Origin of the sequence: Bacteroides sp. 43_46 (genome assembly GCF_001915455.1) — a bacterium.
Taxonomy (GTDB): domain Bacteria; phylum Bacteroidota; class Bacteroidia; order Bacteroidales; family Bacteroidaceae; genus Bacteroides; species Bacteroides caccae.
The window spans coordinates 1-57,671 of record NZ_MNQN01000115.1; the positions used below are offsets into that span (position 1 = coordinate 1).

A 57,671-nucleotide genomic window follows, 5' to 3' on the forward strand; every position below is an offset into this window, starting at 1 on the left:
TGCGTAAGTCGGTTATTATCAACATTGTGTATCCACCTACCACCCCGGCTTTCAGCCACCCCTCCTTCCCCGAAGGAGGGGAATGGAGATACCACCGACCAGTTAAATTACCACCAAATTTGAAGAAGAATCTACATAATGAAAAAATATCTATCACGCTATCATTCATTTTAATAACCTCTTAATTATCAAAAGAATAAATATGATAGACAGTTTTTTTTTAATTTATCTATCATACTTTTATTGTAAAAAACGTATATCTATCATACCCAGCTTATACCTAATTCCAGTATAGCATTAAATAAAATTCTTTCTTTAAAGGCATAAGAATGCACGATCTATAGTAAGATAACCTATATCTGACAGCTTAACAATCTATTAGAAATAGTCGTATTTTTATAGCCCACACATGTGGGCTATACAGCCTGCATACGTGGGATATACGGTTTATACATGTGGGATGCACAGCCCGCATACGTGGGATGCAAACTTAGAGCTGCTAAAGTTGGATTATCAACCCATGATAGTCGGATTTATACGGATTCATAGCAACAAAAACAAGCTATATTACGTCCGCCCATCCTTTATTCAACTATCTTATTGATGATAGATACTCTATTTTAGCTGTAAAAGTATGATAGATACATTCTAAAAAACTATCTATCATACTTATTTTTCTAATAATTAAGAGGTTATTAAAATGAATGATAGCATGATGCATACTTTTTCGTTATGTAGATTATTTTGTTTAAATCTGTACGGCTTTGCTCTATTTTACTTCAATCATAAATGAAAGTCATTTATAGGTAATCAATATTACATAAATTCGCTACATTTGTACAATGATAATAGATAGGCTCAATACATCTTACTGATTGATAATGTCCAAACCTAAAACAAACGTACACATGAATACTGATTTTATAAACCTGACGAATGAAAACCTTACCGATGAACATTTATGTTGCATTATCCGCAGTAAGAAGTCTCATCCGGGTATTGATGCCAAACGCCAATGGCTTTCCGAGCGGCTGAGCGAAGGTCATATCTTTAGAAAATTAAATGCAAAGTCCACGGTTTTTATCGAATATGCCCCTCTTGAAACAGCTTGGGTTCCTATCATCGGCAACAACTATTATTATCTGTATTGTCTATGGGTGCTGGGTAGCTCCAAAGGAAAAGGATATGGACAATCGCTCATGGAGTATTGTCTGGCTGATGCGAAAGAGAAAGGCAAATCCGGTGTTTGTATGCTCGGGGCAAAAAAACAAAAGAGCTGGCTTTCCGACCAGACATTTGCCAAAAAGTTCGGCTTTGAGGTTGTCGATACTACCGATAATGGATATGAGTTGTTAGCTCTCTCTTTTGACGGAACAACACCCAAGTTTGCACCAAACGCCAAGAAACTAGAGATTGAAAACAAAGAACTGACAATTTATCATGATATGCAATGCCCTTATATTTATCAATACATTGACATAATAAAACAGTTTTGTGAAACAAATGACGTTCCTGTATCTTTCGTCCAAGTGGATACGCTACAAAAAGCAAAGGAGTTGCCTTGCGTATTCAATAACTTTGCCGTCTTTTATAAAGGTGTTTTCGAGACAGTGAACTTAACGAATACCGACTATTTAAAACGAATACTCAAAAAATAAATAACTCCGTTTTTCTCCTAATATCCTGCAAATTGATTGGTGGTTAGCCTGAGAAGCCGAAGTATAATACTCCTTGACTATGACACATGATACACCACTTCATGCGCTTCCGTCAACAAAGATGTGATACGGCTATTCCAAATAGACAATCTCCACTCGTACACCATATCCACAAACAAGTCTATCTCTTCCCTACCAAAGAATAAAAGACATATTTTAGCATTAACTAACTGTCTAAAGGAAATTTCGCCAAGTGTTCCGGCCAAATCGCCATTTCAGGGGAACTGTAATCCCTCTATCTTTGCATCAGAGAAAAAATAAAAAGAAAAGAATTATGAAACTAATCAAAAGTATTATGAGTGCCTTCGCTATCGTACTTGCTACCACTGCTTGCGCAGGAAACAGCGGAGAAAATAAAAAGAGTAATGAACCAACAAAAAAAGAAAATAAAATGGAAGTAATAGCATTAAATAAAGCGGACTTTTTGAAGAAAGTATATAATTATGAAGCCAATCCGAACGATTGGAAATTTGAAGGCAAACGTCCGGCAATTGTTGATTTCTATGCAACCTGGTGCGGACCCTGTAAAGCGCTGCACCCTATTCTTGAAGAACTTAGCAAAGAATATAGTGGTAAAATAGATATCTATCAAATTGATGTGGACCAAGAACAGGATTTGGCCGCCGCTTTCGGCATTCGCAGCATCCCTACCTTGCTGATGATTCCGATGAACGAACAGCCTAGAATCTCACAGGGAGCTTTGCCCAAAGACCAACTGAAGAAAGCAATTGATGAATTTCTGTTGAAACAAAATAACGAAGCCAAGCAATAAACTTCGACTTTTTTCTCGTCATGGTAGCCGCCCTCTGTCAGTCTTTTGAAGATTGGCAGAGGGCGAATTTTATGTTTTTGAACAAACTTTCCTAAAATAAAAACGAACCTTATTCTACGTTTCTGATTAATTCACTATATTTACCACCATACCCAAAGAAACAAAACAGCTTATGGATATAACAAATAAAATATAGTCAGAAAAATACACATAAATACAGAACTATAAAATACCCAAAACAAATGAAGAAATTATTTTTATTAGCAGCGGTCCTTTTTTCTATCCCTGTTTTTTCACAAAGTGCCGACGAACGTATCGGAATACTTATCAATCAGTCGGACTGGTTCGGTCTGGAAGAAAACTATCCGATCTTAAAAGATTCCATGCAGGTTGATTTTCTTAAACTGATGTCGGAAATCATGATTGATTATAACTTCAACCGTCCGGATAAAGCAATAAGCGGCATCCGGAAACTACTTACCAATCACCAGAATGAAATTGGAGGTTCAAATGTACTTGGCATGACTATACTGGCCTGTCAAATAGACGGTTTAAGGGGCAATTATGCTTCAGCAGCGCAGAATGCACAAAGCATCATTGACCAGCTTAAAGCACAAAATGCAGAGAAAGAGGCTTATGAAGGACTTGAGCAGGTCTTTTCTTTCTATAGCAAATTGAGTAGCATCCCGGCACCAAGTATCACACGACCGGATTGCGATGTATCCGTCCCTATTGAAATAGAAAAAGTAAAACTACCGACAAGTGTTGAACCGAAGGGTTGGCGGGGTACAACAATTTTAATACCTGTTATAATCAACGGAAAAACATACCGCTTCATTTTTGATACCGGTGCCGGAACCAGTTTCATGTCCGAACGTTTTGCCAAAGAGGTAGGTGTACGTATATTGAATGATTCGCTGACAATCAATTCAACGCTTCCCGGAGCTATGAACGGACAAATGGGAACAGTGGAGAATATGCAGATTGGTAGCATGATTTTCCATTATCCACTCATTACTGTTGCTCCGCCTAACGCGCTGGACAGTGTCATGAGGGTTGACGCAATTCTCGGCATGGATTTTATCAATTTGTTCGATGAACTGCGTATCTATCCGAAAGAAAAAAAAATTGTCTTTCCTGTATCATCTACACCGCTCCCCGCTTCGGGACGTAACATGATATTGACCGACCGCGCACTGAAAATAAAAGCAGAGGCAAACAATGGGGAAAGGCTCAAGTTGCACTTTGACACAGGATGTTCTACTGCCGGCTTGTATTACCGATATTATGAAGGCCATAAGTCCGAACTCGACGCTTCCGGCAAACGGGAACACATTACGGGTGGCGGCTTCAACATAGTGGTAACAAAAGAAATATTGCGCTTACCGTCCTTCCGCATAAAGGTCGGTAAAGTTCCGGTCGAATTGAAAAATCTTGCAGTGGATACTACAAACGGTGATTTCCAGACATCAGATGATGCAGGGATTATCGGTATGGATATGGTGAATCAGTTTGACTGCGTGACAATCAATCTAAAAGAAATGTTTCTAAAGCTTGAATAATATCCTTGCATTTCTTATAAAGTATCAGGTCGGAGAATTGAAGACGAGAGATACTAGAATAAATATCAGCATAAAAGCACATCTCCAACAAAACATCTCATAATATGGAAGAATCTGCCAACAAATTCAAAGACGAAGAATTAATTTTGTATGGTAGTGTCATGTATCTGTTTGTTTATTGCGTGTTATAAGGATAACAATGATTATGAGCCTGTAAAACTATTAAGGAATCCCATTGTATCATTCCAACTACCGGAGTTTTGTCTTTATGGGAATGTCCTTGTGAATATGCCATTTTCTTGTTCCAATGACTATTTTTGTTTCTACCCCCGATAAGTGTTTCACCAGTTTCCACCTCACCCATTAGAAGATTTTCGTTAGCAAGATACATTTGACTTCTTATTTTGTGTAACATAAACCACGCTGTTTTTGAGTAACATCTATATCTTTTGCCAACCGATAGAAAGAAAGCCCCGCTTTATGGTTAACAAGCATATAACAACGAACTACCTTTATAGGTCAATCTTTATTTTCTCAAATATGGTTCCTATTTTTACAGTAAAATTCTTTTCTGTGTTTTTACAGCGATAATTTCCGTTTTTTAATTTATAGACTTTTGAAGTTTTATCAAACAGTGAAATGGGAGTACCGTTCTAATTAAAAGTTACAAGATAGTTAATGCAGGCTTCTTCATTTGGAAACAGCTTGTAAAGAACTGGGATCGAATTTATTTTGATACCAAGCGGGTCTTTCATAAGGCTGTCCTCCAATTATTTTATGACATAACAAATTACAAAGATTTTATGAAATATCAAAGAAATCCGCGGACAAATTTACAGATACGTACAATTGAAAAGAAATCCCTCCGCGGACGGAAGGATTTCCTGTGTAAGTATGTATATTAGTACCAAATTAAAATACGCTTATGGTAGGTTTACTTGTTATTGTCCAAATATCTATATAATTCTGAAGCAATCATTAACAAACTGCCTACCGAATAAGCCCTTGTATCTTTTTTTACCACTTTTCCGGGTTTTTGTGCCACCATCTGTGTCCAGCCCACTTTTCCTTCCGTATTAACAGCTTTTACCATTGCATCCCAGCCTTTCCTTACTATCGGTAAATATTTATCTGCAGGTAAAATACCCTGATTAATACCATACATGATAGCGTAAGTAAATAGTCCCGTTCCACTAGTCTCCGGCATAGGATAAATATCAGCATTTAATAAGTTAGTTCTCCAATAACCGTCTTCTCTTTGTAAAGAAGCTATCTTCTCACTCATTTCCTGCAACAGCTGTTCATAAAAAGGACGATATTTTTTGTCTTCTTCAGGCAAATATTTCAATACTTCGGCCAATCCACCAAGCACCCAACCATTTCCCCGGCTCCAAAATACTTTGCCTCCTTTTTCATCCTTTGCGTTAAGATATTTGCCATCACGAAAGAATAAATGTTCATCTTTATCATATAAATGTTCATAACAATCCAAATATTCTTTATGAGCAAATTTTAAATATTTTTTATCACCAGTCAGTGTATACAGACGTGTAAAAATAGCCGGAGCCATATAGAGGGCATCACACCACCACCAACGATCACTTACCCCTTTAGTTATATCTATATTTCCAATTGGAGGATTCTCTATAATCCAATCTATTCTAGCTTTGGTTGGTATCCACATCTTTTCTTGTTTGTATTTAGCATACATATCAAGATAGACTTGACCTACACAAAGATCATCACCATGATACATACGGTTGCCTAACTGCCAGTAATAACGTGAAAAAATACGTTTCATGAAATCGAAATATTCTTTTTTATCTGTAATTTCAGCCCAATCAAATAAACCGTTATAAAGTACACCGCTTACCCATCCTTGATTACAATAATTTTTATCCTTTTGATATGTTTTCATCACCCAACGGAAGACCGTATCAGCTACAATAGTAATATCTTTCTTGTTCCACTTGGAGCTAAATCCTTTAGCTTCTTGATCAGTACGGATAGCACAATCATAGGCTTTAAAACCAGGATATTTATAATTATACATCCAGAGTACAGATGGCTGACTACCCCGATGATTACGTACCACAAAAGGGCGTACATTATCTTTTTCTGACTGGTAAGTTATAGCTTCTGTTATCCATTTTTGTTTACCACCTGTAAAAGTCCATTTTTCTATTTCAAAACGGTCATTGATGGGACGTGAAGTGTAAAGGATATTAGGATTTTCATGATCTAAATAAACGCCACCAGAATAGTTACATTCATATTCCGGTTTTTCCTTTACATATTCCGTACGCTGAAACCACTGACCTGCATCAGTTATTTTATGGTTTTCCCATTTTATTCCATTCCAACGTGCATACCAATAAGAATGCTTATTATCACGATCGCTGAAACGTGCATAAACTAATATCGGCTTTTCTGATTCATCAAAAGCAATATCCCATATCCACGCTTTATCGAAAGTCCTAGTTGCATCATAAACTTTGTCTACTTGACTTGGTATTATGGAACCAAGAGTTTCTGAAACAACAGTACCATCCGCTTTACAAATTTTTCCATTTTTATACATCATAAAATAAATGGAATTTGTTGCACGATCCCGAGGATGTGCATCGGTAAAAGCAAAAAATATTTTATCTTTATGATTAGTTGTAATTTTAGTATAAGGACGGCCTCCTTGACCATATCCTGGATCATTACGTACTAAATTAATCGGTTGACTCCATGTTTTCAAATCATCAGTATAAATACAAGTCGGTTTAAAATCTCTACCTCTGAAAAATAAATATACCCGATTATTTTCATCAGACAACATTACGGGATTAGTATAGCAAACACCTAAACTTCCCTCCATTTCAGGATTAATCTCTTGTACTTCCTCCCAAGATGAAATATCGGACGGATATTTACTGACAGCATAATAAATAGGAGAATTTTTAGTTCCTCCATGTGCTGAAAAGAATAGAACTAAACGCTGGTCTGAAAGAGCCATGATTGAAGGATTAGCATGGTCGTCATAATCCAACTTATTAAACAATTTATACTGCTTACTTTGGCAGGTGGAAGGATCATAGCAGAAAGCCCAAATACTGCCTTCCTTATCTACAAAACCGCCAAACATCTTATCATCCACATAAATAGCACGAGGATCGGAAAACCAACACCACGCTCCATCACGGGTAATCACTTGATAATCTTCCGCATAAGGATAAACTGTCATATCTTGAGCTACCGCCGATTGGGGTAAACCGAGTAAAGCCATACAGGACAAACCTGCAAAGGCCATACGAACATTCTTATCAAAAAAAATTGTTTCATAAATTTATTTAATTGTTAATAAAAAAATACGAATCAATAATTGAAAGCTACACTGATTCAAAATTAAAATTACTATCATTTTCAAAGCAAAAAGCGATTAGACAAATACTTATTACAGTATCGTAACTACATCTTTTTACCTTTGATTTTAGAAATACATCCATCTTGTGTATACCGCCGTTCAGATATTTGATTTTCAAACCAAAGCAACCGAAATGTCCACGATTATTACCAGTCAAATCCCTAGCCTTTTGTCCTCCAGTTCCCATAAAAGACTGCTATTCCCACAGGCTGGCTGGAAAATAAAAGTAGGTAAATCGAATGTGTGAAGATATCCACACACATCTTTAATGCAACAGGTATCATCCAAGAAAGGATGGAGAGACAAATCCCCAGATTCCACCTCAACATTGCAACCGATATCCCCACTACTCACAGTGGCATGAAACTTGGAGAATTGACAGATGATTTTGACAAATGATGTTATAGCCCAATTATTATTTTCATATTTATGAATATTTCATTTTTATACTTTACAATGTTTCCTAAAAAACTACATCATTTAACACTCATACATTTCTTTACCAAATATCCATATTATTTATCTCTACCAATCTGAATTTCTGAAATCTGAACGGCTGAACCTGCACTTGTACTATAACCTGTAATTACAAAACGAACATACCGACAAGAAGATGTATCATCCAATATTATCTTCTCCCCTGTACTGGCATCTGCTCCGGTATCTAACAGTATTTCATTTTGTATCAAATCAAAAGTTTCCCCATCCAGGCTACCATATATGTCTACTTTTGAACCTCTCAAACCTACACTAACATTATCTCCTCTATGATGCCAACTAAAATAATTGAAAGGATACTGCTGCCCCATATCTATCGTAAAGAAAATTTTGGCTCCAGCCGGTGTCTCAACCCCTTTACCGGGTTTCCTAATTGATAAAAAAGTATTGTAACTACCATCCAGTAACATTTCCGGGGAACCGCCTCCTGCAGGATCCGGCACAAATGTATGTGAAACTGTAGCCTTCCACGTATGACGTGGAAAATCTCCCAGCAATTCATCTATTACAGTTATAAAAGCACTCACCACTGCTCCTCCCTGATCCGCAGCTTGAATCACAATCTCTACACTCCCACTAGACACACCAGTTACTATTCCATCTTCACTGACTGTGGCAATATTCGGATTTGAAGAAGTATAAATCACATCCGGATTATCAACCTGCTCCGGCTTTATAGTGATAACACTCCCTAAATCTATTTTTGAATCCACTAACAGACTACAATCTTTATATTCTTGTGGTAATTCAATAGTGCGTATCCAATTGGGTTGTACCACTACTTTACAACACTGAGACACGGCCGGATTATTAATTGCCTGTACTGTCAAAGTGGCTTCTCCCACAGCAAGTGCGCGTATTCCTCCCGTATCATCGACCGTAAATATGCTCTCGTCGCTACTCTTATACGAAAAAGTATAATCCTTTTTATCAATCGCATCTACCGGAGTTATTCTAACTTTAATTTCCCCATTTTCTCCTCGCGAAAACAATAAATTACCTTCTTCTCCCACATCCAATAAATCAACTCCAGTAACAACTCGTGTATTATACACATATTCTTCCCCACAGCTTCCTAATATCATCCATGTAAGGCATACTAAAAATAAATATCTCAAATTTTTCATATTGCAATTTGTTTAATCATTATAGTTATACATATTATTTTCATTTATAAGATGTACTTCCGGATGCGGCATTTTATAATTTTGTTTATTAACCTCATCTTTCAAAGCAGTTATCTGTCCTTCTGTAATTGTAAATCGGGCTTTACTATAATCATTTATATCCGCATCAATCGGAGTCAGAAATCCCCACTTCTCAAAAAAATCAAGCATATTCAATCCTGATATCCTACAAACCTGGCGTACAAAATCCAACTGATAGACCCCTTGAGTATATTTATCAGCATTTAAAGCTTCATAATCATAAGTCCGAAAGTACTCATACAAATCATGATAAAAATTTTCTTTTTTTAAAACATCTATCATATATAACTTCAATTGCCAGAAAGGAACTAAACGTTCAAAAACATCCGCCTGAGAACTATTATGCGGTATTTTCTTCGCCACAACTTTTTCCAGTCCGTAATCATACACCGTTTTACCATCTTTTTCATCCAATAATCGACCAGGCTGCCCAAAAGAGGTCTGTACATAAAGAGATAATATATTATTGGTAATTTCCGTAGTACCAATCCATTTTAAACCTGGACGTGTCTGATTCATATGTCCAACTTCATGAGATGGTCCCCACAAATTAACATCAAAACGAAGCGGATCACATATTTTAGCTGCATTACGAGGAGGATAAACTGTACGATAATTGGAGGCATTGGGACTTGTAGCATCATAATCAATGGAAAAATGCATACGATTATTAAATAACTTACCATATTTCACCAATCCTATGAATTCTTCTTCTAACCACACCAATTTATCATAATTATTCAGCAACATAGTAACATCTGAAGTATATGTCTGAAAATCTGACACACGCCACGTTACATGCGCATATTGCCCTAATACATCCATATCTTGATATTGAGCATTTTCTAATATTTCAGGCCATTCTTCCGGGACGTTTTTATGACAGTCATAATAACCGTTTACTTTACCCATTATAATATGTACCTTTACAGTCTTGTCCATAGCCCTTTGCTTATCTGAATCATTTTCTAGCAGTAAAGGAATATTATCCTCTACATGATTCAATATATAGATCAAGCCGCCAATTGTCGGTTCAATAATATTCAGCCCTTTTTTCAACTGGTAAGTCTTGGAATTGCCATATCCACCATTCAGGTCCCTGACCATCAAGGATATATCAGCTCCACGATACAATTTATCCAAAGCAATATACAATTTTTCTCCAGCTACAGCATAAATTCCCGTAGGATTATCACTTAAGCTATATCGGGAAGTCCGATTGACAGCTGCCATAACAGAAGGATGCTGATAAGGACGATATTCTGCTACACGATATTTACTTTCATAATTACCTTCAGACAAAGCCAAAGCCAATTTACGCATCTCATTATCAGGCATATTTTTTATTAGATTATCCGTAACACCTTCCTTTAATTGTGTATAAAGGTCATCCGCAAATATACTACGATAATCAAATCGATTCTTACTGGGTTCAAAAAAATCCATTTCTGCACAACTGACACGTTTCATATAAGCAGAGTGGACTACAAAACGAACATATTTGGCATCAGGAACAGGAGTGTCCAGTGTAAAGTCTAGTGGTGTATGCACTCCATCCCCCCTTTCAAAAGAAGCTACTTTTACAAATTGTGTCGGCGCATCTCCTGTAGCTACTTCTACTTCAAATTTATTAAACGAGCCCCATTTATTGCCTTTTGTGCGAGGAGTATATATTATTCGATAAAGCGTATGCCCACTTTCCAATGTATAAGTCATTCGAAAAGTTTTGGTAACATCTGTTCCTCCTTTTGAACAAAAATAAGTATTAAGATCATCATCATAGCTCTTATCCATTTCGTTATTATTATTCTCTGTATCGGCGGTAGCAGACACAACTTTAATAGGAATATCATTCTCACTAAATCCTGCCATTTGCTTCACTTGAATTACAAAAGAATATCTTCGTTCATATTCAACAGTTACACTAGTATGACGTTCACTATCCGTATATGAACGAAATGCACGAATTATCAACTTACCTCCTTCCACAGATGCCTCACACCAACCTGCATCTTTTGCCGGAACATAGCATTCCAATAAAGAAGCGTCCAATCCGTTTTGTAAGGAAAATGAACAATATTCACTTCCTCCCTCCATTGGAAACTCCAAATAAGCTTTCAAACCATTAATCCAGCCTGTATCTGAAACATTATTTGACTCCTGACAAGCTATTGTGACAAAAGTTAGCAAGAAATAGAAAAATATATATATCTGTTGTTTTATCATAGTTGTCTAATTAGATATTATTTATAAAAATGATAGAACTATTAACGTAAAATATAAGGAATATCTTATCTCAATATATCTTACATTAACAAGCTACATTACTTTACCATAAAGGATTCTGTATCAATATCTTTCCAGGAGAACGCTGTATTTCAGTATAAGGTATCGGATAAAGCAACATGGCACGCGTCCATGCGCGTCTTTCCAAAACAACCCGATTAAAGAAAGAACCTACACCTACTCCTTGATTAGGCTGCGTCATATCCATACCACTGCGCGTTATCTGTTGGTCATAAGGATTGTTGGCATCATTGGCAGTCATCCAGCGACGTACATCAAAATAGCGCTGTCCTTCACAAAGGAATTCAACCTGACGCTCGCGTTGAATTGCCCAACGTTGTTTCTCCTGATTACCTATGATATCTTTTTTACCTTGTTCTTTCAACTCTTTATAACCTGGTATACCAGCACGACGACGTACCCGATCCAGATATTCGATAACATTAGGATCACCAGGATCCACTTCGTTACAAGCTTCCGCATAGTACAAATAAAAATCTGCTAAACGAAGCAGGATATTTGGACGAGCCCATTGTTTGAACAATTCCAATTTTCCACCGGAAGCCGGACGAGTTGTACCATACACTTGTCGGTTTTTGAACTTATAAAGCATATATCCCGTTTTCGGATTCTCAAGTCTTGACAAATCCGTATCTCCTCCTTTTGCAAAACTTGTCACATAATTGGCATTACCGGGGGGCTGTACATGCCAGCTTCGTCCTTCATAAGTAATAGCAGCATAAAAACGAGGTTCCCGACCGTGATACATATTATAAACATTTTTATCAACACGTTTGTCTTCATTAATCCGATTAGGCAAATCCGCAAAGCCTTCCTCTGAATATCCACTGCCAGAATCGTTTATTTCTAATCCATTACTCATGAAAAAAGCATCAACCGTCTCTTGAAAAACTCCTAAGTTCGCCCAACCGTTATATACGCCTCGAGGATTGCTTCTTTTTTCCATTGCAGAACTTACAGCATAATAACCATTCTGATTTGTAGCCCAAATAATTTCATCATTGTAATATTGAAAAAGTTCATAAACCGATTTGTCTGCATTGACAATCCCTTCCTCCTCAACTTCAAACAAACCATATCCCATATCCTCTGCAAAATTCAGAAACGTTTCCAAATGTTGTTTGGCTGTTTTCCATTTTTCAGGATTAGAAGCCGGAAAAATAGGAGTTCCATCGTAGTTTACAGTCTGGACAGCCTCTGTATATCCGCCATTAAACAGTGGAGAAGCAGCATATACCCACAGACGAGCACGCAACGCCAAAGCAGCCGCTTTAGTAGGACGTACAGCTTCACTCAAAGCATATTTGGCATTATTATGGTCAGAATGATCCCTGTTTTCGGAAGCCCCACCGGAAGCAAACGTCGTTTCCGGTATAGCATCCGAATTGATGACCTCCCCAAACAAACCATCAATATATGCCACCATCTCATCCACTGAAGCACGCGGATAATCTGTAAAATTAGGATCATTCGGATCAGCTATCTCTTTTATAATAGGTACAGGGCCATATAATTCAAACAATGATAAATAATTATAAGCAATAAAAAACTTTGCTTCCATTTTCATACGCTCCACTTGTACCGAGCTTAAATAAGTGTCCGAAAGAGAGTTTGGATCTCCAACAGGTTTTATATGTTCTAACAGAATCATAGACTGACGTATATATGCATAAATACTACTCCAACGATGGAATGGAGCCGTATCTGCCGTAAAGCCATTTATCATTGTTGTATAGGCAGAACCACCATTAGCAGTAACTTCACCCGACAGCAAATTCCAAACTCCTGAAAAACCATTCTCTTCTCCAGCGCCGCCCATAAATTCATATGCACAAATACTATTAAAAATATTAGCATGCCATTTCTGTACATACCCTTTATTTTCAAACACATCTTCAAGTGACAAATTGTCGGCTATCTCATCTGATACATCCAGATAATCGGCACAAGAGGACACACTTATCAATCCTACGCTTAACACCAATGTATATAGTATTTTTTTTGAATAATATTTTCATATCTTTAAGTTTTTAAAATGATACTTCCAATCCAACAGTCCAAGTAGCTCCAAGAGGGTATTTTGCCCCTGAATTACTGTTGCCCAACTCAGGATCCCACAATTTTATATTATCCCATACAGCCAAATTAGTTCCTTGAACATACAGGCGTAAATTAGTCATACGCATTTTTTTAATCATATCTTTACTGAATTCATATCCAAACTCCACATTTTTCAGACGTAAAAAACTACCGTCACGATACCACCAAGTACTTTTTTCTATGTTATGATCAAACTTGGCCGCATGTATACGAGGATATAACACATCCTGATTATATGGATTGTCTGCACTCCAATGGCTTAAAGCCTCCATACGAGCCGACCCACCTTCTACACCTCTGATAAAAGGCATAAAGTAGTTAGAATTGCTCATCAGATTGACAGTAGTCTTGCCTACCCCCTGAAAGAAAATGCCCGCAAAAAAGCCTTTATATTCCAGATTCAATCCAAAGCCATAGACCAATTCCGGATTGGTCGAATTCAGTCCATTTTCGTAAGTCATATCATACTCATTAATCAATCCATCTCCATTCAAATCTTTATATTTGATATCCCCGGGAGCCACGTTAGCGGCAGGTTTAGGCACATCAGCCTTCAGCTCATACAGATATCCTTCGGTAGAAGTAGTGGTTGTAGTAAAATCATCCGGCGTATAGAGCCCTTCCGCTATATAACAATAAGGTTGTCCTATAGATTGTCCGGTATAATTCTGATAATTATATTTAGAAGGGACTTCATCGTACTCTACGATTTCATTACGCACATATGTAATATTTCCACGAGCTGAAACTTTCAAGTCACCAAACTGGTGATTCAAGGTAAGACTTCCGTCCAAGCCCTTATTATCCACAATACCAAAATTCTGCCATGGATTAACCCGGAATCCCAATGTTTTCGGTACAATCTTTCGCTGAATCAGAATATCTTCACGTCTGTTGAAGAAATAATCGGCTGTAATATCAATTCGATTATCAAAAAATCCCAAGTCTACACCTACATTAAATTTTTTTTCTATTTCCCAACTCAAAACCGGAGCGGCAAACGTACTTTCTACAATACCATTGCCTCCACTAGGATTCCCACCCGAACTTCCTACAGGAATATTAAATGCATAACCGGAATCATTCGTTTTCAATTGTTCACGATAAGGGAATCGTGAACTAGGACCTATATTATCATTACCAGTCATACCATAAGAAGTACGCAGTTTCAACTTTGAAAGCCACTTGGCTGCGCTGTGGTTACGAATAAAACTCTCATTACTGATATACCAAGCAGCACCTACTGCAGGAAATATTCCCCACCGATGCCCTTCTGCAAAATTTTCACTCCCCGTCATACCAAAACTTCCTTCCAGCATATAACGACTGTCATAACCGTAAGAGATACGTCCCACAAGATTCTGTTTACGATAAGGCAAAAGCTTCAAGCCATCCACATTTTGATATTGCGTCTCTTTCTGGCTATAAACTAAAATACCATTTACGTCATGTTTTTCTCCAAACAGACGTTTGTAATTCAGCGCTCCTTCAATGTAAATTCTCTTTTCACCAGAAGTAGAAGATTTCACAGGATCAGATAAAGCTTCTTCTACACTTACTGATTGCATAATCAAATTGCCAAAGTCATCACGTTTATTTGAGAAAAAAGTAGCCGGTTTCTTCGTACGCTTCATGGACGAAGTAAAATCAGCATCAAAACTGACAGCCCCCCTTACTGATAATCCTTTGGTTATAAAATCCAACTTTTGTTCCAACTGTACTTTAGACTGAACAGAAGCGGACCAAGTTTTCGTATACCCGCTTTGATTCAATAAATTATAAGGATTGGTTCTCTGGTCCGCTTCCCTTGTCAACTGAGACAAAGAGCCATCTGAATAATAGAAAGGAATGATAAACACCGGACAAACGGTTATAGCGCCAAAAACGGCATCAGAACTGCTAGCAGACTGGCTTCGGGTTTTATATTGTCCACTTAAATCAATGGACAATTTAGTTGTGCTTGTGATATCCATATCTACATTGGAACGCAAATTAAAACGTTGTAACCCTGTATTGGCATTATACCCTTCGGAAGTATTAGAATCAAAAATCCCATCTTCTTTATAGTAAGCTCCTGAAGCAAAGAATTTGGTTTTTTCCGAACCTCCTCTGAAATTTATTGTATAACGTTGATTCGTGGTATGTTCTGACAACAATTCCATCCAATCGGAGTTAGGGTATAAGTCCAAATCCGCCCCGGTACGATATTTCTCCAATATATCCCGATCATACGTTCCTACAAAATCCAAAAACCTTCCCGGATTTCCGGCATCGTTCCATTCCGCCTCTGTAAACATATTCAAAAAGTTATATGAGTCCATCAATTCAGGTAATCTAGTGGGAGTTATAATGGAAAACTGAGCGTTAATATCCACTCGGGTTTTTTGTGCTATACCACGTTTAGAAGTGATAAGCACTACCCCATTAGCACCTTCCGCACCGTATACTGCCGTAGCAGCAGCATCTTTCAACACGGTAAATGTCTCTATCTCATCCACATCAATATCATTCATATCACGGGGCACGCCGTCAACTAAAATAAGAGGATTTGTTCCGCCCATATAGGAGCTTTGACCGCGAATCCAAAAAGACGCATCATCATTACCAGGTTCTCCCGAGCGTTGAATAGCAACCACACCTGCGACCCGTCCGGCAATCGAATTGGATAAACTACGAGTAGGAACAGCAATATCGGCCGGTTTTATAGAATTAATAGAAGCAACAACGCTTTCTTTCTTCTGTGAACCATAACCAATAACGACCACGTCATCCAAATTAACATTGCTTTCGGCCAATGTCACATTAATACGATCATCATCTCCGACAGTTTTTTCCACTCCTTTGTAACCAACAAAACGGTATTCCAACACCTGATTTTTCTTTGCTTCAATAGCATATTTCCCATCAATGTCCGTTAAAACTCCATTAACGGTTCCCTGCACAATGACAGTAGCCCCGATAACAGGGGCTCCCAAATCATCAACAACTATACCTGTTATTTTGCGTGAAAGCCCCGTACCTTTGGGAGTTTTTCCGATTCCTCTTTTCAGAATGATTTGTTTCCCTTTTATTTCAAATGAAATAGCAGTTTTATCCAGCATCTTACTTACAGCAGTCTGAATATTAGCTTTTTTAACTGAGAAACTCACTTTTTGACTGATATCAATCTGATTGACATCATAAAAAAAAGTATAATCACTTACTTTTTGTACTCTTTGCATAGCTTCCTGTAAAGAAACGTCTTTTAAAGAAAGAGTAATTCCACCTCCTGACTGAGCTGCTACCGTACCAATAAAAAGACAAAAGGTACAGAAAAAGGCACAAAAAAATTGTTTCAAATTCATGTTTTTCAAAAGTTACTAAATATTAAACAAAGCACATAAACATTCATTTATTCGAACATAATCCTCTAGAAAAAAGAGCATAACAATGGCTATCAGCTAGTATCCATAAATAAAAAATTAAAAGATTAAATCATTGATTAGAAATAAATATAGTATTCGAATCCATATATTCATACTGTATTGGATTGATAGAAGTTAGCATATCAAGTAATTCATCTAAAGTCTCATCATGCAAATGAAACATATAACGATAACGAGTACCAATAGAAGGATCTACCTTAATATTTTTACCAAACCTAAAAGAAAGTATTTTACAGATATATTCTAATGTACTACTATTAAAAGATATATCATTTGCCATCCACGAATTATAAATAGCTATATCTTCTTTTTTCACGCTCAGCTGACCGTTTTTTTTATTATATTCAGCAACTTCACCGGGAATTATGAACTGACTCTTTACTGTAGGTGATATCAGTTCCACCGAACCTTCCTCCAATCCAACCACAACATCTTCTTGAAACCGGGAAGCAGATACCACAAATTTTGTACCGTGCACTTTCACATTCAAATCTCGTACCTCCACAATAAAAGGATGATTTTTATCTGATTTAACCTCAAAAAAAGCTGCACCATTCAATTTTACCCTACGTTCTTTCCCAGAGAAATCAGACAAACAAGCCAATGTGCTATTCTTTCTCAACCACACCACTGTACTATCAGTGAGAACAATTTTAGCTTTACCTTCCAAAGAAGAATATACAGGCAATTGAATATCATTGTTTTTCATCGGTACTAGATATACAAGCAAGGAAAATCCTATTATTAAAAGCAAACTTACAGCAATGCCTACCCGCACCATACGATTCATTAAGAAATGACGCACTTTCTTTTTCTTTTCTACTTTATTAATCCGATTAGATATAAAAGTCCAATAATAGTCTTCATCAGGTTCATAATCCCGAACTTTAGACTGAACAGAATGCCAGACATGTGCCACAGATAAATAGATTTCTTTATGCAAATCATTCTGTAACCATTCTTCTAACAAACGGTTATCAGCTTCTGTCAGAGTATTACTTAACTTTGCAATAATTAATGTCCAAGGTATTTTATCCATACTACACCTATTTTTTCATTAAATTTTCGTCTCTTTATTAATAACACACACAACCCAAGAGCAACCCTATATCAAAAACCTATTTTTTTCAAATTATAAAAAATAAATCATTTCCTTTCTAATACTCCCAAAAACAATCAAGAGAAATATGTTTTTAGAGATAAACTGTTTATAGTTCTATTTCACACATAAAGTCCATCAATCCTTAATATACAATCCCCACTTTTTGATTTTTTTTTCTTTTTTTATTTGCGAATTACTTTTTTGGTATATATTTGCAAAAAGTATAATTTATGATAGATGATATTCTATGGATTAGACTAATCCAATCAGGTAACCAAGTAGTATTTGAACATTTATACAGAAGTTATTTTACACCATTATGCCGTTTCATATCGCTTTATATCGAAAACAAAACTGAAGCTGAAGAAATAACAGCTGAATTGTTTATATATGTCTGGGAACATAGAGAAAATATTGATTTCTCTTTATCTTTAAAATCTTATCTATTTCAATCGGCAAAGAATAGGGCACTAAATTATCTACGTGACAAAAAACAAAAAGTATCAATAGATATATTGAAAGAAAATTCAGACGAACATTATAACAGCGAAGAAGAATTGGAATTTAAAGAATTACAAAATTTAATAAAAGAAGCAGTTTGTCAACTTCCCACCAAATGCCAGACGATTTTTAAAAAAAGCAGGGAGGAGCATAAAAGTAATCAAGAAATAGCAGATGAAATGAATATCTCAATCAAAACAGTAGAAGCACATATCACTGCTGCCCTAAAAAGCATCAGAAAAAAATTAGGAGAAAAGTACTATTACTTGTTTTGAACCAGATTAACCGCATCAAAAACATACATTTCCGGAAACTAAGATTCCTTTTTAGGCGTTATCATTTTTTAATATTAGACATTTATAAATGCTCTAGCCAGCATAATTAATACAGATAAAATGAAATACTTTTTTCACAATGGCGCAATTTTTTGACTTCCCGACAGTCTATGAAAACATTATATAATAAAGAAAGTGGACTATCACCTGTATAAACTCGAAAGCATCGTCAAACGCTTGTACAAACACACAGATGAATAACCTACCTGATATGAGTTACCTTCTGTACCTCGTTTGTCCTTTTATTGAATTGACGATTCCAAATATCAAGGCACTTCTTTTATTTTCCAACAATGTCTTGTCCTCAAAGAACTATACAAATATAACTACTTTCCTATATGCAAACAACAAATTAGCGGTTTAAATTAACTTTTGTAAACCATATATAATCCGTACCAAACTTGAAATTTTCCTTGTGAATGTACTATGTCTTTTCTCGGAATATTTATTCATTTCTAGAGCGAAATTGTGCCCGAGGTTCAAGATTTGTTTTGTAATGTCTTGCGCATCCTGAACTTCATTGTAACGGCACTCCCTAGTTTTTAATCTGACTTCCGGAGCTATATATGCTCTAAAATCGCCTAGCACATTAAGAATAAAAATGTTACAATTTACATCACTAGCCCTTTACAGACATCTAAAAATACATCATTAGTTGTCATATCAATATATGTTATTAGTTAATACTGATATTATATACATAGATAGGAAGTGTCAATACGGTGCCCGCAGACAAATTTACAGATACGTATAATTAAAAAGAACCCCTTCCGAGAACGGAATAATTTACGATGTAGATATGTATATTAGTACCTTATTATTTTAAAACACCTGATGATATGTGCATAATGTTGTCCGACTCTCTATCTATATGAATGTCATTTTTTGTTATCACCGGAAACCCGAAGAATCCTTTCTGCAAAGTCAATGTCTTTGTTGCACCCTGTCGTGTCTTGTTATAAGTAGAGAGTGGTACATGCAATGTTTTCATAGTACCATTTGTAAAAGCTACTTCCAAATAGTACTCCTTACGTACACCGTCCGGTACATAACGCCTCTTACCTACCCGGCGGGTTTTCTTATGCGTCTCCTGATACTTCCTCTGCACTACAACTTCTTCTTCCTGCATGGAAGCAGGGTCTGCCAACCAATAGTTACCTACAAGAAACAGTGCATAACTCATAACTCCCACACATACCAAATGACACAAAAAATTAACTATTTTATTATCTCCGGCTGTCAGCCATGCCCACCTCATGTAGAAAGGAAATGTAGCAATAGCTATCATCAATGCCACTCCGACAGGTATCCACCACTCCGACAATGTATCTTCGTAAATTATATAGCCAATAACTCCTGAAATAAGAAGCAGAAAAAGCATCAGGACACGAAGAATTTGAATAAAAATATTTTTCATAATAATACTAAAATGTATCTGTTTGCAAATATACAAAGAAAAAATTCAGGTTAATGACAAATACAGTACAAGAAAAGGCAACTAACTCCCGATACCGATGAGCAAGTTGCCTTTAGACTTATATCAGTGAATATGATATCACTTATTTCATGCTATCATAAAGCGCTTTCGCTTCTGCTGCCGTGAATGCACGATTATACACCAGATAATCATCTATATAACCATCCATAAAGTTCTCATAAGAACGGGAGCCTTCTGCCCCTCTGTACATGGCACCGATGAAATAAGGCTTCCGATCAATTGGTTTCAAACCTTTATTGAGTGCTTCCGCTGCTTTTACTCCGTCAATATATAAATAGGTGCTTCCATTGGTATGAACACATACATAATGATGCCACTCTCCGTCTGTCATGGCTTTTGTCTTATAATCAGTCCAGTTTCCGGAAAGCCCAGAGTACTCAATGACATATCTTATAAACGGACTGGATTTTTGGAATCTAAACCAAGTCTGCTTATTCTTTCCGTCTGTACTTGCATTAGGACCGGCTCCATGCTGGAATACCCCCAGATTAGCAGCTGTTTTATTCGAAGTTTTCACCCAGAAAGAAGTAGTCACCGGAGTTGCCTGGAAATCTAATGCATCATTATCCGGCAACGACAAGAATGCATAATTCTGATTATCCTTACTTCTGAACTCAGCACAGGTAAATCCTTCCTTACGGGCAGGTGCATTAAAGTTGACATCCATATTATCTCCCAATTTAAGAATTTCCGGATGAATAGCATTGGGACCCATATCTTTACTGTCACCCTCGAACGGATAGAAAAGAACAATATCTTTACCCGGCAATACTGTGATATATCCTTCCTGTTCAGCTGTGGAAGTATTCATATCATTAGAAGCGACTAAAGTAACTTTATACTTACCGGCAGTTGAATAAGTAACAGTCGGGTTCTGCTCATTGGAAGTAGAAGGTGTTCCTCCTTCAAACGTCCAGTTCCAACGGGTAGGACGTCCCAAGCTAGTATCCTTGAATGATATGACTCCCCCTTCTATAACCATACGCCGGTCTGCCGTAATATCTGCAGCAACTGAATTCTTATCAATAATATTCAAATAATTCTCTTGCGTAAGCGTAGCCGTTGTCTTAGGATTAGTAACTGTTAATTTAACAGAGTAAACTCCCGGCTCAAATACTAAACTCGGATTCTGTTCCGTTGAGGTGACGGTACGGCCTTCTGCAGGAATAAATTCCCACAACCAAGTAGACGGGAATCCTACGGACATATCTGTGAAACTAATAGATTCATCACTCAATGCCTGAGTTTTATTGGCTTTAAAAGCTACGGTGATTTCATCCGGATATACAACTGTGATATATTTCAACATCTCAGTCTCCGCATTTTCCGTCCCCCGCCCTACTCTTAATTTTACGGTATAAGTTCCCGGATAATTATACACGATTTCCGGGCTGAACAGATTAGACACACTAGGTTCTCCACCTTCAAAAGCCCAATCCCAACGTACAGGTTCTCCAGCAGACTTATCCATAAAATATACCTTCTCCCCTGCGGATATGGTTTGCTTGTCTGAAATAAAATCTGCATTCAACAGTACTTGTTCCTCGTCTTTGCAGGCATAAAAGGTCCCGACACACACGAACAAGAAATATATTATCTTTTTCATATCAATCTATTTTTTAATTCTACGCATGTTTTATTGTAGCTGTGACAACTCAACATTCTGAAAAGCAATGCCTCCGATATTCTTGAAACCATATTCATATAATACCCCAATTGTACCGTCAGGATAACGGGCAATGTCCGAGTATCCTCCATAATCACTTCCTGTATAGGAATATTGCTTCTTCCAAGTTACTCCGTCATCCTCGCTCATCTTTAACGTGTTATTATTACGATTGGTCTGACTGTCAGGATTCGAGAACAGAATAATGCCTTTACCATCATCCCCCAAACCGTAAAAGAGTATGGAACCTTGGCATATAGGTTCTTTCAATGTAGTATACTTACACGAAGTCCATGTCAGTCCGCCGTCCGTACTGGTGGAGACCATCCTATATTTTTCCGTGTCAGACTGTTTGCGCATGTTCAACATTAAATCACCGTTACTTAATTCAGTCACAGTACTTTCATTCGTATAATCCACGTCCATAATACCACCCAAATGCCAAGTTTCTCCCTTATCATCCGAATATATCACATGAGAACGTCCCGCACCGGATGTAGTGGTATTATGATTACACGGCACTACAATTCTCCCTTTATGCGGCTCAAACTGTTTCACTATTCCATGGCAAGGCCCTGTAGCGTACCATCTATATTTGTCAGGAGTTACGGAAGCAGTTATGTCCTTTTCTTTCGCCCATGTCAATCCTTCGTCATCCGAATAAGTTACAAAAATTGAATTAGTTCCTGTTGCACCCGGATTCCAGCAAGATAGTAAAATGATACGATTGATATCCGGAAGATAAACAGGTACTTGATTACGACAACGATTTTCTCCATCATCCTTGACTGTTATTAACGGCCCCCAAGTTTTTCCTTTATCAGTGGAACGCTTTAACACGATGTCGATGTCCCCTTCATCTTCAGGACCATTGCGACGTCCCTCGGCAAATGCCAATATTGTACCGCTGTTAGTAATTACCATCGTGGGGATTCTAAAATAGGCATATCCTTCCCTATTGATGGAATAAGGCTTGCTCGTGGGAACCGGTAAAGAAGATATGCTCGGCTCCACATCATTACATGCCGTCGATATAAACAACAGGCATACCCATGCAAATATTAAGTTTAAATTTTTCATTGTTTCTATTTTTTAATAACCCTCAGTTTGTTCCAAATTAGGATTCAAATCAATCATCTTCCTCAAAATCGGGAAATACAATGGAGTAGATTTACCAACCAAATTAGGAATATAACTATAAATATCAATGGTACCCGCGTGATGTGCCCGCATCAGATCAGGCCAACGCTTCAACTCGAAACACAATTCCCTGCCGCGTTCGTCCAATATCTCTTTCTGGACCACTTTCTGGACCGTACTCCCGGTATACGCTCCGATTCCGGCACGATTACGGGTAGCGAACATAGCATCAATGGCTTTTTGTACATTGTCACCACCCAGATAACACAACAATTCCGCTTTCAACAATTTGACTTCGCCCAAACGATAAACCACGATATCATTATCATAATAACGGTCATCGGTATAAGCTGTCCCCCGAAATTTGTTCTGTGAAGTGAAAACTACCGCCCCTTTTGAATTTATAGCATTGATATAAGCTGACGAAGCCCGGTTGTCCTTGTCACTGAAAAGCGATATCAGACGGGGAGACGGAGCATACACGTGACGTGCGATTGTGGAGTTAGTGTATGGAATGTCTTCTTTGTTCACAATATCGTTAGTCAGCAGTCCGGCTGCGGCAGACATGGACAACGTAGACATATACATATTGTTATATTCATCTTTCTTCAGATAAATAGAGAAAATGATTTCGCTGTTTTTCTTGTTTGCCACATCGAAAATATCCGCATATTTATCCATCATACTCACACCGCACTTTTCCACTTCTTCCAATGCAGAAATCGCATCTGTCAAGTCATTCTTGTCATTACTCCGCTGAACCGTATATTTCCATGCCAGCGCTTCCGCTTTCAGACATAACGCAGCAGGTCTTGAAATCCGATTCTTATCCAAAATATTCGTTTCCGGGAAAAGATCGATGGCAGTCTGAACATCTGAAAGAATCTGTTTCATCACTTCTGAAGCCGTACTACGCGTCGGGCGTGACTCCTTATCATAAGATTCTGTCGGATTTAAAACAACAGGCACGTCTCCCCACATCTGAGTTAAAGTAAGATAGGCTTTTGCCCTAAAAGTATATGCCTGTGCCAAGATACGTTTCTTTTCATTTTCCAGTGTAAAGTCAATTCCCGGAGCATATTTGATTATCATATTGCAATGATGAATGTTCTCATAGAAAGTACGCCAGTCCAATCCATATTCTTCATTCAGTTCATGCTGATGCGAACGTGAAACACCGCCAATCACTCCCGATACCATAGCATCTCCACGATCTTCTCCATACAGGGTAGTACTGGTCATTCCTCTATAATCCGAATAAAGACCATTCAGGTAGCCTTTCACGTCAGATTCCGATTTCCAGTAATTTGCCATAGTTATTTCAGAAATAGGATCTATCTCCAATATAGATTCACAACTACCTAAGGTACAGGCAGTCATTATACTAAACATTATTAATTTAGCTCTCATCATCGTTTACTTTAATGTTACATTGTAAATTTTACAGAGAATATAAACTGACGCGGACGGGAATATTTACCGGCATCAGCACCAATTACTTCAGGAGTAAGTCCGTCATAAGCAGTCCAATATCCTAAATTATAGACAGCTGCCGTCAAGTCCAGCGTTTCAATCTTAGCGGCACGCAGCCACTTGGTACGCAAGGGATATGATAGGGAGACTTCACGAAATGCCAGATAATCACCTTTCTTTATATACAAGGTGTTGGCACTGCCACCACTAAAACCAATGGTAGAACTGCTCGGACGACCATGATTACGCTTTCCGTTATCCCAGTCAGACTCTACATCATAACGAGGAATAGAAGCTATATCACCCGGTTTGTGCCACATCTTGCTACTGGCTACATCATGAATCGTTGCAAAGTTATTCCGTGAATTTGCGTTCGCCTGTGCCCTGAAATGGTTATCAATCACATTTCCCAATGAGAAGTCCGTGGCAATCCGTAAAGTAAAATTCTTGTAAGTGAAAGTATTGTTGAAAGACCCCATCTTATCAGGGTGAATATATCCTACAAACACCATGTCTTTGGAATTGATGATACCGTTTCCATCCACATCACGCCAAATGGCATCACCTGCACATTTCCCTTTACCCAACCAACCGGAAGATACTCCTTCATCATAAGGAGCGTTGGCTGCATCTTCATCTGTTGCATAAACCCCGTCCAACTGATAAGCAAAACGGGAACCGAAACGCTCTCCTTCCGCAAATCCACCTACTTCAACATATTTTCCCAGTTTCGGGTCAAAAATGATTCCGCCGCCGGTACGATTCTTATCTGCGCCATTATTGGGTAACTTGCCGATAGTTGTTCTCCAAATCGAAAAATTGGCATCTATATTCCAACGGAAATCATGGGTTTGTATGGGAATCGCATTAATGGCTATTTCCACCCCTTTCGTGTTCAAGGAGCCGAAATTGGACTTGATTGAAGCAAATCCCGTTTCCGACCACAAATTCTCGTTCAGTAAACGGTTCGTTGTCTTTTTATAATAAGCGTCGAAAGACAGATTAATACGGTTATTCAGGAAACCGGCTTCAAGTCCCAAATCGGTAGAGGTTGTTTCTTCCCATAACAAATTGCGGTTCATAAGCACTGTATTCAAAATACCGGCTTCCCCTGCATAGTTTTTACCGGCTTCATAAGAGCCTTCCGTATTTTCCAGAGCAAGGTTGTCATATCCCGTTTTTCCCCAGCTGGCTCTAAGTTTCAAATTGCTGACTACTTTCGATAAGGGTTCAAAGAAAGCCTCACGATGCATATTCCATCCAGCAGATACACCCGGAAAAGCAGCAAACTTATGATTGGCGGCAAAGTGAGAAGAACCGTCATAACGAATACTTGCAGAAAACAAGTATTTCATATCATAATTGTAATTGACACGCCCGAAGTAACTATTCATCTTCTTCTCTTCAAAAGTGGAAGTAGTCTTGGCAGATTCCGTCGCAATACCGTTCAGCGTTTCGATATAATCTGATGTTCCGCCATAACCGGAACCACTGAAACGATACCAGTTATCATAAATATAGTTGCCACCGACCATCAAATCCAAGTTATGCTTATCCTTTATTGTCTTCGCATAATTCAAAATAAGATCATATTGATAATGTAGATCCATATTATGCGCTTCGGACACCGGTCTATTCTTCACCACTTCATTATACCTCTCGAAGTTATGGTCTTTACCCTCATTATTGGTATACGAGAACATAGGTTTGAGATGTAGCCCGGGAATAATCTCCCAATCCAGTTCGGCAGAAAGATTGATTCGGCTCACTCTGTTTTCTTTCTCCTGATAATAAACTTCGTGCAGACGAGTACGGAACGAACTTGTCAATTCACCCGGTGCCGGAGTTCCGTCTTCATAATACTGGCGCACTGTAGGCGGCATTTTGGCAGCCCTTGACATTACATTATTTTCATTAATGCCCGCAGTCGTTCTCATAGAGTAGTTTACCATACCTTTTACAGTAAGGTTCTTACGAATCTTGTAAGAAGCATTTGTAAGAAAACTCCAACGATTATAATGAGTACCTACAACAATACCATCTTGAGTGAGATATCCCAAACTCATATAGTAAGTCGCTTTCTCGTTGCCGCCACTGAAGTTTATATTAAAATCATGGTTGACTGGCGTTTGAAAGAGATTATCCTGAAAGTCCGTTTCCTTAAAAATCAACATCTTACCGGGATTTGCCGGGTCTTCCATCATCTCCCACCCCTGATTATACAACAGGTCTTCTACATATCCTTGACCATAATTGGCAATGTAATCATCCAGAAAAGCGGTCGTATTCAAAGCATTTCGTTTATTAGCGGTACTCATTGCAAACGTACCTGACAGATATTTATCCGGATCGGTTGCATGCAGTGCAGCCGTACGAGTTGCGGTCAGATATTCACGGGCACCGGACAACGGCATTCTTTTCGGCTGGTGGTCTACAGACAATCCATAACTGAAAGAGATACTCCCTTTACCGGCTTTTCCTTGTTTGGTTGTAATCATAACAATGCCACGAGAAGCCTTTGAACCATAAATGGCTGTTGAAGCTGCATCTTTCAATACTTGTATGGTTTCTATATCCGCATAATTAATATCCTTCATAGTACGAATCACGCCGTCAATGATTACCATAGGAGAATCACTTTCGGGCGCAGTAGTCGTTCCGCCACGTACTATAATCTGAGGGTCAGCCCCCGGTTGGCCGGAATTTACACGGATTTCCATACCCGGCACTTTTCCCTGTAACATTGACATCGGATTTCCTGTCGGCGAAATTGCCATATCTTTTGAATCCACTTTAGTAATGGCACTGGTCAATGCTGCCTTGGACTGTTTACCATACCCGATAACAACAACATCTGATAAAGCTACCGAACTGCTTCTCATCGTCACCAGGATATTGTTCCGCCCCTTTACCGGTATTTCCTGTTTTTCCATTCCTACAAATGAGAATACCAAAATACCGTCTGCCGGAGCAGTGATGGAATATTTTCCATCCAAATCTGTTACTGTTCCTTGTTGAGAACCTTTCACTAAAACCGAAACCCCTATTAACGGTTCTCGTGTATCGTCCAAAACAACTCCGTTTACTGTTACCTTCTTTTGTTCTATACCCAAAGCCTCGAGCGAAGCCGAGAATGCAGGTATACAAAAAGAGAGGATAACCAATAAGATACCCGACATGCGGAGTAGCTTACTCTTTAAAAAAAATGCATTTAACATAAATTGTAGATTACAAGTTAATAACTCTAATTTCAGGTTTTTCTATTTTCTTGTTTCATATATTATAAAATTATTTTGCAACAAAAGGAGAAGCCGGTAATCCGAAATTTGAAAATAAATTCAACGGCTGATAATTTCTGAACCCGTACTTAACCCCTACCGGTTCGGGAACTTGATCGCTAGTCAGCATCACTTTGGTTTTATTATCAAAAAGAACAGCCTTCGCCGGATAATAAATACCATCTTTTCCTGCAATCTCAAATCCGACAATTTCCCTGTCATAAGATGTCATCCCCATTTCTGCGTAATCGAACTCCACAATTATCTTTTCCTTATCTATTGTAAAAGACTTGTAGAGAGGACCACTATAAGGTGTTCCACTACGCTGATAAGTTTTGGCTAATGCCCACAGAGCAAGTCGCTTCCCTACACTCTCCTTATCAGAGGGGTGTACGCAGGTGCGATTTCCAATATCCGCCGTGACAACCATACCCGCATTAGGGATCTCCTTCAAACATTCCAGTTGCACTTGGCGAATTTCAGCCGCTTCCGTCTTATCTGCATTTTTCCGTCCGTAATCATAGGGTGCTATCTGCACATAATAAAAAGGAAATTCACCTTGGTTCCATTCTTTCCGCCAAGACCTTACCATCGCCGGAAACAATCGCTTATATACCTGCGGATTATTTAAGTTACTCTCTCCCTGATACCAAATGGTACCTTTAATGGTGAATTGCTTTATCGGATGAATCATCGCATTGTATAGTAACGTGGGTTCATCTTTTGGTCTGGCAATGTCTTTAGGATCTTTGGTCAGTACCGACAAAGATATTTCCGGGAATTTTTCCGTATATACCTCTTTATTAATCCATGACTCAATCTTGGACCCACCCCAACTGGAACAAATGACACCTACCGGCACATTCAAAACTTTACGCAGATAACTTGCAAAAAAATAGGCAGTGGCACTGAAATCCGCGACATTAGCCGGTGTAGACTCCACCCAAGGAGTTGCCACGCAATCATCTAAAACAGTCTGACTACTATTTATTTTAAGCGTAATCATACGAATATTATCGGATGGGAGAGCTGTTGCAATAGCATCACATGAGCCCTCCACCGGTTGTCCCCTAAACCCTTTTACAGGCATTTCCATATTCGACTGTCCCGAACATAACCATACTTCCCCTATCAGAACATTAGTAAGTGTTACGGGTTCTCCGTCGGATATAGTAATGGTATAAGGACCACCGGCAGAAGGTGTCTGTACCTGTATTTTCCACGTACCATCCGATGCGGAAGTGGTTGTATAGTTTTTATTATCCCAAGATGTTCTAACTGTAATTTTTCGAGAACGTGTAGCCCATCCCCACAGATTGACATTGGTATTCTGTTGCAATACCATATCATTTCCAATAATTGCCGGTAGCTTTACCTTTGCTCCCAAAGGTAAAAGACAAAGCATACCGACAATTATGCATAGTATTTTTTTCATGATCTATAGTTTTAAATATTAATCCTTCATATCAATGGTCTTAGGTCGCAAACATGTGACCAGAATGACCAGCATAATTAATACAAATACTGCCAGAAGCGCAAAATCACGTCCCAAATGTCCGGCATCCGTAGATTCTCCCAGAATACTGGTTATTGCCGCCCCCGCAAATACTCCGCACATATTCATTATACCGTATGCCGTTGCCCTATAACGGGCTGAAACAAACTGGCAAAGAATCGGCATATTATTTGCGTCGAACATTCCGAATCCCACTCCGAACAAAATTGTTCCCAACACTAATGCGAAAATGGAATGTCCGAATCCGATAAACAATAAAGAGGGAATGATAAAACCCAATCCCAAAGCTCCCGTATATACCCTTCCGCGTACATTTCTGAGCACCCAACGGTCTGATATATATCCACCGACTAACACTCCGAACAGTGACGACAAAGCGATGGAAATAGTAGACATCGGTCCTGCCACGGAAATATCAATAGACAAGCTCTCTGAAAAAAGAGTCGGCAACCAGTTTTTTGCCGCCCATCCCGGAGTGCCCGGCACACAAAAGTAAAACAGGATAATCCAGAAAAAGACATTAGAAAACAACATAGCCAAGCTCTTCAGAACCGGTATCTTCGTCACTTTTTCCTGCATAACAGAGATCGTTCCTCTTTCCTTATCCCGTAAGAAAAAGGCCAGAATGACCCCATATCCTACCCCAATAATACCGAACCAGTGGAAGGTACTATGCCAAGAATACATGGCTGCAAAAGTAGCTCCGAAACCACCTATCGCCTGACCTACATAGAGCCCTGTCATATGTATTCCCACTGCCAACGAACGTGTCTTATCTTGATGAAAATCAGCTATCAAAGACAGAGCGGCGGGCAAATACAATGCCTCACTTATTCCCATAATTCCACGAAGCCAATAAAGCTGGTCAAAAGTGGTGGCATACCCCATCAAATATGTCACTCCAGACCATACACACAGGCTGCCTACAATCAACCATTTACGACTCATACGATCACCGATAATCCCGGAAATGGGACTCATCAACCCATATACCCACAAAAAGACCGCCATCAATCTGCCAAAATTTGCAGCCGACTCCAGTTCACGGACATCTGCCATCATCGGAATCCGCATAGTAGAAAGCATTTGTCTATCCATATAGTTGAGTAAAGCAACTCCCCATAGTAATCCGACTATCACCCATGGATATATATTTGAAGTTTTACTGTTCATGGCTTACCTGTTTAGAATTTCAGTCAAATCAATTTTAATAAAAGCCATATTTGCCTGACTGCTTTCATATAATATCCCTATTGAATTTTCATCTATTGACGTGATACTGGAATAACCGGCACTACGATACTGGTCAAACAAAATCCAGTATTTCTCAGGCCATGTCATTCCATCGTCAAAACTAACTTTCAAAGTCAACTTATCCCGTGTCTCATAATCGCTGGGATTGGCAAATAATAATATGCTTCTCTTTTCTCCACCCACAGTATAATCATGACGGTGCAAACTTGCCATACACGTCGGTTCCACCAATGCTTTCCGTGATGTAGAGTGCTCTGTCCATGTCTCACCCAAGTCTGTTGTCGTACAAATTCTCCGGCCATTTACTTCTTTATTACCCCGGTTTCTATTATCACGCATATTCAGCATCACCGTACCGTCACTTAATTGTGCTGCATTACATTCCGTCACATTCGAATATGCCGGATTACTGGTCATCCAAGTTTTTCCATGGTCTTTACTATATGTAATATTGGAAAATGCGGTTCCTTTCTCATCACGTCCCTGCGTAGGAAAAACCAAAGTACCGTCTGCCAATGTAATCCCTTGTCCGGGAGCCGGAGCAAACAACCACCATTCAGGGCGTTTAGTCTTACCTGTTATATTATCAGGAAAACTCCATGTCAGTCCGTCGTCCGTACTTTTAGTTATCAGAAATTGACAGGTTTCTTTCAAACCGATTCCAGGTTGCGATCCTTTCTTCCTCCACTGGTGTATCCAGTAAGTACTATTTTCATTCAAGCCCTCTATCCACTTGCCATTGTCATCCAATGCACCATGCATCCACAATCCGGCTATATAAATGTCATTTGTATTTTTATCCACAAGGATACAAGCATCACTCACTCCATTAAACTTTTGCGGCAAACCTCCCCATTCTCCCATATCCAATACCGTTTGAATGGGTTGCCACGTCAGTCCTTTATCAAAGCTACGATGAAGAGCGATATCTATGTTCCCCTGCAAATCACGAGTCAAATCATAACGGGCATCAAATATAGCCAGCAACGTTCCGTTGTTACTGGTAGCCAGTCCAGGAATACGTGATGAAACGATACCATCCTGTCCCTTCTGTCTTAATGCCATTCCCACTCTCAAGGGGACAACATCCTTATTCGAAACTTTCAGCTCTCCCCGGCTCGTTTTTATCCGGCTACAATTCACACTAATACGATGTGTCAGTGAAACCGTATCTCTCAATGTCACTGCTACCCAGAAAGACAAGGAATCATCTTTCACTTGTATATTATCTGTAAAAGAAATTTTCCGTTCAGCAGGTACCGGTCTACATATCAGACGGGATTCATCTATCAGCCCGTTTTTATGAGTTCCGTACACTGCAACAGAAACAATATCAGACAAATCCGTACTTCCCTGCAAATCAACATCAATTTGCCGAATGGTATAAGGACTGTTGTCTGTTTGAATCAAAGTTGCCTTAATAGTCGGATTAATCTGCTTCTTGACTAAAACAGGGATAACAGGTCTTTCCAGTTCCAACCTTATATCTTTACCTAAAGATATATCCGGTATCAATAACAAAATCATCGAAAATATGATAAATATTTTCTTACTTACTTTCATAGTATCTTTATTTTAGGTAAATTTGAACGCATTTAACTAGATTAGGGGGAGATAGACAGGAAGTAAAGTAGCTAAACCCCAGCAATACACTTTTACTGTCATCTCCTCTTTCTTATCATTAAAATTCAAAGAATTTTATCGCATCCAAATCACCTTTTAGTTTTTCATACTCTTCCGTTGAAAAAGCTTTTATCGGTAACCGGCAACTGCCGCAATCAAGACCTATAAGTTTCATGATAGCTTTACCACCACGTACGCCGCCACCATATTTAATAATCACTTCCACTGTACGTATCGATTTCATCTGCCAGGCACGTGCTGTTTCCACCTCATTTTTCTTCATTGATTCGAAAATGGCATGATAGACATTAGGGATATAATTATATGTACTTCCCACACCTGCCACTGCTCCCATAGATAAACCGGCAATCAGAATCTCGTCAAAGCCATGTAATACTTCAAACTTATGCTGCTCCAAATCGATACAAGCCCCCATCTCCATCAGGTTATTATGAGTAAACTTCGTTCCTACCAAATTTGGTATTTTCTTCTTGCCTTCTATCAAAAATTTATCTACCGGCAAGTTAACCCCTGTGATTGACGGCATATTATAATAATAGAAAGGCAACTCACTGGCGGCCCGGCAAATCGGTGCAAAAAAATCGACCAGTTCATCTACCGTTCCCGGCTTGAAAAAAGAAGGTGCTATTGAAGCGATAGCATCAGCTCCAGTTTGTGCCGCGTGGCTTGCCAGTTCCATTGCGTCTCGTTGACAGTTTGAACCGACATGTGCAATCACTTTAAAACGTTTAGCAGCAGAGGCTACCCATTTTTCAAGAACCGCCTTACGCTCGCCAATAGTCAACGAAGAAAATTCACCAGTCGTACCACACACAAATACCCCTTTTACAGGAGTTGATGCTATCCAATCAGCATATTTATCAATAACAGATAAATTCACGTCCCCATTTTCATCCATTGGGGTGAAGGTGGCCGCAACCATACCTTCCAGTCTTTCATAATTGTTCATAATGCATTTAATTAGATTATTATATTTCACTTTCGGAAAGTTCCTTTCAAAATTAACGGTGTCCGTATGCCGGGTTGTATCTCGCCACTTACTACAAATACCTGATTTCCAATAGAAACAGCATTCGTTGTAACGGGAATAGGGTATGAACAATCGAACAAATCTACCAAAGCATTCATGTCCGTACTGACCACCCGAAGTTTACGGCTAAATCCCGGGTGCTTGGGAGATGTCGGCAAAATTTCCTCCACTCCTCCCAGTATCAAAATCTTGTCTTCTCCATAAGGTATGGCCGTACCCGCCATCACCGGGAAAGAACCGGTCATTTTATTCCATTTCCCAGTACCCGGTTCAAATACATATCCTTCCGTATATTCCGTCATCAACTCATCCGGTGCATAGCTTCTTCCACTAAAGAGGTAAAACCGTCCTCTTTGAGCGACGCCTACCGCATAAGAAAGAGAAGGACCATCCCAACCCGGCATTACCTGCCATCCTTGCTCCTTATGATGCAAATCAAGCATATAGAAATGATGAGTTGACCGTTCATTTACCATAGACTCCTGCCCCCCAGCAATATAAATGCAATTATCACAAATAGCCCCCGCTGCATTAGCCAATGGAACCGGTAAAGAAGGATAACTGACAGAATCTATCACAAATGAATCTATTTCTTTTTTTATCAGAAATACTTTATCGCTACACCGCGCATGGTCACATCCACCGATACACAATAAACCTTCCGGCAAACTTATTGAAACCCCATAAGCAAGCGGACGGTCAAGGAAATCATCATATACAGTCCATTCCTCTGTATCCAAGTCGTAGCTATATAAAGTAGCCCACCAAGTCTTAATACCTCCCTCCCAAGGATACTTATCAGGAAAGTTAGCTCCACCCAACACAAGCAACTTGCCTTCCACTATCCCGGAATATGCACCTGCTAATCCGACGTTCTCCGGCATGCCGGCACATCCCGGAAGCAACAATGTATTTTCCCATTGTGCCTCTATCCTCTTTTCTTCTTTTCTAAAACAAGATGTATTCATTAGCAATAAAATTAAGGATAAACATAAAATTATCAGATGCCACCTTTTCATATACCTTCTACCTTTTCACTTTCTGCCTTCTCAGCCATCAATTCCTGACTTCGGTTTACCTTGAAAATTTTATAGACCTCAAAATGCCTTTCGATAGCATCCCGGTAACCCTTCTCGTCCCCTTTCTTGATAAAGTCCAGCAAATCAGCATGAGTAGCTATCCGACCGCTTTTGCTCATTTCTATATTTATAGGTTTCAAATAATCCTTGAATTTCTCTTTCACATAGACAAGTATAGGATGAATGATTTCCTGAAATTCAGATATGATTTTATTCCCGGTGATTTTATATAGTTTCGTATGAAAAGCCGATTCACTAATTAACGCGTATTCGTTATTTTCAAAAACGATTCCCATTTTTACGATTTCACTCAGTTCCTCAATATCTTTAGGAGTTATCTTACGGAAAATATCAGTTGATATTCCTATTTCAAGTGCAATTCTGAAATCCAACAAATCCAAAATTGTTTCTTCACTTAAAACACGGGGATCTATCACTCTTTTCATTCCTCCCAAAATGGAAGGCTCTGTCAGAACCATCCCCTTACGGGGACGTGCGTGAATCAACCCCATCATCTTCAGACGGCTCAGTGCCTCTCTGACAACACTCCTTGCAACTCCCAGTTCTGCAGCCAGACTATTCTCATTAGGAATAGAATCCCCGCGTCCTAAATCATTCTTTTTGAAATAGGTAAGCAGGCTGTCTTCTACCTGATCAATTAACGTTGTTTGATTGATTTCTATCTTCATATCATTAGATTTTTATTATTTGTATTATTTGTCCGACAAATAATACAAATGCAATATTAAGAGATTTTTTTTAGAATGCAAGAAGAAAACAATAGAAAAATAAGCATATGTGTTGAAAAACATACTTTAGAACACAAACGAAAAAGAATTAGGAAATTAGATATACTTGTGAAAAATAGAAGGAAACTAAAAAGCATAAAAAAAGGCTATCTATCCCAGACAGCCAATCTTTTTGTTAACCTTAAATCTAATACTATGAAAAACACATTGCAAAGATACGGACTTTCAGCATATCTCCAAATTTTCGGAGTAAAGCAACGCATCTTATAACATGGTTTAATAAAAGTAATAGTCTCGTTAACATTTAACATAAATCAAATTGGATATTAACGAATATCCTATTGAGTGATTCAGAGATTATTCATATCGTAAAGAGCGGGCAGGTTTGCTCATTATTATCTTTATGGTCTGGAAAGCTACTGTTATAAATGAGATAAACAACATTAGCAATACAGGCATAATAAAGAACCATGCTTTCAAATCTGTGCGGAAAGCATAATGGCTCAACCAGGCATTCATACTAAACCAAGCTAGTGGCAAAGCAATAACAACTGCTATCAGAATTAACAGAAAGAATCCCTTAACCAACTGATAGAAGAGTGTCCAACGGGAAGCCCCAAGAACTTTACGTATCCCCATTTCTTTGGTACGTGTGGAACATGAAAACATGACCAGTACCCAAAGTCCCAAACAGGAAATGAAAATAGCCAAACCGGTAAAAGCGCCAATCATTACACCAAACACCTCATCCTGACGATACTGGTGGTCGAAGAATTGGTCGAGGAAAAAGTAATCGAAACTGGAATCCGCAAAATATTGATTCCAAATCTCATGCACCTGTGATACCAATTCACGAGGATCACCGGAAGTCATTACGATAGAGATATAACGTTGTGGTAACCAGGCAATCTTATCTTTATGAATCAACATGATAGGTGTATAATTCTTGCTCAATGCCTGTTGGTGATAATCTTTCACTACTCCGATAATCTGCATCGGGGCATCAGTACATTCAACGTTCACCAACTCCCCTATAGCCTCATCATTAGATGTAAAGCCCAGGTTACGTACAGCCGTTTCGTTAATCACCAGTTTGTCTACATCATCTCCATAGTCTTCCGAGAAATTTCTTCCGGCCACAACTTGCAATCCATAGGCATCCACATAATCGGGGTCGCAGGCAAGCATCTCATACAGGCGATTCTGCTTCAGAGCATCATTGGTACGGCGATTGGAAAGGAAAGTCGCTACTTCCTCGCCCGGCACAGCGCCGGAGAAAGTGACTTGATATACCAACGGAAGACGTGCTATCGTTTTTTTCATAGCTTCCAGTTTCGTATTCAGTCCCTCGGTATGCCCAGGAAATTTGACCACCAATGTCTGATTGGTCTTAACTCCCAAAGACTGGCTGCGCATAAAACTCAACTGTGCAAAGACAATCAATGTGCCGCACAACAATATCATTGAAACCATATATTGAATGATAACCAAAACTTTCCGTGTCCGTTCTCCGGATTTACTATGCAAGAATTTCCCCTTCAACAACATAATTGGTTTCCGATTCAGCAAAGCCAATGCCGGATAATATCCAGAAAGGAATATCCCGACGATAAAAACAAGAATCAATAAAATCCACCAATAATCTATCAGCCAAACGGAGAAGGTAACGGTACGGCCTACCAATTGATTAAAGTACGGAAGAACCAATTCTATCAAGCCAACGGCGAGTACAAAAGCTATCAGGTTCATCACTAATGCTTCAAACAAAAATTGATGAATCAACTGCTTGCGGAAAGCTCCCACTACCCGCCTAACTCCCACTTCTTTGGCACGCTCCATTGAACGGGCTACGGTGAGGTTTATATAGTTTATCCAGGCAATAGCCAAAATAGCAATAGCAGCAAAAATCAAGGCAATCATAGAAGAACGGTTTCCTTTCGTCTCCGCTTCGTATCCTACCTGCGGAGTGAGGTGTATATCTGCCAGAGGGATTAAAGAGACTCCCCATGTCTTGTTTTTCAAGGCTTCATCCGTCTTGTACTTTTCCGCCATTACAGGAAATTCTCTCTCTATTTCCGCTTTCCTTTCGGGAGAGTCAAGCAGGACGTAGGTATAAGCCTCGTGTTTGTACCAATATTCCTGCATATATTTAGGCAGAGATTTATACGAAATCAGAAAACTATAATGTATATGCGAGTTGGAAGGCATTTCTTTCATCACTCCGGTCACTTCACACGATATCTTGTCGTATGCGCCGGTAAAGATGAATATCTTCCCGATAGGGTCTTCGTCCTTGAAATATTTACTGGCAATGCGTTCGGTGATTACCACTTGCCCCGGCATGGAGAGACAGGTTTTCTTATCGCCTTTCAAAAGTTCGAAATCAAAAAGGCGAAAAAAGCTGGGTTCGGCATACGCTATCTGATTCTCCCGCAAGGTCAGTTCACCGTATTTCACTATTTGTTCCGGCTGGAGTAGGGAGCCGATTCGGGTATAATCCTCTATTCCGGCAAGGTTCTCTTTCATTGCCGAACCATATCCGAAGGAGCTGCTTGCCCAGTAGTCGGTCAGTACTTCCCCTTCGTGAAACGTACTTTGCACACGGTAGATATGGTCATACTTTGTGTGCATTTTATCAAAGCTGAATTCAAAAGTCACGTAGGTAAGAATCAGCAGTGCCGATGCCATACCAATCGCCAGTCCGAATATATTAATGAAACTGAACCTTTTCCGTTTCATCAGATTCCGCCAAGCACTATTCCAGTAATTTCCTATCATACAGTTTCATTTTTAGCTGACACATTTTTTCCCAGCGGGCGGTTGACGTTTTCGGCTACGATTTGTCCGTCTAATAATTGAATGACGCGGTGTGCGTACATTGCATCCCGTTGAGAGTGGGTAACGATGATGATAGTAGTTCCCTGAGCATTCAGTTCACTCAATAGTTCCATTACTTCTATACCGTTCACCGAATCCAAATTTCCGGTAGGTTCGTCAGCGAGAAGCAATTTACAGTCCGTCACTACGGCACGAGCAATAGCTACGCGCTGTTGCTGTCCACCGGACAATTGCTGTGGATAATGGTTGGCACGATGCAGCAGGTTTACTTTCTCGAGTACTTTCTTTACTCTTTCTTTACGTTCATTGGCTTTGACGCCTATATAGATAAGGGGTAATTCTACATTCTCACATACGGTCAGCTCGTCAATCAAGTTGAAACTCTGAAAGATAAAGCCGAGATTACCTTTCCTGAGGGCAGTCAATTGGTTCTCATTCATTTTATCCACCTGTTTTCCTTCAAAGAAATAAGAGCCGGAAGTTGGAGAATCGAGTGTACCCAAAATATTCAGCAGTGTTGACTTACCGCATCCCGAAGGACCCATTATAGCAACAAACTCCCCTTGTTCCACTTGTAAAGTGACTTCGTTCAATGCCTTTGTCTGCACTTCTTCGGTTGCGAAGAGTTTTGTCAGTTTTTCAGTCTTAATCATAATCAGTTCAATATTTATTAGTTATTCATATTTTAAAATACTCATCGGTTTCAAGCAGATAATGCGCCACACTTGTTGAAAAACAGTAAGGAACGCAATCAGCATCAACAGCGCAAAAACGACTGCATATATCCACCAAGGTAGCGAAATATGGAAAGCATACGTCTCCAACCAGCCATTCATTAACACTGCTGATACGGGTATACCGATTGCAGATGCCAATATAGTGAGCAACATCAGCTCCTTGGTCAAGATAAAAAACAGGCTGCTTTTATTTGCACCGAGCACCTTGCGGATACCCACTTCTTTCAAGCGCGATAAGGTTGAAAACAATGTTACAATCCACAAACCGAGACATGCCACAAATATGGCAATTAAAGAAGCACTGGCAAATATCCAACCGAAATTACGGTCTGATTTATAAAGGAAAGTATTCAAATCACTCAAAAAGAAATAAGAAAATAAAGAAGTCGGAAAATATTCATGATACATCTGCTCGATCTCCATCAAAGCACTATCTTCTCCTTCGCCTGTCAAGCGGACTGAAATATAAGGTGTTGCAATAAATGGTACTCGCTCTTTCATAAAGAAGATAATAGGTTTGTAAGCCACGGAAAGCGATTGCTGGTGATAGTTTTTCACCACTCCGATAATTTCGAGCGGTTCGCCTACCACCTCCATTTTAACCTGCTGTCCCAATGCGGCTTCGGGCGACTCATAACCTAATAACCTGACTGCTTCCTCGTTGAGCACTATCCGGTTGAGGTCACCGCCAAAGTCCTCAGAGAAGTACCGCCCACAAATCATAGCGGGCATATAGGCAGATAGATAATCATAATCTACGGCAAACATCTGTATCAGTTTCACTTGCGAAGGGTCACTTCCATAAGGACGATTGGTAAAATAATTGGCTACCTCCACCCCGGGAACAGCTCCTGAAACGGTTACGTGGCTTACATCTGCCCGTTGCTTCAGACGCTTGGTGAAACTTTCCAGACGTAGTGCCAATCCCTCGGTGAAAGAGGGGTACTTAATGACTAACATACGTGAATGAGAATCGACGGAAGCCTCACTTTGCATATAACACACTTGCCGAATCACTGTGAACGTGCCAGTAATCAGAACAAAAGAAGCGAGAAACTGAACCACAATCAGCACTTTCCTTATCCGGTTACCACGTTTACCGTGTAACAGTTTCCCCCTCATAATTTCCGACGGACGTATAGTAACCATCAGCCAAGAAGGATAGAAGCCTACAACAAACGTACCAATAACAACCACTCCGGCTACAATTCCCCAGAAAGCAGGCAACATAAGTATATCCGTCCCAAAGCTTTGCCCTGCCCAGCGATAAACAAGGGGTAAAAGAAGTTCCAGCCAACCAAGAGCTATCAGCGTAGCCAACAGATTCATGAAACCTGATTCAAGAAGTCCCTGGATAATAATCTGACGGCGCGAAGCACCAAAAGCCTTACGCAACCCGAACTCACGTCCGCGTTCCAAGAAACGTGCCACGGTCAGATTCAAGGCATTAGCCCAACCTATCAGTAGCAGGGCAACGGACATCACCAATAGTATAAGAACCGCAGTCCGACTCCCTTTCACTTCTTTCTCATAAGCTTTTTGTGGAGTGAGATGAATGTCTTTCAGCGGTATCAGTTCTACCGCCCAAGTCTTATGTCTCAAGGCATCAGTTTTGTACTTATCGGATATATTGAGAAAAGCCTCTTCAATCTCTTCCGGACATTTTCCGGACATCAGGCGGACATAGGTATAAACTCCGTGAATGTACCAAATGTCCTGTCGCTCTTTGGGAATCGTACTATATGAAAGTAGAAAATCATATTGCAGATGAGAACGAACAGGCATATCTGCTATCACGCCGGTAACTTCAAAGTTTTGCTGCGATGAAGGCGTACTGAAAGTCAGCACCTTCCCTATCGGGTCTTCTTCATCAAAATAACGATTTGCCGCACTTTCGGTCAGTACCACCGTATTAGGACGCACCAGTTGCCCGGTCTTATCTCCTCTAATTATCGGGAAATTAAATATCTCAAAAAAAGCAGGTTCGGTGTAGCAATAATGTGCTTCGGCAAATCTCCTGTCGAAGTAATTCACCACTTGTTCGCGGTCTTGTGCTGTTACACGGACATACTTCTCAATGCCTGCAATTTCACGAGCCATTGCAGGTGCATGGCCGTAAGCTGTAGTCGCCCAGTTATCTGTCAGCGTCTTGCCTTCATACAACCGGCTTTCAACACGATATACACGCTCGGTATTGTGGAATGAATCGTAGCTTAACTCCGACCATACGTAAAGTATGATAAGCAATGCTGTTGCAATACAAACAGACAATCCCGTTATATTTATCAGTGTCAGAGATTTTTTAACCCGCTGACTACGTATCACTTGTGAAAAGTAATTTATCATATCATAGACTTATTTCAGTATCAGTTTCTCGTTATCGCCAAACAGTTCATATCCGGATACAATCACCCGATCACCAGGTTTTAATCCTTCGGTAACCTCATAATACTGCGGATTTTGTCGTCCGATGCGGATAGGCTGACGAATAGCAAATTTACCACTTTCATCCACAACATACATCCATCGTCCACCGCTTATTTGGAAAAATCCGCCACGCGGCACCAAAATAGCCTGTGCAGGGTCGCCCAATTGTAGATTGATATGATAGGTCTGCCCTGCACGTATATTCTCCGGTCGTCCGGCTGTAAACTGCAAATCGGTACGAAACTGCCCTTCTTTTACTTCCGGATACGGCTTCGTCACCTCCAGTTTATAACTGACACCGTCACGGGTAAAGTCAGCCGGCAATCCGGGTACAACACGCTCCACGTAATGTTCGTCAATCTGCGCTTGTACTTTCAGGTCAGAAGTGATGATCTGACCAATGTGCTCGCCCGCAGCTATTGATTGTCCTATCTGTGCATCAAGATTACCTACCTGCCCGTCAATAGGAGCTTTCACCTTCAGGTTCTCAATTCGTTCGCGTACCAGCGCGAGACTCTGTTTCATATTACGTATGTTCTCGTCCAAGCTGTTTACCTGACTTTCACGGAAAATATTATCCTGACGAATACGCTCGTCAATGACATCCAACTGTTCTTTAGCCGCATCATACTCCTCTTTGGCAAGTCGATAATCTTCTTCTGCAATAAGTTGCTCTTTTATCAGGCGACTGTATTGCTCATAACGGCGCTGTTTCACCAGCCGATCTTTATTTAGCCCAATACGCTCTTGTTTTAAACGCAAGCGTTCCTGCTCCATGCTAATACGGGTATTACGAAGTTCATTCTCCTGATAAGCCAGATCCGCTTCGCTCTGCATAATACCAATATTTAGTAACGGATTACTGAGACGCAAAATCACGTCGCCTGCCTTCACCATAGCACCTTCTTCTTTTAGACGTTCTTCCACACGTCCACCTTCCACGGCATCCATATAAATAATACGATTAGGCATTACCTGACCAATGACACGAATATAGTCATTAAACTCACCACGGTTAACGGTAGCAATCGTCAGACGTTCTTTCTCCACAGTCATGGAAGAGGTAGTGTCTCTGAATATGAAATATAAAACAACGGCAATAACAAAGGCTATACCACCTATTACATATAGATGTTTACGGGTAATGCCGGGTTTACGTTCAATAGGTGTATCCATAAGGAATCAATCAAAAATAGGGTTATTATAAATTAGTTATTAAAGAAGTATCAACTTTGTTATTCAAAATATATAAACTCTGCCTTTATAAGAAAGTTCCCTCCCGGTAATATTTCTCCAGTTTCATCATCATTTCTACCTGCAAGCGCACACGAACCAGTTCTGCTTTGGCGGAAATAAAACGATTACGGGCTTCCATTAACTGAAAGACAGAGATAAGCCCTTCTTCCCACTTTCGTTCGGATTCTTTCAAGACCAGAGTTTCCGCGCTCAATTGCTGCAATACCTGTTGATGTTCCGTATAGCCGGCACGTAGGGAAAGAAGAGTTTGCTCAATTTCAGTATATAGCTGTTGCTTCTCCAATTCCTCTTCATTCTTCAGGCGATACAAGTTCAATTTCAACTTCCTTTGATTCGTAAAACGTTCAAAACCGCTCAACAAAGGGAAAGAGATACCGATACCGATATATTTTCCTATATTATCCCGCAATTGCCTGGCGGAAAATGCAGTGTTGTAGAAATTAGAACCTACCGTAAAGCGGGCATAAACAGAAGGAGAAAAAGCTCCGCCCGCCATTGCATATTCTTTGCGGGCAGCTTTCTGCTTTAAGCTAATCATACGCATGGCAGGGAGTACTTCCAACGATTGTCTATACAATGTTTCCGTAGAGGGGAGTGAAAGCAACGGGAGTTTATTCAATTCGACAATCGTATCCTGAATGACAAGTGTATCACCCGACTGAAAGTTCATCAACTGTTCCAGATGCAGTAATGACAACCGACAGCTATTAGCACGGGATTGGTAACGATATATATCCCCTTCCCTGCGGGCTTTTACCTCTTGCAAGTCGGAAACGGATTTCAAGCCCAGTTCCACAAATGTCTCGGTTTGTTTCAGATATCGTTCGCTCAACCGGCTTTGCTCCAAAGCCAAATTCAAGAGTTTTCTTTCCAAAACCAGTTTGTAGTAAGCATCCGTCACTTGATAGGCGAGTTCATTCTGCCTGTCTTTCAGTTCCCATTTGCTGCGTTCCCGATTTATTTTCCGAAAACGAACCTGATTGATACGTGAAAAACCTTCAAACAAAGACAAAGTCATATCAAGACCTATCGTTCCTTCTTCAAAAGTCTTTTCTGTATAACCATTGGTATCCGGGTCTATCGAACGCCCGAAACGCTTTCCTGTTTCTGCGTTGGCTACTATGCGGGGAAGAAATGTACCGATAGCGGCAGCATAATCCGTTCGTGCTTCCTTTATGTTAATGGCACTATTCCGTATAGAAGGATTCTGTTTCCATGCCAAACGGATACATTCATCCAAACTCATTGCAGATTGAGCATACGTAACCACGGGCAATAAAAACAATAAAAAGAAAATGTTCCTCATTCTTCAGTATATATGCAATTGTGTTCTATATGAATTAAAAAAGCAAACATAATGCCACAGCACTTAAACCGCTGATTACAAGATAGATGACATACATTATTTTATCGTTCCCGTCCAATTATTACACACTATAACGTCTAAAAATTGGACGTTATCAATAAAAAGCCACCATGACCTGCGTGCAAACAGCCATTATTCAACGTTCAGGCTATAAATATTACTTAAACGAAACATAGGATAAAGTCATGTTTCAGGAAATGTATCATAAAACGTCTAATTATTGGACACTCTCTTGCAGGTAAAAGTAAAAACGAATATCTTTACCCAAAAACTTAAAGAATCGTTCAACCCAGACAGATCCCCCCCAATCTTACATATATGGAAACCGGAACTATTTTAATAGTAGATGATAATAAAAGTGTGTTGGCTTCGCTGGAACTTTTACTCGAAAATGAATTCAGTACAGTCCGCACAGCTGCCAATCCTAATCAAATAACAACACTGCTCACTACCACTTCCATTGATATCGTAATTCTCGATATGAATTTTTCGGCCGGTATCAATAACGGCAACGAAGGACTATACTGGCTGAAACATATTCACGAAATCCGCCCCGCACTCCCTGTGGTAATGTTAACTGCTTACGGAGATGTGGAACTAGCCGTAAAAGCTTTGAAGAACGGAGCTACCGACTTTCTTCTCAAACCTTGGGATAACCGGACACTGGTTCAGAAAATAAAGGAAGCATACAATAATAAATCGAACAGGAAAAGTTCCTCAAAATCAAAAAACTCAATCGTAGGATCCGGCAATCCGAACAAACCTGAAATGCTGATAGGGCATTCTCCCGCCATGCTACAATTAATAAAGGTAGTCAATAAAGTAGCCAGGACCGACGCCAATATTCTGATAACCGGAGAAAACGGGACCGGAAAGGAAATGCTGGCCAGAGAAATACACCGCCTGTCTCCACGCAATACTCGTCCCATGTCAAGTATCGACATGGGAGCTATCAGTGAATCCCTTTTTGAGAGCGAGCTTTTCGGTCACGAGCGCGGAGCTTTTACGGACGCTTACGAAAGCCGTCCGGGAAAATTCGAAGCTGCCAGCGGCAGTTCGCTTTTTATGGATGAGATTGGAAATCTTCCCCTTGCACTACAAGCCAAATTACTGACTGTACTACAAAACAGGAATATCACCCGAATTGGAAGTAATAAAGTCGTCCCCGTTGATATACGACTCATTTCCGCCACCAATAAAGACATCCCGGAAATGGTGAAACAAGGATTATTCCGCGAAGATTTATTCTACCGTATCAACACTATCCACCTTGAAATTCCTCCATTACGAGAACGAGGAGACGACATACTCCTGTTCGTCGAAACCTTTCTCCACCGTTTCGCTTCGAAATACCAACGCCCGGAAATGCGAATGCATGAGCAAACAATAGAGAAACTACGCTCTTACCACTGGCCGGGCAATATCCGGGAACTGCAGCACGCTATCGAGAAAGCCGTTATCTTGTGTGAAGGCAACGTGATACGCCCCAAAGACATTTTGGTAAAACAAACCTGGAAGCCGCAAACCACCAGCACTATCCCTAATTTGGAAGAAGTGGAAAGGCAAGCCATTGAAACAGCCATTCTGCAAAATAATGGCAACCTGACTGCCGCCGCCGAACAATTGGGAATCAGCCGTCAGACACTCTATAACAAACTAAAACGTTTCAAACTCTGAACAGCATGATATTCAGCCGACACATCTATTGGGTTATACTACTACACGTCATGCTTATCCTCGTCACCTCGGGAACAGGCGCCTGGCTTATCATCTCACAACGCGGATTTGTAATAGGCACATTACTAATTACCTGTTCCCTCTTCCAAATCAGCAGGCTGGTAAATAAACTAAATTCATTCAACCAAAAGTTGCGTGTCTTTTTCGATGCCATAGAAGACAAGGATAATATGCTTTACTTTCCCGAACAAAACGTTAGTAAAGAACAGGAAAAACTGAACCGCTCTCTCAACCGCATCAATTTCCTGCTCGCCAAAACTCAATCAGAATATTCCAAACAGGAACACTTCTACCGCTCACTCTTGGAAGAAGTGCCCAGCGGTGTATTAGCATGGGATTCTACCGGAAAAATAATCATAGCAAACAGCACTGCCCTTTCCTTATTAGACTGCCAGCAATTAACCCGATACCGACAACTGGAATCCTTACTGCAAGAAAAAGGCAAAAAGGAGCATCTCAGTCTTTCACAAAGCCGGATGAAACTACAAGATGAAACAATAACGCTCTTGTCTATCAAGGATATCGGTGACGAACTTAGCGACAAAGAAAGTGAATCGTGGAACAAACTAAGCCACGTGCTCACTCATGAAATAATGAACACCATTGCTCCCATTATCTCCCTGTCACAAACACTGTCCACCTATCCGGACATCAACGAAAAAGCAGTTCGCGGACTTCGCATCATTCAAGCACAAAGCGAACGTTTATTGCAATTTACCGAATCCTTCCGTCACCTCTCCTACCTGCCCAAACCCGAAAAGAAACTTTTCTCACTTACGGCAACCCTGCAAAATCTCCGGGAACTCTTATCCGGCGACTTCAAAGAAAGCAATATCATCTTCACACTGACCTGCAAACCTAAAACGATTTATATGAAAGGTGACGAGAACCAACTCTCCCAAGTCCTGCTCAACCTTCTGAAAAACTCCATGCAAGCACTGGAAGGAAAAGAAAAAGGCAGAATCAGCATCCATGCACAACAAGACGAACACATATCTATTGACATTGCGGACAACGGCCCGGGTATTCCGCCTGAATTACAGGAAAAGATATTTATTCCTTTTTTTACCACCAAATCAGAAGGCAGCGGTATCGGATTAAGCCTATGCAAACAAATTATCCGCCTTCACGACGGGCATCTCACCATTCAGGAAAGCAATCCCGGCAAAACAATTTTTCATATTGATATGCCATTATAAAACAAACCTTTCCGGTGCTTTTCGTGTTTATTATTATATAAACGAACGAATCGCACGATATGAGCATCAAAGAACAATACTGGAAATATTCCCTCATTGTCATTATTCTATTTATGGGAGTTATCATCTTCCGGCAAATCACTCCTTTTTTGGGAGGATTACTGGGAGCATTAACTATGTATATACTTGTACGCACACACATGAATCATCTGACAGAAAAGCGGAAAATGAAACGCAACATCAGTGCATTACTGATTACGGCAGAAACCATTATGGTGTTTCTTGTTCCGCTGGGATTAACAATCTGGCTGGTGGTAAACAAACTTCAGGATATAAATCTGGCTCCGCAAACCTTTATCGAACCCATTCAGCAAGTAGCAGAATTTATTAAAGAAAAGACCGGTTATGATGTATTGGGAAAAGATACGCTATCATTCATCGTATCTATCCTCCCTCGTGTCGGACAGATAATTATGGAAGGCGCCAGCAGCCTTGCAGTCAATCTATTCGTCATGATATTCGTGCTTTACTTTATGTTGATAGGAGGAAAAAAAATGGAAGCATACGTCAACGACATTCTTCCTTTTAATGAGGCAAATACGCAGGAAGTCATTCGTGAGATTAACATGATTGTACGTTCCAATGCTATCGGCATTCCTCTGCTGGCTATCATTCAGGGAGGCGTCGCCATGATAGGCTATCTTATTTTCGGAGCACCCAATATACTATTATTAGGTTTCCTCACCTGCTTCGCAACTATTATTCCAATGGTAGGTACAGCATTGGTATGGTTTCCCGTAGCCGCTTATCTGGCTATTAGCGGAGACTGGTTCCATGCAATCGGGCTCGCTGCATACGGAGCCATCGTCGTGTCACAATCCGACAACCTGATCCGATTTATCCTTCAAAAGAAAATGGCGGACACACATCCGCTCATCACTATTTTCGGAGTTGTCATCGGTTTGCCGTTATTCGGATTTATGGGAGTCATCTTCGGTCCGTTATTACTCTCGCTATTCTTCCTTTTCGTGAATATGTTCAAGAAAGAATATCTGGATTTGCGAAATAACCTTCCTTCAAGATGAGGGAACTATCGAAAAAATGCGTACTTTTGCGGGCGTAAAAACGACACTTAAATTCAATGGAAGCATTTACATTCAATACTGCCGAACTGATTCTTTTATCGGCAGCAGGTATTCTTTTTATCATTCAGCTTATTTACTATTTCGGTTTGTACAATCGGATACACGTTCGTAATAAGACTGTACGCAAAGAGGAAACCCACTTCTCACGGGAATTGCCTCCACTTTCCGTCATTCTTTGTGCACGCAATGAAGCTGATAACCTGCGTAAAATTCTGCCTGCTATTCTGGAACAAGATTACCCGCAGTTCGAAGTCATTGTTATCAATGACGCTTCCACTGATGAAACAGAAGATGTGCTGGGATACATGGAAGAAAAATATCCTCATCTCTACCATAGTTTTACACCGGACAGCGCCCGCTATATCAGCCACAAGAAACTAGCTCTGACATTAGGTATCAAAGCCAGCAAGCACGACTGGCTTGTATTTACGGAAACCAACTGTATGCCTGCAAGTAACCAATGGCTGAAACTTATGGCGCGCAACTTCACTTCGCAAACGCAAATCGTATTGGGGTACAGCGGATACGACCGTATCAAAGGCTGGTTACACAAACGTATCGCATTCGATACATTATTTCAGTCTTTACGTTATCTGGGGTTCGCCTTGGCCGGAAACCCCTATATGGGTATCGGTCGTAACATGGCTTACCGTAAAGAATTATTCTTCAAACAAAAAGGATATTCCAAATATCTGAACCTGCAACGCGGAGAAGATGACTTGTTCATTAATCAAATAGTAACCAAAACGAATACGCGCGTAGAAACTGACTTCAACGCTACGATGCGTATACAGCCCGTCTATCGCTACAAAGACTGGAAGGAAGAAAAAGTTAGTTATATGGCTACCGCACGCTTCTACCGTGGAGCACAACGTTACCTGTCGGGATTCGAAACATTTTCCCGCCTGTTATTCTATGTCGCCTGTATGGCAGGTATCGTATTCGGCATACTCAACTTTCATTGGCTGGTAGCAGGTATTGCATTATTGATATGGCTGCTTCGTTACATAACGCAAGCTATTGTGATTAACCGGACAGCCAAAGAAATGGGGGGAGGCAGAAAATATTATTTCTCATTGCCCATATTCGATATTCTCCAACCGATACAATCTCTTAATTTCAAGCTATGCCGCCTTTTCCGAGGGAAAGGTGATTTTATGAGAAGATAATAAACCTGTTTACTTATATCCGGAAGGAAGACTTACTCATATCGCATAGAGTTTGCCGGATTGATTTTCGTTATCAGGAAAGAAGGACCGATCAACATCAGCACCGACGACAACAATGTACCGATATTAATCAAAAGAAAAAGCCAGATATTGAAAGAGACCGATACTGTATCGACATAATAACTTTCCGGGTCGAGTTTGAGAATTCCGAATTGAGATTGAATAAAGTAGAATGCCAGACCGATCACGTTTCCCCACAGCATTCCTTTTCCGATAAGAAAAACAGAGAACCAAAGAAACGTCTTACGAATAGTGAAATTGTCAGCTCCCAACGCTTTCAGGATTCCTATCATATTAGTACGTTCAATGATAATAATCAATAGACCGGAAATCATGGTAAATCCGGCAACCCCTATCATTAAGAACAAAATCACCCATACATTCATATCCAATAAGCCAAGCCATTCAAATATCTGGGGATTCAGTTGTTCAATATTCCGTACATAATATATGCCTCCAAACTTATCCCGCTGACTATCGGTATCAATAGCGATTTCATAAGTTACGTCTTCCAACTTATCATAATCACGAACCTGCAATTCCACTCCGCTCACCTGCTCCCTCTGCCAACCGTTCAAGCGGTTCACCAGATTGAGATCAGTCAATAAAAAAAGATTATCATACTCGGAGAAGTTAGTCTGATAGATTCCGACAATCGTCAAACGACGGGCACGAACCTCATCTTGTATATAATAGGTATAAATTTTATCTCCTAGCTTCAACTTCATCTTAGTAGCCAAAGCCTTGGAAATAAGCACCTGATTGGAAGATACAGAATCACTGAAAACGGGAATTTCTCCTTCGACCAGATATTCCTTCATAAAGCGGGAATCAAATTCCGGTCCAACACCCTTCAGCACCATTCCCTGAAAGGCGTCGTCTGTTTTTATCATTCCCGGTTTGGTAGAATAACGTTGTACATGACTCACTTCAGGATAATCGGAAAGGGCGGCAATCAAACTGTCGCCAGCAACAATCGGATGTGTCTCATAAGAATTGACCGCATCCAGATTCGTTATCTGGATATGCGAGCCAAATCCAATGACCTTATTTCTCACTTCACTTTTAAACCCGATCACTACCGCTACCGCTATAATCATTACAGCCAGTCCGATAGCAATACCCGCCATAGCAATGAGGACCGCAGGACGTGATACCTGCTTTCCGCCATCGCTTTCACGATAGATACGCCGGGCTATGAAAAGTGATAGAGACATCTTTTATTCCGTTCTTCCCGGATACGCCTCCAAAGCCTTTTGCAAGACAAAAAGCGCACGGGTCAAGTCTTCTTTTTTCAATACATAAGCAATACGAACCTCGTTGATACCGGAGCCCGGAGTGGTATAGAAACCGGAAGCCGGAGCCATAAAGACTGTCTGCCCTTCGTACTCGAAGTCTGAAAGACACCAGGCACAGAACTTATCCGAATCATCTACCGGAAGTTTCGCCACCGTGTAGAAAGCTCCCATAGGAATCGGAGAATAAACACCCGGAATGCGGTTCAATCCGTCAATGAGGCATTTACGACGTTCCACATATTCATCATAGGTCTCACGTGAATATTCTTCCGGAGCATCCAATGAAGCCTCGGCAGCAATCTGTCCGATCAAAGGGGGACTCAAACGAGCCTGACAGAACTTCATAACAGCGTCACGTATCTCTTTGTTCTTGGTAATCAGCGCACCGATACGGATTCCACATTCCGAATAACGTTTCGAAACGGAGTCAATCAGAACCACATTATTCTCGATGCCTTCCAAATGGCAGGCAGAAATATAGGGCGAACCGGTATAGATAAATTCGCGATATACTTCATCGGAGAAAAGGAATAAATCGTATTTCTTCACCAAGTCACGAATCTGATTCATCTCACGACGGGTATACAGATAACCGGTCGGATTGTTCGGATTACAAATCAGGATAGCTTTGGTACGTTCATTTATCAGTTCTTCAAATTTCTCCACTTTCGGAAGTGAGAAACCCTCTTCGATAGTCGTGGCGATAGTGCGGATCTTCGCTCCGGCAGAGATAGCAAATGCCATATAGTTGGCATAAGCCGGTTCCGGAACAATAATTTCATCCCCGGGATTCAGACAGGAAAGGAAAGAGAAAAGCACCGCCTCCGAACCACCCGATGTAATGATTATATCATCTGCTGTAAGATTGATATTGAACTTTGCATAATATCCTACTAATTTCTCGCGATAGCTACGATAACCTGCGCTGGGACTGTACTCCAGCACTTTGCGATCAATGTTGCGTATCGCGTCAATCGCGACCTGAGGCGTGGGCAGGTCAGGCTGTCCGATGTTCAGGTGAAATACATGAACTCCGCGTTGCTTGGCAGCGTCTGCCAAAGGAGCCAGTTTTCTGATAGGAGATGCAGGCATCTCGTTTCCGCGAATGGATATGGTTGGCATAATTTTAACTACATGTACGCAATAATTTGAATACAGAGACATAAAAACTTTAAAAACCTTAGCAAGGTTAAAAACGTTATGGGATTTTGAAAATAAAGCTATACATTTGTCATACGGAAAACTTAAAACAATATCATAATGACCATACACCTTATCTCATTTGCGTCACTACTTCATAAACAAGCCACGCTGCGCAGTTCGCATGAAGCGATTTTAAGCGAACTCGAAAAATATTATACTGTCAAGCTTGTCGATTATCAGGATATGGACAAGTTGACGAGTGATGATTTCAAGATTATTTTTATCGCTACCGGCGGAGTAGAAAGACTGGTCATCCAACATTTCGAACGACTTCCCCGCCCTGCCATTTTACTGGCCGACGGTATGCAAAACTCACTTGCAGCCGCTCTGGAGATATCTACATGGTTACGCGGAAGAGGAATGAAAAGCGAAATTCTTCACGGTGAATTACCGGCAATCATACAACGTGTACATATACTCTATAATAATTTCCGGGCACAACGTTCTTTATTCGGCAAACGCATCGGAGTTATCGGAACACCTTCATCCTGGTTGGTCGCCAGCAATGTTGACTATCTTCTGGCAAAACGCCGTTGGGGTATCGAATACATAGACATTCCATTGGAACGAATTTATGAACATTTTCAACAAATCACAGATGAACAGGTAGGTGCTTCCTGTGCCGCCGTTGCTTCACAAGCTCTTGCCTGCCGTGAAGGAACTCCCGAAGATTTAATCAAAGCGATGCGATTATATCGGGCTATTAAGAAAGTATGCGAAGAAGAAAAGTTGGAGGCGTTGACACTCAGTTGTTTCAAACTGATTGAGCAAATCGACACTACCGGTTGTCTGGCATTATCTTTGCTGAATGACGATGGCATAATGGCAGGTTGTGAAGGGGATCTTCAGTCGATATTTACTTTGCTGGCCGTGAAGTCATTAACCGGAAAAGACGGATTCATGGCGAATCCTTCCATGATTAATTCCCGCACCAACGAGCTTATATTGGCTCACTGTACCATAGGCCTTAAACAAACGGAAAGATACATTATCCGCAACCACTTCGAGACAGAAAAAGGTATTGCTATCCAAGGCTTACTTCCAACAGGAGACGTGACTATTATTAAATGTGGCGGCGAATGTCTGGATGAATATTACTTGTCCACGGGAACATTATCCGAAAACACGAATTATATCAATATGTGCCGTACACAGGTACGTATCCGTATGAATACTCCCGCCGAGTATTTCCTGAAGAATCCATTGGGCAATCATCATATTCTGATTCACGGAAATTACGAAGATGCATTGAATGAGTTTTTCCTGGCGAATGCCTGCAAACGGACAGAATAAATAAAATACAGAAAAGCAATCCGAAAACAGTCTAGAATAGAAAATATGAAAATCACACCCTCTTACCTTTATCTCTCGTTACTTCTTTGTCTATTAAGCTATGCACCGCTCGATGCACAAGAAGCGTTCAATGACTCAGTCGCCTTAATCAAAAGAAACTATATAAATGCCACTGTCGGCAAAGATAAAGGTAAGGAGGTGCTTCTTAGGCAATTATCAACAATCCCTCCAGAGAAGGAAGCTTCGGATCAGAATGTAATTGAGTTACAACAACTATATCCTATCTCCCCTAAAGAAATCAAACATTTAATAAATACTCTCCATACGGACGGTTCATGGGAAGATATCAACTACGCAGATACGAAACGTTCCGGGTGGGAACCGAAAAAACATACCGAACGGATATTGAAACTCACTAAATACCATTACCAGAAAAAGCAGATACTTAAACCGTCTGAAAGAGCCCGACTGACTAACGCCATTCATCAAGCAATGAATTTCTGGTTCAGTAGAAAACTGGTATGCAAAAATTGGTGGTATAATCAAATCGGCATTCCACGTACACTCGGGCCCGCATTCCTATTGTTCGAACAAGAAATGAGCGAACCGGAAAAACAAGGCGCAATCAAAGTAATGATGAATTCATCCTTCGGCATGACAGGACAGAACAAAGTTTGGTTGGCAGGTAATGTACTAATCAGAGCTTTATTGCAGAATGACTGGCAACTGGCAAAAGAAGCACGGAAAGTTATTGCCTCTGAAATAACTCTCGGACAAAAAGAAGGAATCAAAGCAGACTGGAGTTTTCACCAGCACGGGCCCCAACAACAGTTTGGCAATTACGGTCTGTCTTTTATATGCAATATGAGTTTCTATTCGGAACTATTTACCGGCACTACCCTTGCTTTTTCACAGGAACAACAAAGAATTCTCACCTCCCTGCTACTAGAAGGTTACCAATGGATTATCTGGAGGGGATATTGGGATGTAAATGCGCTTAACCGCCAACTATTCCGCAACGCAGATATTGACAAAGGATTTAGTTTACTATTTGCCGCACATTCATTAATGAAAAGCAGCGAACCGGAAGTTGCCGATCAAATAAAGAAAATGATTCTTCGAAATTCTTCTTTTTCACAAGTCCCCAACTCATTCACCGGAAACAAACATTTCCGGGAGTCGGACTATACCGTTCACCGTACTCCTACCTGGCTGGCTTCCGTACGTATGGCTTCCGAACGAGTAATCGGCACGGAACTGGTGAACGAGGATAACCTGAAAGGATATTACATGGCCGACGGTGCATTGTATACGTATGTGCATGGAGATGAATACCATAACATTTTTCCTTTTTGGAATTGGAGAAGAATCCCGGGGATTACTACTTATGAAAGCAATGCGCCTATTCCTAATCCCAATAAAACAGATGCGCGAAATCACAGTTCCTATGTAGGAGGAACGACTTACCAAAATACCGGAATTACTGCCATGCAGCTGAAACGTAACAAACTGGAGGCGAATAAAACCTGGATATTTACGGATAACTATGTATTATGTATGGGAAGCAACATCCATGCTGACAGCACAGCCACTATTATGACATCTATTGACCAACGGTTCAGCAAAGGCAAAGTATGGTCTGATGACAATAAACGGATTTTCCATGATAATACTGGATATATCATCTTGCAGGCGGACACTTGCATCACTCTGACCGAGAATAAAGAAGGACAATGGAAAGACTTTATGGGAATGTACAAACCCGAAATTCTAAAAAGTAAATTATTCTCAGTTTACTTAAAACACCGTAAAGATGCACCTGCATCTTATGTATATCTGACACTTCCAGCCACCACACAACAAAAAGTGCGCGATTTCGACAGTCGCTCCGTTCATATCATCCGCAATGACAAAAAAGCACAAGCGGCCATCATCAATGATCTATGTTACGCAAGTGTTTATCATCCTACCAATTTACTAATAGACAATGATAATCCGATTGCTATCTCAGAACCAGGCACTTATATCATTCATATAAAAAAGAAAGAAATCGTGTCTCACGAATCTTTTGCACTCCAACTTACAAATAAATAACCGGTCACCGAGGAACTGATATTCCCGTGTCCTCCCATTTTCTATCATGCCACTCTACTACCGAAGTGAAACCTACCTTCTTCAAAGCAGCCAGAGCTTCAGCACGAGCATTATTTATCCTTTCCGGATAGTGAGCATCACTATTGACCTGCACCCGAACACCTAATTCTTTCAAGAAAGTGAAATATCGTTCATTAGGATAGAATGTTCCCAGTTCATGATAAGCCTTGGTATTGATTTCTACAATATAGCCGTGTTCGGCAATGGCCGTGAAGTATCCGCGAACCAATGTATCATACCACGGTTCATCCAATAACCCCGGACGATAGCAGGAAGCATTGTAGTGCATCTTATCCGCATGACCTACAATATCAAATCCCCCTAATTCTACCATACGAAGCAGATTCTTATAATAAAGGTGAACCACATAATCCAAGTCACCATCGAAATGCTTGTCTATTAATTGACGGAAAGTATCTGCCGGAGTATCAATATCCACGATTTCCCGCTCCGGAGAATACAGCATGTGTACCGAACCGATCCGGTAATCAAGCGGCAAATCCTGAAAACGAGGCAAAGAAGGATTGCTGTCCTCATCCAGATAATCTATTTCAAGGCCGATTGCCAATTCTATTTTATCAGCATACTTTTCTTTGAGACGGGAGAATTCAGAAAGGTAATCATCCATCCGATCCCATTCCATTGTCCATGCAGTAGAGAACGGCAACGGGGCATGGGAAGAAATGCCATAGGAAGTAAAGCCTTCGCTGATAGCAAAGCGGATAAAATCTTCCATATTAGCCCGTCCATCGCAATACAGGCAATGACTATGATAATTGGTCAGGTTTGTCATAAAGGTTTATGTTATCAGGGGTATCTGGTTATCAGAATTTTCGGGTTTATTGTTATTCGGAATTCAACCTTCTATTTCGCTGAGTTCCAACCAGCGCATAGTCTTTTCATCAATCAGGTCATTCACTTCCGGCAATCGTTTTGACTTCTCGGTCAGTTCGTCCACAGAGAGCGTACCGCTGCACAGCTGTTCTTCAATCTGCGCCTTCTCCGTTTCCAGTTCGGCTATTTCTTTTTCCAGTTGTTCAAACTCACGTTTTTCTTTGAAGCTCATCTTCCGCTTATCATTCAGACGGACACGGGCCGTCTTCTCCTCCTGCGGTTTCTCAGCCTCTTTTTCCTGTTGCGCTTTCGCATCTTTCCAATCTCGGTAATCACTGTAATTTCCGGGAAAGTCACGGATATCTCCCTGTCCGTTGAATACCATTAAATGATCCACTACCTTATCCATAAAGTAACGGTCGTGTGACACCACAATGACACAACCTTTGAAGTTCTGAAGATATTCTTCGAGCACGTTCAAAGTTATAATATCCAGGTCGTTGGTAGGCTCGTCAAGCACCAGAAAGTTGGGATTACGCATCAGAACCGTGCAGAGATACAGACGGCGACGTTCACCTCCACTCAATTTATAAACGTAGCTATGCTGCGTTTCGGGAGTAAACAGGAAATGTTGAAGGAATTGGGATGCCGTCAGTTTCTTGCCGTTGCCCAGTTCTATGACCTCGGCAATATCCTGTACCACATCAATCACCTTCATCTGTTCGTCAAACTGGAGACCGTCCTGCGAATAATAACCGAAACGAACCGTTTCGCCGATATCCACCGTACCGCTATCAGGCTGTACCTGCCCCATGAGTATCTTGATAAATGTAGACTTTCCCGTTCCGTTGTTGCCTACAATTCCCATTTTCTCATAACGGGCAAAAATATAAGAGAAATCATCCAGAATCTTCAAGTCACCGAAACTCTTATAAAGATGATCGGCTTCGAATATCTTGCTGCCGATATAAGAGGCTTTTACTTCCAGTTTCACATTATCATTGCGGATATGTTGCTTCGCCACCTTTTCAAGTTCGTAGAAAGCATCTTCCCGATAACGGGCCTTATGTCCGCGTGCCTGCGGCATCCGGCGCATCCAGTCAAGTTCGGTACGATAGAGGTTATTGGCACGTTCTATCTCCACACTTTTTGCGTCGATGCGTTCCTGACGTTTTTCGAGGTAATAGCTATAATTCCCTTTATATTGATAAAGCTGCCGATTGTCTATTTCGATAATCTCCGAGCAGACACGGTCGAGGAAATAACGGTCGTGCGTCACCATGAGCAAGCTGAGATTGGTACGGCGGAGATATTCTTCGAGCCATTCGGTCATATCCAGATCAAGGTGGTTGGTAGGCTCATCAAGAATCAACAAGTCCGGTTCGGTAATCAGGGCGTTAGCCAAGGCGACACGTTTCAACTGTCCGCCGGAGAGCTGCTTCACTTTCTGGTCGAAGTTACGGATTTTGAGTTGGGAAAGGATTTGCTTGGCTTTCTGTTCATATTCCCATGCCTCCTCCTGGTCCATACGCACCAAAAGCTCATCCATCCCGGGATGTCCATCGGTTTCCATACAACGTTCGTACTCCTTTATCAGTTCCACGGTACTGTTGCCGTGATGAAAACAAGCCTCAAGGACGGTCAATTCTTCAGGATATTGCGGGTCTTGCTCCAGATAATCGACACG

Annotated in this window: 38 protein-coding genes (1 of these 38 running past the window's edge); 11 read left to right on the plus strand and 27 right to left on the minus strand. The window is 40.3% G+C overall.

The window, feature by feature from the left end; genetic code table 11:
* The 4 genes from BHV72_RS11680 to BHV72_RS11695 form a co-directional block, all read left to right on the plus strand.
* The coding region (locus BHV72_RS11680; protein WP_286856081.1) for a hypothetical protein at positions 1-185 on the plus strand (185 nt) is incomplete at its 5' end.
* Positions 186-908: 723 nt separating this feature from the next.
* Positions 909-1,658, plus strand: coding sequence for a GNAT family N-acetyltransferase (locus tag BHV72_RS11685; protein WP_195414707.1), 750 nt, complete (start codon positions 909-911; stop codon positions 1,656-1,658).
* 334 nt (positions 1,659-1,992) lie between these two features.
* A complete protein-coding gene (gene trxA, locus BHV72_RS11690) occupies positions 1,993-2,490 on the plus strand; it encodes a thioredoxin (RefSeq protein ID WP_005677994.1) in 498 nt (165 codons plus the stop codon).
* 242 nt (positions 2,491-2,732) lie between these two features.
* The gene (locus BHV72_RS11695; RefSeq protein WP_022041863.1) at positions 2,733-4,052 is read left to right on the plus strand and encodes a retroviral-like aspartic protease family protein; all 1,320 of its coding nucleotides are present in this window, start codon (positions 2,733-2,735) and stop codon (positions 4,050-4,052) included.
* A 175-nt stretch (positions 4,053-4,227) separates the two neighbouring features.
* Here the strand turns inward: BHV72_RS11695 and BHV72_RS11700 are convergent, their stop codons facing one another.
* The 7 genes from BHV72_RS11700 to BHV72_RS11730 form a co-directional block, all read right to left on the minus strand.
* Positions 4,228-4,467 carry a transposase gene (locus BHV72_RS11700; RefSeq protein WP_022041862.1) on the minus strand — a complete coding sequence of 80 codons (240 nt, stop codon included), beginning with the start codon at positions 4,465-4,467 and terminating at the stop codon, positions 4,228-4,230.
* 519 nt (positions 4,468-4,986) lie between these two features.
* Entirely contained in the window at positions 4,987-7,350 is a 2,364-nt protein-coding gene (locus tag BHV72_RS11705) for a glycoside hydrolase family 88 protein (RefSeq protein WP_022041861.1), read from the minus strand.
* 629 nt (positions 7,351-7,979) lie between these two features.
* Positions 7,980-9,089, minus strand: a complete 1,110-nt coding sequence (locus BHV72_RS11710; RefSeq protein ID WP_022041860.1) for an Ig-like domain-containing protein — start codon at positions 9,087-9,089, stop codon at positions 7,980-7,982.
* Positions 9,090-9,101: 12 nt separating this feature from the next.
* Positions 9,102-11,396 carry a M60 family metallopeptidase gene (locus BHV72_RS11715; protein WP_022041859.1) on the minus strand — a complete coding sequence of 765 codons (2,295 nt, stop codon included), beginning with the start codon at positions 11,394-11,396 and terminating at the stop codon, positions 9,102-9,104.
* A 103-nt stretch (positions 11,397-11,499) separates the two neighbouring features.
* Entirely contained in the window at positions 11,500-13,458 is a 1,959-nt protein-coding gene (locus tag BHV72_RS11720) for a RagB/SusD family nutrient uptake outer membrane protein (protein WP_286856082.1), read from the minus strand.
* Positions 13,459-13,507: 49 nt separating this feature from the next.
* Positions 13,508-16,921: a TonB-dependent receptor gene (locus BHV72_RS11725; protein WP_122271672.1), complete on the minus strand. Its 3,414-nt coding sequence runs from the start codon at positions 16,919-16,921 to the stop codon at positions 13,508-13,510.
* 130 nt (positions 16,922-17,051) lie between these two features.
* On the minus strand, positions 17,052-18,041 hold the full coding sequence (locus BHV72_RS11730) for a FecR family protein (RefSeq protein ID WP_022041856.1): 990 nt from the start codon (positions 18,039-18,041) through the stop codon (positions 17,052-17,054).
* Positions 18,042-18,334: 293 nt separating this feature from the next.
* Here BHV72_RS11730 and BHV72_RS11735 point away from each other — a divergent pair, with 293 nt between their 5' ends.
* Positions 18,335-18,880: an RNA polymerase sigma-70 factor gene (locus tag BHV72_RS11735; RefSeq protein ID WP_022041855.1), complete on the plus strand. Its 546-nt coding sequence runs from the start codon at positions 18,335-18,337 to the stop codon at positions 18,878-18,880.
* A gap of 877 nt (positions 18,881-19,757) precedes the next feature.
* Here BHV72_RS11735 and BHV72_RS11740 read toward each other — a convergent pair.
* The 16 genes from BHV72_RS11740 to BHV72_RS11815 form a co-directional block, all read right to left on the minus strand.
* Complete coding sequence (locus BHV72_RS11740; protein ID WP_022041854.1) at positions 19,758-20,357, minus strand: DUF2500 family protein; 600 nt, start codon at positions 20,355-20,357, stop codon at positions 19,758-19,760.
* A gap of 142 nt (positions 20,358-20,499) precedes the next feature.
* Positions 20,500-22,044, minus strand: coding sequence for a LamG domain-containing protein (locus BHV72_RS11745; protein WP_055173875.1), 1,545 nt, complete (start codon positions 22,042-22,044; stop codon positions 20,500-20,502).
* Between the two features lie 30 nt (positions 22,045-22,074).
* Positions 22,075-23,184 (minus strand): sialidase family protein, encoded by a 1,110-nt coding sequence (locus tag BHV72_RS11750; RefSeq protein WP_005681443.1) that lies wholly within the window; start codon positions 23,182-23,184, stop codon positions 22,075-22,077.
* Between the two features lie 12 nt (positions 23,185-23,196).
* On the minus strand, positions 23,197-24,558 hold the full coding sequence (locus BHV72_RS11755; protein WP_229093680.1) for a RagB/SusD family nutrient uptake outer membrane protein: 1,362 nt from the start codon (positions 24,556-24,558) through the stop codon (positions 23,197-23,199).
* Positions 24,559-24,671: 113 nt separating this feature from the next.
* Positions 24,672-27,935 (minus strand): SusC/RagA family TonB-linked outer membrane protein, encoded by a 3,264-nt coding sequence (locus BHV72_RS11760; RefSeq protein WP_005677988.1) that lies wholly within the window; start codon positions 27,933-27,935, stop codon positions 24,672-24,674.
* A 70-nt stretch (positions 27,936-28,005) separates the two neighbouring features.
* Positions 28,006-29,430, minus strand: a complete 1,425-nt coding sequence (locus BHV72_RS11765) for a sialate O-acetylesterase (protein ID WP_005677987.1) — start codon at positions 29,428-29,430, stop codon at positions 28,006-28,008.
* A gap of 18 nt (positions 29,431-29,448) precedes the next feature.
* A complete protein-coding gene (locus BHV72_RS11770; RefSeq protein WP_005677986.1) occupies positions 29,449-30,684 on the minus strand; it encodes an MFS transporter in 1,236 nt (411 codons plus the stop codon).
* Positions 30,685-30,687: 3 nt separating this feature from the next.
* Positions 30,688-32,328 (minus strand): sialidase family protein, encoded by a 1,641-nt coding sequence (locus BHV72_RS11775; protein WP_122271670.1) that lies wholly within the window; start codon positions 32,326-32,328, stop codon positions 30,688-30,690.
* 118 nt (positions 32,329-32,446) lie between these two features.
* Positions 32,447-33,358, minus strand: coding sequence for a dihydrodipicolinate synthase family protein (locus tag BHV72_RS11780; RefSeq protein ID WP_055173881.1), 912 nt, complete (start codon positions 33,356-33,358; stop codon positions 32,447-32,449).
* A 26-nt stretch (positions 33,359-33,384) separates the two neighbouring features.
* On the minus strand, positions 33,385-34,458 hold the full coding sequence (locus BHV72_RS11785; RefSeq protein WP_456301117.1) for a hypothetical protein: 1,074 nt from the start codon (positions 34,456-34,458) through the stop codon (positions 33,385-33,387).
* Positions 34,455-35,207 carry a FadR/GntR family transcriptional regulator gene (locus BHV72_RS11790; RefSeq protein WP_005677981.1) on the minus strand — a complete coding sequence of 251 codons (753 nt, stop codon included), beginning with the start codon at positions 35,205-35,207 and terminating at the stop codon, positions 34,455-34,457. Before BHV72_RS11790 ends, BHV72_RS11785 begins: the two co-directional genes overlap by 4 nt.
* A 417-nt stretch (positions 35,208-35,624) precedes the next feature.
* Entirely contained in the window at positions 35,625-38,045 is a 2,421-nt protein-coding gene (locus tag BHV72_RS11795) for an ABC transporter permease (protein ID WP_286856084.1), read from the minus strand.
* Positions 38,042-38,758, minus strand: coding sequence for an ABC transporter ATP-binding protein (locus BHV72_RS11800; protein WP_022041845.1), 717 nt, complete (start codon positions 38,756-38,758; stop codon positions 38,042-38,044). Before BHV72_RS11800 ends, BHV72_RS11795 begins: the two co-directional genes overlap by 4 nt.
* Positions 38,759-38,779: 21 nt before the next feature.
* Positions 38,780-41,185 (minus strand): ABC transporter permease, encoded by a 2,406-nt coding sequence (locus BHV72_RS11805; protein WP_055173830.1) that lies wholly within the window; start codon positions 41,183-41,185, stop codon positions 38,780-38,782.
* Positions 41,186-41,197: 12 nt separating this feature from the next.
* The gene (locus BHV72_RS11810) at positions 41,198-42,445 is read right to left on the minus strand and encodes an efflux RND transporter periplasmic adaptor subunit (RefSeq protein ID WP_005677975.1); all 1,248 of its coding nucleotides are present in this window, start codon (positions 42,443-42,445) and stop codon (positions 41,198-41,200) included.
* A gap of 85 nt (positions 42,446-42,530) precedes the next feature.
* Positions 42,531-43,832 carry a TolC family protein gene (locus BHV72_RS11815; protein WP_286856085.1) on the minus strand — a complete coding sequence of 434 codons (1,302 nt, stop codon included), beginning with the start codon at positions 43,830-43,832 and terminating at the stop codon, positions 42,531-42,533.
* Between the two features lie 378 nt (positions 43,833-44,210).
* On the opposite strand from BHV72_RS11815, the gene BHV72_RS11820 reads away from it, so the two are divergent.
* Genes BHV72_RS11820 through BHV72_RS11835 form a run of 4 tightly spaced genes read left to right on the plus strand, consistent with a single transcriptional unit; the run spans position 44,211 to position 49,142 of the window.
* Entirely contained in the window at positions 44,211-45,569 is a 1,359-nt protein-coding gene (locus tag BHV72_RS11820) for a sigma-54-dependent transcriptional regulator (protein WP_286856086.1), read from the plus strand.
* 5 nt (positions 45,570-45,574) lie between these two features.
* Entirely contained in the window at positions 45,575-46,828 is a 1,254-nt protein-coding gene (locus BHV72_RS11825; RefSeq protein ID WP_122264432.1) for a sensor histidine kinase, read from the plus strand.
* Positions 46,829-46,887: 59 nt separating this feature from the next.
* A complete protein-coding gene (locus tag BHV72_RS11830; RefSeq protein ID WP_022041840.1) occupies positions 46,888-47,913 on the plus strand; it encodes an AI-2E family transporter in 1,026 nt (341 codons plus the stop codon).
* A gap of 56 nt (positions 47,914-47,969) precedes the next feature.
* On the plus strand, positions 47,970-49,142 hold the full coding sequence (locus BHV72_RS11835; protein ID WP_022041839.1) for a glycosyltransferase: 1,173 nt from the start codon (positions 47,970-47,972) through the stop codon (positions 49,140-49,142).
* Positions 49,143-49,174: 32 nt separating this feature from the next.
* Here the strand turns inward: BHV72_RS11835 and BHV72_RS11840 are convergent, their stop codons facing one another.
* Complete coding sequence (locus BHV72_RS11840) at positions 49,175-50,419, minus strand: ABC transporter permease (protein ID WP_182316997.1); 1,245 nt, start codon at positions 50,417-50,419, stop codon at positions 49,175-49,177.
* Positions 50,420-50,422: 3 nt separating this feature from the next.
* A complete protein-coding gene (locus BHV72_RS11845) occupies positions 50,423-51,622 on the minus strand; it encodes a pyridoxal phosphate-dependent aminotransferase (RefSeq protein WP_005677966.1) in 1,200 nt (399 codons plus the stop codon).
* Between the two features lie 138 nt (positions 51,623-51,760).
* Here BHV72_RS11845 and BHV72_RS11850 point away from each other — a divergent pair, with 138 nt between their 5' ends.
* Entirely contained in the window at positions 51,761-52,996 is a 1,236-nt protein-coding gene (locus BHV72_RS11850) for a hypothetical protein (protein WP_005677965.1), read from the plus strand.
* 45 nt (positions 52,997-53,041) lie between these two features.
* Positions 53,042-55,090, plus strand: a complete 2,049-nt coding sequence (locus tag BHV72_RS11855; protein ID WP_122264431.1) for a polysaccharide lyase family 8 super-sandwich domain-containing protein — start codon at positions 53,042-53,044, stop codon at positions 55,088-55,090.
* A gap of 4 nt (positions 55,091-55,094) precedes the next feature.
* Here the strand turns inward: BHV72_RS11855 and BHV72_RS11860 are convergent, their stop codons facing one another.
* Positions 55,095-55,943: a histidinol-phosphatase gene (locus tag BHV72_RS11860; RefSeq protein ID WP_122264430.1), complete on the minus strand. Its 849-nt coding sequence runs from the start codon at positions 55,941-55,943 to the stop codon at positions 55,095-55,097.
* Positions 55,944-56,006: 63 nt separating this feature from the next.
* Positions 56,007-57,671: the 3' portion of an ABC-F family ATP-binding cassette domain-containing protein gene (locus BHV72_RS11865; protein ID WP_122264429.1), read on the minus strand. It continues 204 nt past the right edge of the window; the window shows 1,665 of its 1,869 coding nt (coding positions 205-1,869); the start codon falls outside the window, past its right edge; it ends in the stop codon at positions 56,007-56,009.

Bases quoted from the DNA above. Each gene is read 5' to 3' on its own strand.
- BHV72_RS11685 (WP_195414707.1), top strand. From the start codon at position 909: ATGAATACTGATTTTATAAACCTGACGAATGAAAACCTTACCGATGAA.
- BHV72_RS11730 (WP_022041856.1), bottom strand. From the start codon at position 18,041: ATGGATAAAATACCTTGGACATTAATTATTGCAAAGTTAAGTAATACT.
- BHV72_RS11815 (WP_286856085.1), bottom strand. From the start codon at position 43,832: ATGAGGAACATTTTCTTTTTATTGTTTTTATTGCCCGTGGTTACGTAT.
- BHV72_RS11825 (WP_122264432.1), top strand. From the start codon at position 45,575: ATGATATTCAGCCGACACATCTATTGGGTTATACTACTACACGTCATG.
- BHV72_RS11835 (WP_022041839.1), top strand. From the start codon at position 47,970: ATGGAAGCATTTACATTCAATACTGCCGAACTGATTCTTTTATCGGCA.
- BHV72_RS11785 (WP_456301117.1), bottom strand. From the start codon at position 34,458: ATGAAAAGGTGGCATCTGATAATTTTATGTTTATCCTTAATTTTATTG.
- BHV72_RS11695 (WP_022041863.1), top strand. From the start codon at position 2,733: ATGAAGAAATTATTTTTATTAGCAGCGGTCCTTTTTTCTATCCCTGTT.
- BHV72_RS11850 (WP_005677965.1), top strand. From the start codon at position 51,761: ATGACCATACACCTTATCTCATTTGCGTCACTACTTCATAAACAAGCC.
- BHV72_RS11765 (WP_005677987.1), bottom strand. From the start codon at position 29,430: ATGAAAAAAATACTATGCATAATTGTCGGTATGCTTTGTCTTTTACCT.
- BHV72_RS11740 (WP_022041854.1), bottom strand. From the start codon at position 20,357: ATGAAAAATATTTTTATTCAAATTCTTCGTGTCCTGATGCTTTTTCTG.
- BHV72_RS11735 (WP_022041855.1), top strand. From the start codon at position 18,335: ATGATAGATGATATTCTATGGATTAGACTAATCCAATCAGGTAACCAA.
- BHV72_RS11725 (WP_122271672.1), bottom strand. From the start codon at position 16,921: ATGAATTTGAAACAATTTTTTTGTGCCTTTTTCTGTACCTTTTGTCTT.
- BHV72_RS11855 (WP_122264431.1), top strand. From the start codon at position 53,042: ATGAAAATCACACCCTCTTACCTTTATCTCTCGTTACTTCTTTGTCTA.
- BHV72_RS11750 (WP_005681443.1), bottom strand. From the start codon at position 23,184: ATGAAAAATTTAAACTTAATATTTGCATGGGTATGCCTGTTGTTTATA.
- BHV72_RS11780 (WP_055173881.1), bottom strand. From the start codon at position 33,358: ATGAACAATTATGAAAGACTGGAAGGTATGGTTGCGGCCACCTTCACC.
- BHV72_RS11820 (WP_286856086.1), top strand. From the start codon at position 44,211: ATGGAAACCGGAACTATTTTAATAGTAGATGATAATAAAAGTGTGTTG.
- BHV72_RS11830 (WP_022041840.1), top strand. From the start codon at position 46,888: ATGAGCATCAAAGAACAATACTGGAAATATTCCCTCATTGTCATTATT.
- BHV72_RS11845 (WP_005677966.1), bottom strand. From the start codon at position 51,622: ATGCCAACCATATCCATTCGCGGAAACGAGATGCCTGCATCTCCTATC.
- BHV72_RS11795 (WP_286856084.1), bottom strand. From the start codon at position 38,045: ATGATAGGAAATTACTGGAATAGTGCTTGGCGGAATCTGATGAAACGG.
- BHV72_RS11710 (WP_022041860.1), bottom strand. From the start codon at position 9,089: ATGAAAAATTTGAGATATTTATTTTTAGTATGCCTTACATGGATGATA.
- BHV72_RS11860 (WP_122264430.1), bottom strand. From the start codon at position 55,943: ATGACAAACCTGACCAATTATCATAGTCATTGCCTGTATTGCGATGGA.
- BHV72_RS11790 (WP_005677981.1), bottom strand. From the start codon at position 35,207: ATGAAGATAGAAATCAATCAAACAACGTTAATTGATCAGGTAGAAGAC.
- BHV72_RS11775 (WP_122271670.1), bottom strand. From the start codon at position 32,328: ATGAAAGTAAGTAAGAAAATATTTATCATATTTTCGATGATTTTGTTA.
- BHV72_RS11840 (WP_182316997.1), bottom strand. From the start codon at position 50,419: ATGTCTCTATCACTTTTCATAGCCCGGCGTATCTATCGTGAAAGCGAT.
- BHV72_RS11715 (WP_022041859.1), bottom strand. From the start codon at position 11,396: ATGATAAAACAACAGATATATATATTTTTCTATTTCTTGCTAACTTTT.
- BHV72_RS11705 (WP_022041861.1), bottom strand. From the start codon at position 7,350: ATGGCCTTTGCAGGTTTGTCCTGTATGGCTTTACTCGGTTTACCCCAA.
- BHV72_RS11760 (WP_005677988.1), bottom strand. From the start codon at position 27,935: ATGTTAAATGCATTTTTTTTAAAGAGTAAGCTACTCCGCATGTCGGGT.
- BHV72_RS11770 (WP_005677986.1), bottom strand. From the start codon at position 30,684: ATGAACAGTAAAACTTCAAATATATATCCATGGGTGATAGTCGGATTA.
- BHV72_RS11755 (WP_229093680.1), bottom strand. From the start codon at position 24,558: ATGGCAAATTACTGGAAATCGGAATCTGACGTGAAAGGCTACCTGAAT.
- BHV72_RS11800 (WP_022041845.1), bottom strand. From the start codon at position 38,758: ATGATTAAGACTGAAAAACTGACAAAACTCTTCGCAACCGAAGAAGTG.
- trxA (WP_005677994.1), top strand. From the start codon at position 1,993: ATGAAACTAATCAAAAGTATTATGAGTGCCTTCGCTATCGTACTTGCT.
- BHV72_RS11700 (WP_022041862.1), bottom strand. From the start codon at position 4,467: ATGTTACACAAAATAAGAAGTCAAATGTATCTTGCTAACGAAAATCTT.
- BHV72_RS11810 (WP_005677975.1), bottom strand. From the start codon at position 42,445: ATGGATACACCTATTGAACGTAAACCCGGCATTACCCGTAAACATCTA.
- BHV72_RS11745 (WP_055173875.1), bottom strand. From the start codon at position 22,044: ATGAAAAAGATAATATATTTCTTGTTCGTGTGTGTCGGGACCTTTTAT.